Source organism: Nakamurella endophytica (assembly GCF_014646215.1).
Lineage (GTDB): Bacteria > Actinomycetota > Actinomycetes > Mycobacteriales > Nakamurellaceae > Nakamurella > Nakamurella endophytica.
On sequence record NZ_BMNA01000017.1, the window covers coordinates 1 to 57,671 of the forward strand.

The 57,671-nt window shown below is 72.2% G+C and carries 47 protein-coding genes and 1 pseudogene (1 of these 48 running past the window's edge); 19 read left to right on the forward strand and 29 right to left on the reverse strand.

Annotation, left to right across the window (positions count from 1 at the left end):
- The first annotated feature begins 858 nt into the window (after positions 1-858).
- Positions 859-1,206 (forward strand): hypothetical protein, encoded by a 348-nt coding sequence (locus IEY37_RS20250; RefSeq protein ID WP_188944749.1) that lies wholly within the window; start codon positions 859-861, stop codon positions 1,204-1,206.
- Positions 1,207-1,329: 123 nt separating this feature from the next.
- Here the strand turns inward: IEY37_RS20250 and IEY37_RS20255 are convergent, their stop codons facing one another.
- The 9 genes from IEY37_RS20255 to IEY37_RS20295 form a co-directional block, all read right to left on the reverse strand.
- On the reverse strand, positions 1,330-2,133 hold the full coding sequence (locus tag IEY37_RS20255) for an SDR family oxidoreductase (RefSeq protein ID WP_188944750.1): 804 nt from the start codon (positions 2,131-2,133) through the stop codon (positions 1,330-1,332).
- A gap of 1 nt (position 2,134) precedes the next feature.
- Positions 2,135-4,270: a 3-hydroxyacyl-CoA dehydrogenase NAD-binding domain-containing protein gene (locus tag IEY37_RS20260; RefSeq protein ID WP_229674707.1), complete on the reverse strand. Its 2,136-nt coding sequence runs from the start codon at positions 4,268-4,270 to the stop codon at positions 2,135-2,137.
- 125 nt (positions 4,271-4,395) lie between these two features.
- Positions 4,396-5,676, reverse strand: coding sequence for a thiolase family protein (locus IEY37_RS20265; protein WP_188944751.1), 1,281 nt, complete (start codon positions 5,674-5,676; stop codon positions 4,396-4,398).
- A 144-nt stretch (positions 5,677-5,820) separates the two neighbouring features.
- Entirely contained in the window at positions 5,821-7,302 is a 1,482-nt protein-coding gene (locus IEY37_RS20270) for a ribonuclease D (protein ID WP_188944752.1), read from the reverse strand.
- Positions 7,303-7,427: 125 nt separating this feature from the next.
- Positions 7,428-8,099 (reverse strand): helix-turn-helix transcriptional regulator, encoded by a 672-nt coding sequence (locus tag IEY37_RS20275; RefSeq protein ID WP_188944753.1) that lies wholly within the window; start codon positions 8,097-8,099, stop codon positions 7,428-7,430.
- A 199-nt stretch (positions 8,100-8,298) separates the two neighbouring features.
- Entirely contained in the window at positions 8,299-8,916 is a 618-nt protein-coding gene (locus tag IEY37_RS20280; RefSeq protein WP_188944754.1) for a DUF3000 domain-containing protein, read from the reverse strand.
- 127 nt (positions 8,917-9,043) lie between these two features.
- Positions 9,044-9,454 carry a peptide-methionine (R)-S-oxide reductase MsrB gene (msrB, locus tag IEY37_RS20285; protein ID WP_188944755.1) on the reverse strand — a complete coding sequence of 137 codons (411 nt, stop codon included), beginning with the start codon at positions 9,452-9,454 and terminating at the stop codon, positions 9,044-9,046.
- A gap of 55 nt (positions 9,455-9,509) precedes the next feature.
- Entirely contained in the window at positions 9,510-11,147 is a 1,638-nt protein-coding gene (locus tag IEY37_RS20290; RefSeq protein WP_188944756.1) for an alpha/beta hydrolase, read from the reverse strand.
- Positions 11,144-11,875 (reverse strand): pyrimidine reductase family protein, encoded by a 732-nt coding sequence (locus IEY37_RS20295; protein WP_188944757.1) that lies wholly within the window; start codon positions 11,873-11,875, stop codon positions 11,144-11,146. The genes IEY37_RS20290 and IEY37_RS20295 overlap by 4 nt, the downstream gene beginning before the upstream one ends.
- 98 nt (positions 11,876-11,973) lie before the next feature.
- Between IEY37_RS20295 and zapE the strand changes: the two genes are divergently transcribed.
- Entirely contained in the window at positions 11,974-12,981 is a 1,008-nt protein-coding gene (gene zapE, locus IEY37_RS20300; RefSeq protein WP_188944758.1) for a cell division protein ZapE, read from the forward strand.
- 49 nt (positions 12,982-13,030) lie between these two features.
- On the opposite strand, the gene rocD is transcribed toward zapE, so the two are convergent.
- Both rocD and IEY37_RS20310 read right to left on the reverse strand, forming a co-directional pair.
- On the reverse strand, positions 13,031-14,239 hold the full coding sequence (rocD, locus tag IEY37_RS20305) for an ornithine--oxo-acid transaminase (RefSeq protein WP_188944801.1): 1,209 nt from the start codon (positions 14,237-14,239) through the stop codon (positions 13,031-13,033).
- A gap of 342 nt (positions 14,240-14,581) precedes the next feature.
- Positions 14,582-15,073, reverse strand: coding sequence for a hypothetical protein (locus IEY37_RS20310; RefSeq protein ID WP_188944759.1), 492 nt, complete (start codon positions 15,071-15,073; stop codon positions 14,582-14,584).
- A gap of 112 nt (positions 15,074-15,185) precedes the next feature.
- Here IEY37_RS20310 and IEY37_RS20315 point away from each other — a divergent pair, with 112 nt between their 5' ends.
- Positions 15,186-15,701 carry a YdbT family protein gene (locus IEY37_RS20315; protein WP_188944760.1) on the forward strand — a complete coding sequence of 172 codons (516 nt, stop codon included), beginning with the start codon at positions 15,186-15,188 and terminating at the stop codon, positions 15,699-15,701.
- A gap of 37 nt (positions 15,702-15,738) precedes the next feature.
- Here the strand turns inward: IEY37_RS20315 and IEY37_RS20320 are convergent, their stop codons facing one another.
- Positions 15,739-18,858 (reverse strand): sensor domain-containing protein, encoded by a 3,120-nt coding sequence (locus tag IEY37_RS20320; RefSeq protein ID WP_188944761.1) that lies wholly within the window; start codon positions 18,856-18,858, stop codon positions 15,739-15,741.
- Positions 18,859-19,064: 206 nt separating this feature from the next.
- Positions 19,065-20,462, reverse strand: coding sequence for an alanine--tRNA ligase-related protein (locus IEY37_RS20325; RefSeq protein WP_188944762.1), 1,398 nt, complete (start codon positions 20,460-20,462; stop codon positions 19,065-19,067).
- Positions 20,463-20,556: 94 nt separating this feature from the next.
- On the opposite strand from IEY37_RS20325, the gene IEY37_RS20330 reads away from it, so the two are divergent.
- The 4 genes from IEY37_RS20330 (at position 20,557) to IEY37_RS20345 (ending at position 23,224) form a co-directional block, all read left to right on the forward strand.
- Entirely contained in the window at positions 20,557-21,462 is a 906-nt protein-coding gene (locus tag IEY37_RS20330; RefSeq protein WP_188944763.1) for a PPK2 family polyphosphate kinase, read from the forward strand.
- 92 nt (positions 21,463-21,554) lie between these two features.
- Complete coding sequence (gene cofC / locus IEY37_RS20335) at positions 21,555-22,196, forward strand: 2-phospho-L-lactate guanylyltransferase (protein WP_188944764.1); 642 nt, start codon at positions 21,555-21,557, stop codon at positions 22,194-22,196.
- 70 nt (positions 22,197-22,266) lie between these two features.
- Complete coding sequence (locus tag IEY37_RS20340; RefSeq protein WP_188944765.1) at positions 22,267-22,869, forward strand: hypothetical protein; 603 nt, start codon at positions 22,267-22,269, stop codon at positions 22,867-22,869.
- Positions 22,859-23,224, forward strand: coding sequence for a DUF3817 domain-containing protein (locus IEY37_RS20345; protein ID WP_188944766.1), 366 nt, complete (start codon positions 22,859-22,861; stop codon positions 23,222-23,224). The genes IEY37_RS20340 and IEY37_RS20345 overlap by 11 nt, the downstream gene beginning before the upstream one ends.
- 61 nt (positions 23,225-23,285) lie before the next feature.
- On the opposite strand, the gene IEY37_RS20350 is transcribed toward IEY37_RS20345, so the two are convergent.
- The 9 genes from IEY37_RS20350 to IEY37_RS20390 form a co-directional block, all read right to left on the reverse strand.
- The gene (locus tag IEY37_RS20350; protein ID WP_188944767.1) at positions 23,286-24,338 is read right to left on the reverse strand and encodes an aldo/keto reductase; all 1,053 of its coding nucleotides are present in this window, start codon (positions 24,336-24,338) and stop codon (positions 23,286-23,288) included.
- Positions 24,339-24,439: 101 nt separating this feature from the next.
- Entirely contained in the window at positions 24,440-26,173 is a 1,734-nt protein-coding gene (locus tag IEY37_RS20355) for a PAS domain-containing sensor histidine kinase (protein ID WP_188944768.1), read from the reverse strand.
- On the reverse strand, positions 26,170-26,646 hold the full coding sequence (locus IEY37_RS20360) for a response regulator transcription factor (protein ID WP_229674708.1): 477 nt from the start codon (positions 26,644-26,646) through the stop codon (positions 26,170-26,172). Before IEY37_RS20360 ends, IEY37_RS20355 begins: the two co-directional genes overlap by 4 nt.
- Entirely contained in the window at positions 26,643-27,035 is a 393-nt protein-coding gene (locus IEY37_RS20365; RefSeq protein ID WP_188944769.1) for a response regulator, read from the reverse strand. The genes IEY37_RS20360 and IEY37_RS20365 overlap by 4 nt, the downstream gene beginning before the upstream one ends.
- Before the next feature lie 151 nt (positions 27,036-27,186).
- Positions 27,187-27,339: a hypothetical protein gene (locus IEY37_RS20370; RefSeq protein WP_188944770.1), complete on the reverse strand. Its 153-nt coding sequence runs from the start codon at positions 27,337-27,339 to the stop codon at positions 27,187-27,189.
- Positions 27,336-28,823 carry a glycosyltransferase family 2 protein gene (locus IEY37_RS20375; protein ID WP_188944771.1) on the reverse strand — a complete coding sequence of 496 codons (1,488 nt, stop codon included), beginning with the start codon at positions 28,821-28,823 and terminating at the stop codon, positions 27,336-27,338. Before IEY37_RS20375 ends, IEY37_RS20370 begins: the two co-directional genes overlap by 4 nt.
- Entirely contained in the window at positions 28,820-29,710 is an 891-nt protein-coding gene (locus tag IEY37_RS20380; protein WP_229674709.1) for a PHP domain-containing protein, read from the reverse strand. Before IEY37_RS20380 ends, IEY37_RS20375 begins: the two co-directional genes overlap by 4 nt.
- Complete coding sequence (locus tag IEY37_RS20385; protein WP_229674710.1) at positions 29,707-30,726, reverse strand: ATP-grasp domain-containing protein; 1,020 nt, start codon at positions 30,724-30,726, stop codon at positions 29,707-29,709. The genes IEY37_RS20380 and IEY37_RS20385 overlap by 4 nt, the downstream gene beginning before the upstream one ends.
- Positions 30,723-31,850 (reverse strand): response regulator, encoded by a 1,128-nt coding sequence (locus IEY37_RS20390; RefSeq protein WP_188944772.1) that lies wholly within the window; start codon positions 31,848-31,850, stop codon positions 30,723-30,725. The genes IEY37_RS20385 and IEY37_RS20390 overlap by 4 nt, the downstream gene beginning before the upstream one ends.
- Before the next feature lie 303 nt (positions 31,851-32,153).
- On the opposite strand from IEY37_RS20390, the gene IEY37_RS20395 reads away from it, so the two are divergent.
- The 3 genes from IEY37_RS20395 to IEY37_RS20405 all read left to right on the forward strand — a co-directional run bounded on the left by IEY37_RS20395 (position 32,154) and on the right by IEY37_RS20405 (position 35,964).
- Positions 32,154-32,504 (forward strand): YciI family protein, encoded by a 351-nt coding sequence (locus tag IEY37_RS20395; RefSeq protein ID WP_229674713.1) that lies wholly within the window; start codon positions 32,154-32,156, stop codon positions 32,502-32,504.
- A gap of 160 nt (positions 32,505-32,664) precedes the next feature.
- The gene (locus tag IEY37_RS20400) at positions 32,665-33,864 is read left to right on the forward strand and encodes an RNA polymerase sigma factor (protein ID WP_188944804.1); all 1,200 of its coding nucleotides are present in this window, start codon (positions 32,665-32,667) and stop codon (positions 33,862-33,864) included.
- Positions 33,865-33,939: 75 nt separating this feature from the next.
- Positions 33,940-35,964 (forward strand): ATP-dependent helicase, encoded by a 2,025-nt coding sequence (locus IEY37_RS20405; protein WP_188944774.1) that lies wholly within the window; start codon positions 33,940-33,942, stop codon positions 35,962-35,964.
- 908 nt (positions 35,965-36,872) lie between these two features.
- Here IEY37_RS20405 and IEY37_RS20410 read toward each other — a convergent pair.
- On the reverse strand, positions 36,873-37,295 hold the full coding sequence (locus IEY37_RS20410) for a hypothetical protein (RefSeq protein WP_188944775.1): 423 nt from the start codon (positions 37,293-37,295) through the stop codon (positions 36,873-36,875).
- 35 nt (positions 37,296-37,330) lie between these two features.
- On the opposite strand from IEY37_RS20410, the gene IEY37_RS20415 reads away from it, so the two are divergent.
- The 5 genes from IEY37_RS20415 to IEY37_RS20435 all read left to right on the forward strand — a co-directional run bounded on the left by IEY37_RS20415 (position 37,331) and on the right by IEY37_RS20435 (position 42,965).
- Positions 37,331-38,638, forward strand: a complete 1,308-nt coding sequence (locus tag IEY37_RS20415) for a tyrosine-type recombinase/integrase (RefSeq protein WP_188944776.1) — start codon at positions 37,331-37,333, stop codon at positions 38,636-38,638.
- Positions 38,639-39,180: 542 nt separating this feature from the next.
- Positions 39,181-39,699, forward strand: a complete 519-nt coding sequence (locus IEY37_RS20420; protein ID WP_188944777.1) for a hypothetical protein — start codon at positions 39,181-39,183, stop codon at positions 39,697-39,699.
- A gap of 310 nt (positions 39,700-40,009) precedes the next feature.
- On the forward strand, positions 40,010-40,354 hold the full coding sequence (locus IEY37_RS20425) for a hypothetical protein (protein WP_229674712.1): 345 nt from the start codon (positions 40,010-40,012) through the stop codon (positions 40,352-40,354).
- A 298-nt stretch (positions 40,355-40,652) separates the two neighbouring features.
- On the forward strand, positions 40,653-42,098 hold the full coding sequence (locus tag IEY37_RS20430) for a TnsB C-terminal domain-containing protein (RefSeq protein ID WP_188944779.1): 1,446 nt from the start codon (positions 40,653-40,655) through the stop codon (positions 42,096-42,098).
- A gap of 15 nt (positions 42,099-42,113) precedes the next feature.
- Entirely contained in the window at positions 42,114-42,965 is an 852-nt protein-coding gene (locus tag IEY37_RS20435; RefSeq protein ID WP_188944780.1) for an AAA family ATPase, read from the forward strand.
- An 870-nt stretch (positions 42,966-43,835) separates the two neighbouring features.
- Here IEY37_RS20435 and IEY37_RS22605 read toward each other — a convergent pair.
- The 5 genes and pseudogenes from IEY37_RS22605 to IEY37_RS20455 form a co-directional block, all read right to left on the reverse strand.
- The gene (locus IEY37_RS22605) at positions 43,836-47,837 is read right to left on the reverse strand and encodes an RHS repeat-associated core domain-containing protein (protein WP_188944781.1); all 4,002 of its coding nucleotides are present in this window, start codon (positions 47,835-47,837) and stop codon (positions 43,836-43,838) included.
- A gap of 20 nt (positions 47,838-47,857) precedes the next feature.
- Entirely contained in the window at positions 47,858-48,460 is a 603-nt protein-coding gene (locus IEY37_RS20445; RefSeq protein ID WP_188944782.1) for a hypothetical protein, read from the reverse strand.
- A 1,218-nt stretch (positions 48,461-49,678) separates the two neighbouring features.
- Positions 49,679-52,414 (reverse strand): family 78 glycoside hydrolase catalytic domain, encoded by a 2,736-nt coding sequence (locus IEY37_RS20450; RefSeq protein WP_188944783.1) that lies wholly within the window; start codon positions 52,412-52,414, stop codon positions 49,679-49,681.
- 112 nt (positions 52,415-52,526) lie between these two features.
- Positions 52,527-53,090, reverse strand: a pseudogene (locus tag IEY37_RS22950) (glycoside hydrolase family 78 protein); the annotation flags it as partial.
- 454 nt (positions 53,091-53,544) lie between these two features.
- Positions 53,545-53,889: a hypothetical protein gene (locus tag IEY37_RS20455; protein WP_188944784.1), complete on the reverse strand. Its 345-nt coding sequence runs from the start codon at positions 53,887-53,889 to the stop codon at positions 53,545-53,547.
- 368 nt (positions 53,890-54,257) lie between these two features.
- Here IEY37_RS20455 and IEY37_RS20460 point away from each other — a divergent pair, with 368 nt between their 5' ends.
- The 3 genes from IEY37_RS20460 to IEY37_RS20470 all read left to right on the forward strand — a co-directional run bounded on the left by IEY37_RS20460 (position 54,258) and on the right by IEY37_RS20470 (position 56,767).
- A complete protein-coding gene (locus tag IEY37_RS20460) occupies positions 54,258-54,686 on the forward strand; it encodes an META domain-containing protein (RefSeq protein ID WP_188944785.1) in 429 nt (142 codons plus the stop codon).
- Between the two features lie 489 nt (positions 54,687-55,175).
- Complete coding sequence (locus tag IEY37_RS20465; RefSeq protein WP_188944786.1) at positions 55,176-55,442, forward strand: hypothetical protein; 267 nt, start codon at positions 55,176-55,178, stop codon at positions 55,440-55,442.
- 173 nt (positions 55,443-55,615) lie between these two features.
- Complete coding sequence (locus IEY37_RS20470) at positions 55,616-56,767, forward strand: hypothetical protein (protein WP_188944787.1); 1,152 nt, start codon at positions 55,616-55,618, stop codon at positions 56,765-56,767.
- A 182-nt stretch (positions 56,768-56,949) separates the two neighbouring features.
- On the opposite strand, the gene IEY37_RS22610 is transcribed toward IEY37_RS20470, so the two are convergent.
- The gene (locus tag IEY37_RS22610) at positions 56,950-57,075 is read right to left on the reverse strand and encodes a hypothetical protein (protein ID WP_268238043.1); all 126 of its coding nucleotides are present in this window, start codon (positions 57,073-57,075) and stop codon (positions 56,950-56,952) included.
- Positions 57,076-57,423: 348 nt separating this feature from the next.
- Between IEY37_RS22610 and IEY37_RS20475 the strand changes: the two genes are divergently transcribed.
- On the forward strand, positions 57,424-57,671 hold the 5' portion of the coding sequence (locus tag IEY37_RS20475; RefSeq protein ID WP_188944788.1) for a hypothetical protein. Its footprint extends 46 nt past the window's final position; 248 of the gene's 294 nt are visible here — the first part of the coding sequence; the start codon lies at positions 57,424-57,426; its stop codon lies beyond the right edge, outside the window.

A 57,671-nucleotide genomic window follows, 5' to 3' on the forward strand; every position in this document is an offset into this window, starting at 1 on the left:
ACACCGCCATCGGAGGTCAACCACCCATCACCAGATTGACCAACCTCCCTGGGCAGTACACCTAGGGCTCCCGGCCACGGTCGCCCCGGAGCCGTCCCCAGCGTGCGCGTCAGCGGAACTTCTCCACCAACGGTGGATCTGTCCACAGGGTCCCGGAGAGGCATTGCGCCGTGATCGCCCGGCGCGCACGCTGGCCCGGCCACACCGGATAAGGCGGGGTGCGCGGGATCGAGAGGGGACACGATGGCGGATCGGTGGCGGGTGTCGGCGGCGGCGGCGTCCGTGCTGGCCGTCCTGCTGATGGTCGCCGCCTGCGCGAGACCCGGCGGCGCGGCGGCGGTGCCGACCGGTGCGGCCGTCACGGAGCCGTCCTCGAGCGGTGCGGCGTCGGCTCCCCGGGCCGGGGACGCGTCGTCCGGTGCGGTCGGCGCCTCATCGGCGAGGGGCGCACCCGGCTCGGGAGCGCCCGCGTCCCCGGCCGCGTCGCCGGCGTCGTCCGCAGCGGACGGCGCGACGGCGACGGTAGCGACGGGGGTCGGATCCGCATCCGCGCCGACGCACCCACCGGCCGCGGTGTCCACCGGCACGTCCGCGTCCCCGTCACCGACGGAGCCGGGGTGGACCGTCCATGCCTCGCCGGCGGGCCCGTCGGCGTCGCTGCCGCCACCCGGGCAGGACTACCTCCCCTCGTCCTCGTCGAGCGGCTACCCGGTGCCCTCCCTGCCCGGGCCGGATCCGATGCCGGTGTCCAGCGGACCGGAGGGGGACCGGGGGCGCTGGGTGTGGGGGTCTCGGTGGCAGGCCGACGAGGTGTCGATGCGGGGGTGCAGGGGACTCGCACCGGTCGGGTCCGGGCGCGTGACGGTGCAGTTCGACGTCTCCGGTCGGGTGTTGCTCGACGACGGCGGGGAGCGGGTGGTTGCTCGGTGGGACGCCCGGGACGAGCAGGTCCGGCTCACGCAGATCACCCGGACCCCGCAGGGATGGACCTCGTTCGGCACGGACCAGCCTCGGGTGATGGCCGCCGCGGAGGCGCTGCTCGGCCCGACCGCCGGGCCGGTGACCCTCACGCTGGGTGCCGACCACGACCGACTCGTCACCACGCGTGCCGAGACCTGCATCGTCTGGCACCCGACGGATTTCTGGGAGACCCACCAGCAAGGCGGCCCGGTGGATCCGACGGGACCGCCCACCACCAGCCGCTGACTGCCCGAGACAAGCTGTGGATGAGCAGGTCGCATCCGTCTCAGCCGGGCCCGGCGGGCACCATCAGCACCCCGTAAAGATCGGCGTCCGGCCGGTGACTCAATGCCCTGGTCGCGTCCCGTCTCAGCCAGGGCCGCCGGTCACCGTCAGACCGCCGTCGACGACGAGCGTCTGGCCGGTGATCCAGGCGGCGTCGGGGGAGGCCAGGAAGGTGACGGCGGCGGCGACGTCCTCCGGCTCGCCCAACCGGCCCAGCGGGTACGCGGCGGCGACCTGGTCCTCGCGGCCCTCGTACAGCGCCCGGGCGAAGCGGGTGCGGACGACGGCCGGCGCCACCGCGTTCACCCGCACCGCCGGCGCCAGCTCGACGGCCAGCTGTGCCGCGAGCTGGGCCACCGCGGCCTTGCTCACCCCGTACATGCCGATGCCCGGAGCGGGTCGCAGGCCCGCGACCGAGCCGAGCAGGACCACAGCGCCGCCGCGATCGTGCAGGCCCGACCGGCAGACCGCCCGCACCCAGGACAGCGTGCCCAGCACGTTGACGTCGAGGATCTTGCGGCCGGCGCCCTCGGGCAGGTCGAGCAGCGGCCCGTGCGCCGGGTTGATGCCCGCGTTGGCCACCAGCACGTCGACCGGCCCGAACCGCTCGGTGGCGGCGGCGATCGTCGCGCGCTGGTGCTTCTCGTCGTCGGCGTGCCCGGCCACGCCGAGCGCGACCTCCGGACCGCCGAGTGTGGCGACCGCGTCGTCCAGCGGCTGTCGATGCCGGCCGGTGACCACCACCCGCGCGCCCTCGGCGACGAGTCGCGCCGCCACCGCCAACCCGATGCCGCGGCTGGCTCCGGTCACCACCGCCACCCGACCCGCGAACCGGGACGCGGTGAGCGCGACCGCGGCCGGTCCTGCACCGGGGAAGTCGGGCGTCACGTCAGGACGGGAGTGTGCCGACGCCCGGCGGGTGAAAGCGGCGTCCGGTCACCCGTTCCGACACGCCGGTCCGATCCAGGTACGGGGTGATGCCGCCCAGCCAGAACGGCCACCCGGCGCCGGTGAGCAGCGCGAGGTCGATGTCCGCCGCATCCGCGACCACGCCCTCGTCGAGCATCAGCCGGGCCTCCTCGGCGAGCGCGTCCAGCGCCCGGTCGCGGACCTGCTGTTCGGTCGACCCCAGGTCGCCGCGCTGCCACAGCGCGGCGATCTCGGGATCCAGTCCCTGCTCGCCGGTCTCGTCCCAGGCCACCAGGGTGCGGAACCCGCCGTCGACGATGCGGCGCAGGTTGTCCGACACCGGGAAGCGGTCGCCGAACGCCTCGTGCAGCGTCTCGGTCACGTGCAGCGCCACTGCCGGGCCCACCAGTTGCAGCAGCATGATCGGCGTCATCGGCAGCCCGAGCGGCGCGAGCGCGCGGTCGGCGACCGCCGGGTCGGTGCCTTCGTCGATGGCGGCGATGATCTCGCCCATGAACCGGGTGAGCAGCCGGTTCACCACGAACGCCGGTGCGTCGGCGGTGATCACCGGCCCCTTCTTGAGCTTCCGCGCCAGGTCGAGCGCGGTCGCGACCGCCACGTCCGACGTCGCGGGCGAGCGCACCACTTCCACCAGGGGCAGCACCGAGATCGGATTGAAGAAGTGGAAGCCGACCACCCGTTCCGGGTGGCGCAGCTCGGCCGACATGGCGGCGATCGACAGCGACGAGGTGTTCGTGGCCAGCAGCGCGTCCGGCGTCACCACCTCCTCCAGCGCCGCCAACACCGTCCGCTTGACCGACAGCTCCTCGAACACCGCTTCGATGACGACGTCCGCGTCCGAGAACGCTTGGTAGTCGAGCGATCCGGTGACCAGCGCGGTCAACCGGTTCGCCTCGTCGGCGGTGGCCCGGCCCTTCGCGGCCCGCTCGGCGATCTTCCGGTGCACCCCGGCCACGCCGCGATCGAGACGGGCCTGGTCGACGTCGGTCAGCACCACCGGCACGTGCAGCCGCTGCGCGAACAGCAGCGCGATCTGCCCGGCCATCAGCCCGGCCCCGACGACACCGACCTTCGTGATCGGCCGCGGCGACACGCCGTCCGGCGCGCCGACCGGGCGGCGCGCCCGCTTCTGGGTCAGGTCGAACGCGTAGAGCCCCGCGCGGAACTCCTCCGACAGGATCAGGTCCGCCAGGGCGTCGGCCTCCGCTGCCAGACCGGTGTCCAGGTCCTCGGTGCGGGCGGCGGCGATCCGTTCGAGGGCCCGGTAGGGGGACCGCGCCGCGCCGTGGGTCCGCATGTCGGCGACGATCCGCCCGCGTTCCAGCGCCGCGTCCCACGCCGGGGCGTGCCCGGCCGCGGTCCAGTCGGTGCGCGGCACCGTGACCGCGCCGGACACCACGCCCGCCGCCCAGGCCAGGGACTGCTCAAGGTAGTCCGCCGGATCGAGCACCACGTCGACCAGCCCGAGCCGGGCCGCGTCCCGGGGCCGGAGCATCCGGTTGGTGTCCAGCGGGTTCTCGACGACCACCGTCACCGCGTTCTCGGGGCCCACCAGGCGGGGCAGCAGCTGGGTGCCGCCCCAGCCGGGCAGGATGCCCAGGAAGACCTCGGGCAGCGCCAGCATCGCCGCGTTGCCGGCCAGGGTCCGGTAGTGGCAGGCCAGTGCCAGCTCCACGCCGCCACCGAGCGCCGCTCCGTTGACGAAGGCGAACGTCGGCACCGGGCTGTCGTGCAGCCGGCGGAAGGTGGAGTGCCCCAGAACGGCGACCTCGCGCGCCGTCTCGCGATCGGGAATCGCGCCGATCTGCGACAGGTCCGCGCCCACTGCGAACACGAACGGCTTGCCGGTGACGGCGATGGCGGCAGGCGCGGCGGCGAAGGCCTCGTCCAGTGCCCGGTTCAGCGACGCCAGGCCCTGCGGGCCGAAGGTCGACGGCCGGGTGTGATCCTTGCCGTTGTCCAGGGTGATGAGCGCGATACGCCCGGCAAGTCCGGGGACCCGGACCAGGCGGGTGACGGCACGGGTGACCACCTCGGGACGGACGCCCGGGGACCGGCCGGCGCCGGCGGACGCCGGGTCGGTGGCGCTCGACACAGTGTCGGGGGCTGCGGTCGCCGGGGCGGTGTCTGGGGCGGTCCCCGGGGCGGCGTCCGTGGCTCTATCCGTGGCGCCTGCCGAACCGGCGGGTGCCTGCGGCACCGGCACCTCCATGCCGGCGGTCACCGGTCACCACCGGCCGCACCGGTGGCGCTCTCGGCGGCGCTCTCGGCGACACCGTCGTGGCCGGCGTCCCCGGGACCGCCCGTGCAGTGCGGGTTCTCCCACACCACGGTGCCGCCCATGCCGAGCCCGACACACATCGTCGTCAACCCGTACCGGACCTCGGGGCGCTCGGCGAACTGCCGGGCGAGCTGCGTCATGAGCCGGACCCCGGAGGAGGCCAACGGGTGTCCGAGCGCGATGGCGCCGCCGTACGGGTTGACGCGCTCGTCGTCGTCGGCGATGCCGAAGTGGTCGGTGAACGCCAGCACCTGGACGGCGAACGCCTCGTTGATCTCGATCAGCCCGATGTCGTCGATCCCGAGACCGGCCTTGCCGAGCGCCTTCACGGTCGCAGGGATCGGCCCGGTGCCCATCGTCTCCGGATCCACGCCGGCGAACGCCCAGGACACCATGCGCATCCGCACCGGCAACCCGAGCTCGGCGGCCACCTCCGCCGACGCGAGCAGGCAGCCGGTCGCACCGTCGGTCAACCCGGAGCTGTTGCCGGCGGTGACCCGGCCGTGCGGGCGGAACGGCGTCCGCAGGGTGGCCAGCGTCTCCGGCGTGGTGCCGGGGCGGGGCAGCTCGTCGGCCATCGCCAGATCCCAGCCGTTCGCCGACGACCGGGCGGCGACCGGCACCAGGTCGGGTTCGATCTGCCCGTTGGCCAGCGCCTTGGCGTACCGCTCCTGGCTGGCCACGGCGTAGGCGTCGGCGCGCTCCCGGGTCAGCTGCGGGTACCGGTCGTGCAGATTCTCCGCGGTGGCGCCCATCACCAGCGCCGACGGGTCCACCAGCCGGTCGGCGACGAACCGCGGGTTCGGGTCCGCGCCCTCGCCCATCGGGTGATGTCCCATGTGCTCCACGCCGCCGGCGATCACGACGTCGTACGCGCCCGCCACGATGCCCGACGCGACCGAGGTGACGGCGGTCATCGCCCCGGCACACATCCGGTCGATGGCAAACCCCGGCACGGTGCGGGGGAGACCGGCCAGCAGCGCGGCCGTCCGGCCGATGGTCAGTCCCTGGTCGCCGATCTGCGTGGCGGCGGCGACGGCCACCTCGTCGACCCGCTCGGGCGGCAGCTCCGGGTGCCGCCGGAGCAGCTCCCGGATCACCTTGACCATCAGGTCGTCGGACCGGTTCTCGGCGAACTGGCCCTTCTCGCCGGCGCGGCCGAACGGGGTACGGACGCCCTCGACGAAGACGACGTCGCGCAGCGTGCGGGGTGTGCTCACGGCTGTCCTCCACCACTGGATCGGTGCGCCGGCCGGTGTCCCTGTGGCCACCGGCGGCCCGGCCCGGTCGTCGCGGCGGCCGTGTCCGGAGGCCGCGGCAGGGCCGACGCGGCGATGCTACCCAAGAACCTACTCGTCGGTAACTTAGCCGGCCGCGGGCGCGGGCGCCGCCTGCAGCGCAGCGGCGATCGGAGCGGCGGTCAGCGCCACCTGCCAGGGCCTGGCCCCGCCGGTGCGCAGCCGCTCGGCCACCCGCCGGACCACGGGATCGGCCGCCCCCGGCACGTCGGCGGTGTCGACGGTGTCGACGGTGTCGACGGTGTCAGCAGTGTCGGCGGTGTCAGCGGTGTCAGCGGTCGACGCGTCCGACCCGGCCCCGTCCGCCGGAGCCGCCCCGTCGGAGGCGTCCACACGGAGACCAGAACCGGAACCGTCCTCCGCCGCGCCGACGCCGTGAGCTCCAGGCCCCCCGCCGCCGGCCGGCGCGTCCGGCGACAGGATCTCGGTGCCGGCGGACCAGACGAGCCGGCGCACCAGGTCGGGGGCCAGCAGGTTCTCCACCGGCAGCCCGCCCTGTTCGGCGACCAGGGCGAGCGCCGCGCGGACCCCTTGCAGCCGGGCCGCGGCGGCCGGGTCCTTGGTGGACCAGCGGCCGGGCGGGGGTGGCCCATCGGAGGGCAGCGTGACGGTGGGCAGCTGCGCCGCCGGCAGCCGCAGGGCCCGGTCGATCGCCTCCCACCAGAGCGTCGCCTGGCGTCGCTGCACCCGCCCGGAGAAGACCGGCAGGGCCACCAGGTCCGCCGGCGAGGACGGCCGCGCCTGCGCGGCCGCGACGATGGCCGAGTCCGGCAGCACCCGGTGCGGTGCCAGGTCGCGGCGGCGCGCCAGGGCATCGCGGGCCAGCCACAGCTCCCGCACCACCGCGAGCACCCGCCGGTCGTGCAGCCGGTGGATGCCGGACGTGCGGCGCCATGGGTCGACGCGCGGCTCGGCCGGCGGCGCGGCGACGATCGCCGCGAACTCCTGCTGCGCCCACTCGGTCTTGCCCTGCCGCTCGAGCAGATCGGCCATGGCGTCGCGGAGCTCCAGCAGGACCTCGACGTCCAGAGCGGCGTAGTCCAGCCAGGCCTGCGGCAGCGGGCGGGTCGACCAGTCCGCGGCGCCGTGCCCCTTGGCCAGCCCCAACCCCAGCATCTGCTCGACCAGCGGACCCAGCCCCACCCGCGGCAGCCCGGCGAGCCGGCCCGCGAGCTCCGTGTCGAACAGCCGGCGGGGTCGGATGCCGATCTCGGCCAGGCACGGCAGGTCCTGGTTCGCCGCGTGGAGCACCCACTCGGACCGGGACAGCGGCTCGTCGAGCACGCTCAGGTCGCCGAGCGCGATCGGGTCGAACAGCGCGGTTCCGAGGTCGGCACGCCGCAACTGCACCAGGTACGCCCGCGACCCGTAGCGGAAGCCCGAGGCCCGCTCGGCGTCCAACGCCACCGGCCCGCCGGGCGTGGCCAGCCGGCGTGCCCAGTCGGCCAGCACCACCGGGTCGGTGATCGGCTGCAGGTGCCCGTCCCGGGGGACGAGCAGCGGCACGACCGTGGAGGTGTCCTCGCCGTCGTCCGCCGTCTGGGTCACCCGGCCATTCTGGGCGTCGACGGCCGGCGGCGCGTCACCGACCCGCGGCGGACGCGTGACCCCGGTGGTGACGTCCTCCGCGGCGAGGGTCGCGGGCCGGGGTGCGGACACCCCGGCCCGGGTGGTCAGGAGATGACCCCCGCGCGCATGGCCAGCGCGACCATGTGTGCGCGGTCGCCGGTGCCCAGCTTGCGGCCGATCCGCGCCAGGTGGCTCTTGACGGTCAGCGCGGACAGCGAGAGCTGGTCGCCGATCCACTTGTTGGACCGGCCGTCGGCCACCAGCCGGATGACCTCGATCTCGCGCGACGACAGGTCGTGGATCGAGTGCGGGATGGTGGCGGCGGCCGGGTTCGCCCGGCGGCCGATCAGCACGCCGTTCACCCCGGCGCCGACGGCGTCGATGACCGGGCCGATCTCGGCGGTCGGCGCGAGGGCCAGCACCCTGGTCCACCCGGCGCTCCGCAGCGACTCGATCATCCGGACGGTGTCCGCGCCGTTGGCCAGGCTGACCAGAGCCAGGTCGCCACGCTCGCCGCGGCCGGTGAGCTCCTCCACGGCGGCCAGCGAGCCGGCGACCAGCACCGAGCCGATGCCGACCTCGGTCAGTCCGGTCTGCAGCGGCTCACGGGTGGACCGGTCCGGGTCCACGATCAGGACGGTGGTGTTCCGCAGGACGTCGCCGCCGGTGTCGAGCACCGGGCCGCGCTGGGTCGGCAGCAGGGTGCCGACGGACGGTAGTTCCTCCGTGGAACGGATCGGGGAGGACGTGTCCACCCCGAGCAACGCAGCATTCATGGCGCCTCCCGACTGAAGCGGCCCACGATGGCAGGGGTGTGCCGACGTCGCACGTGTCCCCGAACACTTCACCACCGTCGACCTGTGTGGTGGGACGTCCTACCCGTTGTCCCGACGATCGGACGTCCCGGTGTCCAGTGTCGTTGTCCGGGCAGGAGCGGGTCAAGCACACGATGTGGCGAATGTTGACGAACAGTAATCAGGGCACGCGTACGTTCGAGGGACCGCTTCGGCCGATCGCCGCCACACCCTCCGGCGGAAGACCCGCGGCGACAGCGAGTAAGTCCCCGAAGCTCTGCAGATGGGCGCCCACGTCCCGTCCGGCCACCGTCCAGGACGCCCGTATCTCCAGGTCATCGTTGCGATGCGGGCCGGCGATGTCGCCGAAGCGGGTCGACGACGTGGCGGTGACGGTGCCACCGAGAGCGACCATCTCCGCGGCGCGGCCCTCGAGGCAGTCCGTCAACCAACTCCACGCGACGTCCGGCAGCAGAGGGTCGCGAGCCAGTTCGGGCTCCATTTCGGCCGACAGGAACACTACGATCCGTAGCGTTCCGTCCCAGGCCGCTAGGCCGTTCGGGTCATGCAGGAGGACGAACCGGCCGCTGGCGGACTCCGGACGCTCGTCGCTCGGGGCGACCTGGGCGGACAGGGCATGGCTGAACGGGGCCAGCTTGGCGGGCGCCGGCAGCGGCGAGACCTCGACCTCGGGACGCAGCCTGGCGGCCTGCAACTGGGCCACCGCGTCACCGAACTCGGCCGGCACCAGGGGCACCGGCACATCGGCGGCGCCGCCGGGGACGGTCGAGAACGACATGGACGGACCTTAGGACGACACACCGACAGCCACGCGGATCCGACTCGCCGGGACCGCCGCACCGGGCACGTGGGCGAGAGCGGACCGAGGATCCGCGGTCGGGGCGGAGCGCGGGTGCCGGCTCCGGTCAGCCGGTCGCCGGCTCCAGCCGGAGTGCCACGGAGTTGATGCACCACCGCTGGTCGGTGGGGGTGTCGTAGCCCTCGCCGGTGAAGACGTGTCCCAGGTGCGAGTCGCAGCTGGCGCAGCGGACCTCGGTGCGGACCGTGCCGAAGCTGCGGTCGGTGACCAGGACGACGTTGTCGTCGGCGGTCGGCGCGTAGAAGCTCGGCCAGCCGCAGTGCGAGGCGAACTTGGTCTCGGAGCGGAACAGCTCGGCGCCGCAGGCGCGGCAGTGGTAGACGCCGACGGTCTCGGTGTCGGTGTACTCACCGGTGTACGGGCGCTCGGTCGCCGCCTGGCGGAGCACCGCGTACGCCGCCGGATCGAGCTCCCGCCGCCACTCGTCCTCGGTCTTGGTCACCTTCGTGCTGGCCATGCCACGACGGTACGCGGGCGCCGGCCCGACGACCCCGGCCGGCGGGGACCGCGGGTCAGGGCGGGCAGAGCGTGCCGGCGGCGGGCACCCGGTGCTGCAGCAGGTAGGCGTCGACGGTGGCCGAGATGCAGGCGCTCGCGGGGTAGGCGCCGTGCGCCCCGGACTGCCAGCTGACCAGGACGGCCGACGGCATCTGGGCGGCCAGCGACCGGACCGCCGAGTAGGGGGACAGCACGTCATCCACCGCCCCGAGCACGAGGAACGGCGGTGCGCCGGCACCGGACACCGGTCCCAGTGCGGCCGCCGGAGCCGGCCAGTCGGCGCACAGTGCCACCGTCCCGGCGGCCCACGGGCCGAACAGCGGCGCCGCGGTCCGGGCCTTGCCCACCGCGTCGGTCAGGGCCGCCGCACTCACCCTGGTCGACGTGTCGTTGCAGGCGTAGATCAACGCCGCGGACAGCCGGGCCGGCACCGCGTCCCCGCCCAGGGCGCCGGTGACCAGGTCGGCGAGCGGGCCGGGGTCCGAATCGGCATCGTCGAGGGCTGCGATCGCCGAGGCCAGCGCCGGCCAGCGGTCCTGGTCGGGCAGCTCGAGCAGCAGGGCGAGCAGCACGGTGCCCCCGGTGACCAGCCGCCCGCCGTCGGCCGTGATGCCGACGTCCCCCAGTGCCTGGACCAGCGCGGTGATCCGGCCGCGCGGGTCCGTGCCGAGCGGGCAGCCGCCGGAGAACCCGGCGCAGGCGGCGGCGAACGTGTCGAGAGCCTTCTCCGCCGCGACCGCGGTGGCCAGCGCCGTGGCGTCCGGGCCGAGCCGGGGGTCGGCCGGGCCGTCGAGCACCATGGCGGCCACCCGACCGGGGTAGCGGTGCGCGTAGACGGCCCCCAGCGTCGCGCCGTGCCCGCGGCCGAGGAAGGTCAGCGCCGGCACCCCGAGCGCCGCCCGCACGGTGTCCAGGTCGTCGGCGGCCGGGGTGGTCGCGAACCGGGTGAGGTCGGGTCCGGCCTCGTCCGTGCAGTCGAACGTCAGGTCCCGCGACAGCCGCGACAGCAGGTCCCCGGACGTCGCCTGCTCTGGATCGGGTGCCAGGGCCAGCAGGTCGCCGGCGTCGGCCGGACTCACGCAGTCGACGCCGACGGAGTCGCCGGTGCCGCGCAGGTCCAGCGTGACCACCGCGAACCGGGCCGTCACGGCAGCAGGCAGGCTGCCGGCCACCGAGGCGGCCGCGCCGACGCCGTTCTCGCCGGGCGCGCCGAGCACCGCGACCAGCGGCGGCGCGCTGTCGGCCAGCCCGTCGGCCCGGGCGCGCTGGATGCCGACGGTCAGCGCGTCCCCGTCCTGGCCGTCGTAGGCCTTGGGTACCTCGATCTGGGCGCAGTCCAGCCGAAACCTCCGCCCGCCGACCTCTGCGCTGGAGCCGGTCGCACACGTCCGCCAGCGCACCGGGTCCGAGCGGCGTCCCGGCCCGCCGGGGCCGGTGGGCGGGGTGCGGGGCGCCGCCGACGACGCCGGGGGAGCCGGTTCCCCCGAGGTGACCAGCGGCGGCCGGCTGGACGGCCCGAGGCTGCATCCGGCGACCACGGCCAGGACCGCGGCCAGCCAGCCCAGCAGCCCGGCCCGCAGGCGTCGTCGCGCGCTCCTCGCAATCCGCCGGGTGCGGGTCCACCGAGCGGGGGTGACCTGGTCCGGCGTCACGTCCGCGCCCGCAGGTACCGGGTGAACAGGTGGCCGCCGGACCGGTGCAGCGTCGCGAGCCGCCAGTCCCCGGCGACGCCGTCCTGCCCGCCGAGCAGCTCGGTGGCCGGCCCGCCGGCGACGACCGGTGCGGTGGTCAGGCACAGCTCGTCCACCAGGTTCGCCCGGACCAGCCGGCCGAGCAGGGCCGGCCCGCCCTCGCACCCGACGTGCCGCAGACCCCGGGCGGCCAGGGCGTCGAGCGCCCGGGACAGGTCCACGTCACCGTCCCGGTCGTCGCCGACGGCCAGCACGGTCGCCGGGACGCCGGACAGCCTCGCGGCGCCGGCGGCGGTGGTCAGCACGATCGGCGGCACCGAGGTCCGGGTGAACAGCGGGAGATCAGGGTCCAGCCCACCGCGGGTGACGACGGCGACGGGCGGCGGGTCACCCAGACCCCACCGGGCCCGGCGCGCGCGGCTCTCCGGGGTGTCGCCGGACCCGCCGTAGCCCTCGGCGCGCACGGTCGCCGCGCCCACCAGCACGACGTCGGCGGTGTCCCGCAGCAGCTGGAACAGCCGGCGGTCGGCGTCGTCGCCGAGCGCGCCGCTGCGGCCGGCGACCGCTGTCCGCCCGTCCAGCGACACGATCATGTTCGCCCGCAGCCAGCGGCCGGCGGGCCAGGGGTAGGACCGCGCCAGCTCGTCGTCGTCCGGGTCCGCGTGGTACCCGGAGAAGAGCCGTTCCACCGCTCCATCCCATCACGCGGGCGGCGCGGGGCGGCCGCGGTCGCCGGCCGTTCCGCGCCCGCCGGGCCGCTGCGGACCGTGCTCTACAGTCGGTGCCCGTGCCCGCCCACCTCGTCGACGCCGAGCCGGTGGTCACCCCGCGGGAGCTGATCACCGGGCTGGTGCCGCCGCCGCGCTTCGACGGCGTCCGGTTCGAGACCTACCGGCCGGACCCCGCCGAACCGAGCCAGCGGGCCGCGCTCGACGAGCTGGCGGCCTTCGCCCGCCGGATCGCCGAACCGCCGCGGCGCGGGCTGTTCCGGCGGGCCGTCCCGCAGGCCGGCGCGGTGTACCTGGACGGCGGCTTCGGCGTCGGCAAGACGCACCTGCTGGCCTCGCTGTGGCATGCGCTCGCCGAGGTGCCACCCGAGCGCAAGGCCTACGGCACCTTCGTCGAGTACACGAACCTGGTCGGAGCGCTCGGCTTCGCCGAGACGGTGCGGCAGCTGTCGGACCACGTCCTGGTGGCCGTCGACGAGTTCGAGCTGGACGACCCGGGGGACACCATGCTGATGACCCGGCTGCTCGGCGAGCTGGCCGACGCCGGGGTGCACCTGGCCGCGACGTCCAACACGCTCCCGGACCGGCTGGGCGAGGGCCGGTTCGCGGCCGAGGACTTCCGCCGCGAGATCCAGGGCCTGTCGTCGCGGTTCACCACGCTGCGGGTGGACGGTCCGGACTACCGGCACGCCGGTCTCGCGGACGCGCCGCGGCCGCTGCCCGACGACCGGCTGCTGGCCGCCGCGGACGCGACGCCGGGGTCGACCCTCGACGACTTCGACGCGCTCACCGGCAAGCTCGCCCGGCTGCACCCGTCCCGCTACGGCGCCCTCGTGCGGGACGTCGCCGCCGTGCACGTCCGTGACGTCCACGCCACCGCGGACCAGTCCGCCGCGCTGCGCTGGGTCGTGCTCATCGACCGGCTGTACGACCGGACGGTCCCGGTGCGGGCCTCGGGGGAGCCGCTGGACACCCTGTTCACGCCGGAGATGCTGCGCGGCGGCTACCGCAAGAAGTACCTGCGGGCCACGTCCCGGCTGCTGGCGCTGGCCCGCGAGGCCGCCTGACCCGACGCCGGCCCGCCGGGGGCCGGCCCGGGGTCCCGGGCGTGCCGGCTCAGCCCCGGATCTCGGCTAGCACGGCGGCGAGAGTGTCGACAGCTGAGTCGATCTCGTCCGTGGTGACGACGATCGGTGGGGCGAACCGCAGCGTGGTGTCGTGGGTCTCCTTGACCAGGACGCCGCGCCGCGCCAGCTCCTCGGACACCGGCCGGCCCTCGCCGATCTCCGGCGCGAGTTCCACCCCCGCCCACAGACCGCGGCCGCGGACCTCGGCGACGCCGCGCCCGACGAGCTCGCCGAGCCGGGCGTGCAGGTGCGCACCGACCTCGGTGGCCCGGCGCTGCATCCCGCCGGTCCGCAGCAGGGCGACGACGGCGCGACCCACCGCGCAGGCCAACGGGTTCCCGCCGAACGTCGACCCGTGGCTGCCCGGCGTCAGCACCCCGAGGACGTCCCGGCGGCCGACCACCGCGGACACCGGCAGGATGCCGCCGCCCAGCGCCTTGCCCAGCGTGTACAGGTCGGCGCGGACACCCTCGTGGTCCAGCGCCAGCACCTCGCCGGTGCGGCCGAGCCCGGACTGGATCTCGTCGGCGATCAGCAGCACGCCGTGCTCGTCGCAGAGCCGGCGCACCTCGCGCAGGTACCCGGCCGGCGGCACGACGACGCCGGCCTCGCCCTGGATCGGTTCGAGCAGCACCGCGGCGGTGTCGGGCGTGAGCGCGGCGGCCAGGGCCTCCGCGTCGCCGTACTTGACGTTGACGAAACCCGGTGTGAAGGGCCCGTAGTCGGCGACCGCGACCGGGTCGTCGGAGAACGACACGATCGAGATCGTCCGGCCGTGGAAGTTGCCGCCGGCGGTGACGATCTGCGCCTGGTTCTCCGGCACGCCCTTGATCCGGTAGGCCCACTTGCGGGCCACCTTGATGGCCGCCTCGACGGCCTCCGCGCCCGAGTTGGCGGGCAGCACCATCTCGGTCCCGGTCAGGTCCGCCAGTTCCTCGCAGAACAGCCCGAGCTGGTCGTGGTGGAACGCCCGGGAGGTCAGGGTCACCCGGCCCAGCTGCTCGACCGCAGCCGCAACCAGGTCGGGGTGCCGGTGTCCGAAGTTGAGAGCCGAGTAGCCGGCCAGCATGTCGAGGTAGCGGGTGCCGTGGACGTCGGTCATCCAGGCGCCTTCGGCGTGCGCGATCACCACCGGCAGGGGGTGGTAGTTGTGCGCGCACCAGGCGTCGTCGAGTTCGATGAAGTCCGCGGCCGTCACGGGCGCGGCACCCCCCGTCCGGGTGGGGGCTGCCGGTGCGGGACGGGTGGTGGTCACGGGTTCTCCTGGCTCGGCGGCGACGCGTCGCGCCGGTGCCGCGGCCCCCCGGGCGTGCCGTCCGCGGGTCCGGCGCCGCGCGGGTGTCCGGCCCAGCCTAGACGGTCGGCGTCGCCCGCCGGGTTCCCGGCGAGGCGGAGGTGGGAGTGGTGCCCCGCTGGTTTGTCGGGGAACCGGCGGGGCTCCGTAGTTGTACCGCCGCCGCAAGGTCACTTCCAGTAGTGACCAGGCTGTAATTCTCCACGTTATGTGATCGTGACCCGGTCTCCGAGAGACCCGGACGGCTCAGCGCAGGATCTCCACCAGCAGCACCCAGGCGTTGCTGACCGCGCCGAGCAGGGCGCCGAGGATGCCGGCGAGGACCCAGGCCAGACCGCCGCCCGCGCCGGCGAGCAGGCTGATGCCGCCGACGGCGTACAGCAGCGTGCCCGGTACCAGGACCAGCAGCCGGGACATCAGCCAGCCGGGATGTCCGCGCATGCCGGTGAACGCCGCGCGTCTGGACAGCAGCAGCACGGCCAGCAACGCCGCGCTGACGCACAGCGCCTCCACCCCGAGCGCGCTGGTGCCCTGCGGGACCAGCCCGAAGACGCTGATCACGACCGCGCCCAGCAGCAGCACGACCGTCTGCAGACCCCGCTCGGGGACGCCGGCGAGCGCGAGGATGCGCTCGATGTTGATCGAGACCGCGACGAACACCAGGCCGGCCAGCGCGGCTGCCGCGCCCGCGGTGGCGACGAACAGGTCGTGCCAGGCCTCGGTGTCGTAGTTCTGCACCGGCACAGCATGGCAGCCGGGTCGCGACATGGTCCCACACGTCCCATTTCTGCGGATTCCGCGGCGCGCGGCGGCGCGGTGTGGCACCTTCTCGGCCCAGGGACCCACCGCTGTGACGAGGAGGACCGATGTCCGGGAGCCGTTCGTGACCTCGGCCCGCCCGTCCGGACCGGGTGTCGGCACCACGGTGCTGCGGATCAGCACCCGCATGCGGGCGCTCGCGCTGGTGCTGCTGGTGGCCTTCGACGCGCTCATGGTGTGGCTCGCCGTCTTCAGCCTGACCAAGCTGGCCACCGGGCCCAGTCCCGGGCTCGCCGTCTTCGTCGGTGTCGTCGCGCTGCTCATGACCTGGGCGCTGTGGCTGCTGTACCGGACCCGGACCGTCGTCACCCCGGACACCGTCGTGCTCAGGTACGGGTTCTTCCCGACCGTCCGCGTCCCGCGGGACCGGATCACCGGCGTCGAGGTCCGGCTGGTGTCCTACAACGGCGCGGGCGGCGGGTTCGTGCACACGCCGTACCTCTCGACCGCCGACGGCGACCGGCGCCTGGTGTTCATGCTGGGCCGACGCTCGGAGGCCGCAGCCCGGCGGGAGGCCGCGAACCTGCGGCGCCTGCTGGGGATCTGAGGACGCCACCCGGTGCCGCCGCGGTGCCGCCCCGGCGCTACGACGACTGGCGGGACGGGCTGCGTGTCGGGTCCGCTGCCGGCCGGCCGACCGGCGGGCGGGGGTGCACGGCGTAGCCCTGTGCCGGGATCGACGCCGACCCGTCGACGGGTGGTCGGCCGTCGGCGATCGGTCCGGTGGACACCGACCCCGCGCCCGGCCACAGCTGTTCGAACAGCGCCGTCAGCGGCTGCGGCGGCGAGATGTGGTATCCCTGCGCGTAATCCACCCCCAGCCGGCGGACCACCTCGTGGACGGCGGCGTCGGAGACGAACTCGGCGATCGTCTGCTTGCCGAGCCCGGCGGCGATGTCGACGATCGAGGCCAGGATGAGCTGGTCCGTCGGGTTGCCAGGGGCCTTGGTGACGAACTCGCCGTCGATCTTGATGAAGTCGAAGAGCAGGTGCTTGAGGTAGTAGAAGGACCCGTACCCCGCGCCGAAGTCGTCCAGCGCGAAACGGCAGCCGAGGGACCCGATCCGCTCGGCGAAGGCGCGCGCCGCCTCGATGTCGGAGACCGCCGCCGTCTCGGTGATCTCCAGCACCAGCCCGTGCGGGTCGATGCCGGACCGCAGCACCGCCTCGGTGATGTGGTCGGCGAGCTCGGCGTTGCCGACGCTCTGGCCCGACAGGTTGACCTCCACGGAGAAGTCCGGGTCGTGCTGCTGCGCGACGGCGAGCGCCTGCACCGCCCGGGTGACCATGAAGGTGTCGATGTCGGTGATCAGCCGGGTCCGCTCGGCGATGTAGAGGAACCGGCCGGGCATCACCAGCCCGCCGTCCTCGTCCACCATCCGGACGAGCAGCTCCGCCCCGGCGATGCGGCCGCTGCGCAGGTCCTGCACCGGCTGCGCGTGCACGGTGAACCGGCCGTCCTCGAGCGCGTGCGCGATCCGGTCGGTCCAGGCGATCCGGGCGCCGGTGCGGGTCTCCGGGAACCGGGTCGCGTCCATCACGACGAACCGGTCCCGCCCGGCGTCCTTGGCGTCGTACATCACCATGTCGGAGCTGGCCAGCAGCTCCGACGGCGCGGCGCCGAGGTCCTCGATGAGCACGACGCCGACGCTGGCGGTGACCCGGCGCGGGCGCGTGCCGTCGAGTACCCGCACCTCGGAGCGGATCAGGTCCACCACGTCCCGGGCCACGGTCTCGGCGCCCGCCCGGTCGACGCGGGGCAGCAGCACGACGAACTCGTCGCCGCCGAGCCGGGCCACCACGTCCGAGGACCGCATCCGGGCGCGCAGCACGTCACCGACGGAGACCAGCAGCTGGTCGCCGACGTGGTGCCCGAGGGTGTCGTTGACCGCCTTGAAGTTGTCCAGGTCCAGCATCATCAGCGCACCGGCCGGGCCGCCGTAGCGGCGGCAGCGGTCCAGGTGCGAGGCCAGCTCCTCGTCGAACCGGCGCCGGTTGAACAGGCCGGTGAGCGGGTCGTGGTCGGCGAGCCGGGCCAGCTGCTCCTCGTAGCGCTTGCGTTCGGACACGTCGACGACGGTGACCAGGATGCCGTCCACGGCTCCGGTGGTGCCGGTCATGGTCACCGCCGCGACGGCCAGCGTGGTCTCGTCCGGCTCGCCGCGCCGGACGGTGCGCTGGACGTCGATCCGGGCGGTGGAGCCGTCGAGCAGGTCGGCCGGGAAGCCGTCGGCGGCCGCGCCGGCGAAGCCCGGCAGCTGGTCGACGTGCCGGCCCACGAGCTCGGCCGGGGGCCGGTGCAGCAGCGCGGACGCGGCGGCGTTGACCTGCTCCACCCGGCCGTGGGCGTCCAGCAGCAGCTTGCCGTGCGGCGCGGCGTCGAACAGCCGGTCGGCACGGTCGCGGGCGCGCCGCAGCTCGTCCTGCTGCCGGCGGAACGAGGTGACGTCGCGCCCCAGGCTCAGGGCCTGCGGACCGGGCTGGCCGTCGACGGCGGGCAGCGGCACCGCGACGATCTCGGTGATCCGCCCGGTGTGCGTGGAGACCAGCTCGACGGAGGCCACCCGCCCGGCCAGCGCGGACCGCAGCAGGGGTGCGACCAGGGCCGCGTTCGCCGGGCTCGACGTCTCCCACAAGGTGCGCCCGGTGACACCGTCCAGGCCCTGCCGCGCCAGGCCGGCGCCGACGGCGAGCCGGTAGGTCAGGGTGTCGTCGACGACCAGCACGCTGGTGTCCGGCAGGTGGTCCAGCAGCACCCGCCAGCGGGCCTCACCGGCGGCGGCGGCCGTCATGGCCTGTTCCTGGGCGGTGATGTCGCTGGCCACACCGGTCCAGCCGACCTGCCGGCCGTCGGCGTCGCGGAGCCGGGTGATCGCCAGCCGAACCCGGAGCGTCGAGCCGTCCCGCCGGCGGTACGTCCACGGCCGGACGTCGGCCCCGTCCTGGGGCACCGCGGCGGTGAGCACCGCGACGCCCGGGGCCACGCCGAGATCCTGCGCGCGGGCCTCGATCTCGTCGGAGAGGTGGAAGGCGACGGGGCCCGCCCGGCCCACGACGTCGGCGGAGCGGTGTCCGAGCATCCGTTCGGCGCCCTCGCTGAACAGCCGGACGGTGCCCGCCAGGTCGAAGGTGACGACCGCATGGTCGGTGGCCGCCCGCAGCACCGACGACAGCTGCCCGGCGAGCTCGGCGCTGCGCTGCTCCGCGCTGCGCATCCGCTGCACCGCGCGCTGCAGCGGCGGGCAGACCACCGCCAGCAGTCCGGCCCACAGCAGCCCGCGGCGCCACTCGTCCATGTCGTAGAGCGGTCGCCCGACCACCAGCAGCGGGAGCCAGAACAGCAGGCCGGTGGCCGCGAGGGACAGCCACAGCTGTACCTGGTCTCCGTACAGCACGATCCACAGCACGGGCAGCAGCAGCAACGGTGTCACCGCGGACAGGCTCCCGCCGCTGACCTGGCGTCCCGCCGCCAGCACCACGAAGGACGCCAGCAGCACAGCGGTCTCCAGGCCCCGGCGCAGTCCCGTCCGGGCCATGACCGCGGCCATGGCCGCGACGACCGGTACGCCGAGCAGACCGGCCCAGATCTCCAGCGGGACGTCGGCATACGGGGGCAGCAGCAGGGCGAGTACGCCGGCGAACGCGACGCCGGCGAAGGGCAGGGCGGTCCTCGCCCGCCCGTACCGCAGGATGGCCTCTCGCATCTCTCGCACCTGACCGAGGCCGCCACCTCGAACGATCCCGACACCGACGACGTACCGTACCGTGTCGGACACGTACTGTTAGGTGCCTCGGCGCGGCATCTGGGTGGATCCACGCCGCCGAGCCCCCGGCGGCCGCCGCGGGGGTTCGGCCGGGCGTGCCGGTGCGGCGGCGATGCGCTACGGCCGGGCGGGTGGCGCCCGCCGGGTCAGACGCCGAGCGAGGTACTCCGCCGGCTGCGGGCACGCTGGGCGGCCATCTCGGTGTCGAATTCGGTGCTCCACAGGTCGCTCACCGCGATGCCGGAACGCCGGGCCTGCTCGGTGGACAGCTCCACCGGGAAACCGAAGGTGTCGTACAGGGTGAACAACTCCTTGCCGGTGATGCCGGTCCGCCGGTATCCCTCGAGCTGCCGGATGCCCTTGCGCAGCGAGCGGCGGAAGGCGCGTTCCTCCCGGGCCAGCACCTGGGCGACCTCGCCCGCGCTCTCGGCGACCTCGGGGTAGTGGTGCTCGTAGATGCCGGCGATGGTCGGCACGATCTCGGCGACGAAGTCCTCGGACAGGCCCAGGTCGACGGCGAACCGCATGGCGCGGCGCACCAGCCGGCGGAGCACGTAGCCCTGTGCCTTGTTGCCGGGCCGGACACCGTCCACGGCGAGGAAGGTGGCCCCGCGCAGGTGGTCCGCGATCACCCGCATGGCCTCGGTGTCGTCGTCGTAGCTGCGTCCGGAGAGCTCCTGCAGCCGCTCGACGACGGGCCACAGGCTGCTGATCCGGAAGATGTCCGGGCTGTCCATGGTGGCCGCGGACAACCGCGCCAGGCCGGCGCCGAAGTCCACGTTGCGCTGCGGCAGTTCCTCGAAGCCCGTCGCGGTCCGGCGGTACTGCAGGAAGACCGAGTTGCCGAGCTCGACGAAGCGCCCGCAGTCGCAGTTCTGGTGGCAGTACCGGCCGTACGCCGGGTCGTGGGGGACCTGCGGGTAGAGGTAGAACATCTCGGAGTCGGGACCGCCCGGCTCGCCGACCGGCATGCTGCGCGCGGACCCGCCGCGGCACCACCAGTTCTTCTTGCCGTAGAAGACGATCCGGGCACCGCCGGTGCCGACCTCCGAGGCGTGCTCCTCCGAGTCGACCTCGGCGCGGTCGGCGGACACCCCGGCGGCCCGGAACAGGCCCGTCCAGATGTCCGCGGCCTCCAGGTCGCGCGGGATGCCGTGCTCGTCGTCGCCGGAGAAGCAGGTGACGTAGATGCGGGCCGGGTCCAGGCCGAGCACCGCGGTCAGGAACTCCCAGCACTGTGGGAGCTGAACGTCCTTGAAGTAGTCGCCCAGGCTCCAGTTGCCGAGCATCTCGAAGAACGTGGTGTGCCGGTTGTCGCCGACGTCCTCGATGTCCTGCGCCCGCAGGCACGTCTGGCTGTCCGTCAGTCGTCGGCAGGCCGGGTGCGGCGCACCGAGCAGGTACGGCAGCAGCGGTTGCATGCCGCTGCCGGTGAACAGGGTGGTCGGATCGTCGTGCGGCACCAGTGGCGCCCGCGGCAGCACCACGTGCCCCCGGTCGGCCATGAACTCCAGGTACGCGGTCCGGATCGCGTCGACGTCCATCACGGGATTGCACACCACCGACACGGAGCGTGTCGAGCCTTTGGGTGACGCCGTGCCGCAGCGGGCGCTGCCCAGCGGCGTGCAAGGGTGAGCCATGGGTCACGGCAAGGACGGCAAGCACGGGGGGCACAGCGGGCGCGGCGCCGAGGGCGACCGGCCGGACCTGGTGGAGACCGGGCCCGACTTCCTGCTGCCGCCCGGGCCGGTCGACCTCGCCCGGCTCGACACCGTCGGGTCGGCGCACGGTCCGCAGCGCAAGTCCGAGGCGGCCGACGCCCTCGCCGACCTGTCCGGCCGGCTCGCCTCGCTGCAGGAACGGCTGTTCGCGCAGGGTCTGTCCGGTGACCCGCGGCGGGTGCTGCTACTGCTGCAGGGCATGGACACCGCCGGCAAGGACGGAGTGATCAAGCACGTCGTCGGCCTGGTGAACCCGGCCGGGACCCACCTGGTGTCGTTCAAGAAGCCGACCGCCGAGGAGCTGTCCCACGACTTCCTGTGGCGCATCGAGCGCCAGGTCCCGGGTCCCGGCATCATCGGCGTCTTCAACCGCTCGCAGTACGAGGACGTGCTCATCGTCCGGGTGCACGACCTCGTCCCGCGGTCGGTGTGGTCGCAGCGCTACGACGCCATCAACCGGTTCGAGCAGGGCCTGGTCGACCGCGGGGTGGTGCTGGTCAAGTGCTTCCTGCACGTGTCCAGGGCCGTGCAGAAGGAGCGGCTGGCCGCGCGGCTCGAGGATCCGGAGAAGTACTGGAAGTTCAACCCGGCCGACGTCGACGAGCGCGGCTACTGGGCCGACTACCAGCAGGCGTACGCCGAGGCGTTGCAGCGCTGCAGCCCGGCGTCGGCGCCGTGGCACGTCATCCCCTCGGACCGGAAGTGGTACCGCAACTGGGCGGTCGCCGGACTGCTGACCGGGGCGCTGGAGGCCCTGGACCCGCAGTACCCGCAGCCCGACTACGACGTCGAGGCCGAGCGGCGGCGGGTGGCACGGAGCTGACCGGTGCCGGCCGGGGTGCAGCCGGGCCGTGGTGTCCGGTGCCACACCCCGGGCCGCCGGCCGCCGGGTGTCTCCGTCGCACAATGGGCGACATGGGCGAACCCTTCACCGTGATCGTCCCGGTGAAGGCGACCGGCCGCGGCAAGAGCCGGCTGGGCCTGCCCGACGCGGTCCGCGGCGCGGTGGCCCGGGCGATGGCCGTGGACACCGTGGTCGCCGCCGCGCTGGTCGCGCCCGTGCTGGTCGTCGCGGAGGACGCCGCCGACGCCGCGGTCTTCGCCGCGCTGCCCGGCGTCCGGGCCCACCTGACCCGGGTGCGCGGCCTGAACCTATCCGTGCTGGACGGCGCGGCGGCGCTGCGCCGTCCCGGGGCGGGCGACGCCCCGCCGGGGGTGGCGGTGCTGCCGGCGGATCTGCCCGGCCTGGACGCCGCCGACCTGGCCGACGCGCTGCGCCGCGCACGGCAGCTGGACCGTGCCGTGGTGGCCGACCGGCAGGGCACCGGCACCACCCTGCTGACCGGCCGCCGTCCCGACCTGCTTGCGCCCGCCTACGGCGAGGGTTCGTTCGCCCGGCACGTGGCCCTCGGTGCGGTGCCGCTGGACGTCCCGGCCGGCGTCTCGATCCGGATGGACGTCGACGAGCCCGCCGACCTGGACGGCCATCTCGGTCCCCGCAGCCGCGCCGCGCTGGAGGCGGCCGGTCTGCTGCAGCACGGGCGCGCCGGTGGCTGAGCCGGACCGCGTCGCGCCGGACGCCCGCGGTCCCCGGGCCGGCACAGCCGGGCGCGGTACCGTCGGCGCCGTGCACCGTCGGTACCTGCGTCCCGGATGGATCGCCGGGCACCTGCTGGTCCTGCTGGCCGCGGTGGTCTGCGTCCGGTTGGGCGTCTGGCAGTGGGACCGCAGCCACGCCGCCTCCGGCACCGTGCAGAACCTGGGCTACGCGATCCTGTGGCCGGTCTTCGGCGCGGCGTTCATCTACATGTGGATCCGCTTCCTGCGGCTGGAGGACGCGCGGGACGAGGCGGACGCGGCCGCACCGCCGGGCCCGGCCGCCGAGGCGATCGACGACCCGGACATCCCCCCCGCGGGGCCGGCGCCGCGCACCGCCCGGCCGGCGCCGTCTGCCGGGACCGGGGACGCGACCGGGCAGCCGCGGACGGCGGGGGACCGCCCGGACCGGGCCACCGCCGCCGACGTCCCGCCCGAGGACGCGACCGAAGCGACCGAGCCGGACGGCGTCGCGGCTCCGCTGCCGGGCACCCCTGCGTCCCGCGCGGTCACCGTCGGCGTGGGGTACGTCGGCGTCGACGACGAGGACGACCCCGAGCTCGCCGCCTACAACCGGGCGCTCGCCGCCCTCGCCGCCACCGAGACCGACAAGGACCACCGCCGTGCCCGTTGAGCCCACCCCCGCCCCGACCGCCGCGGCGCCGAGTCCGACCGTCCCGCCCCGGGTCCGGTCGGCACTGGCCCGCTACCGGGTCGCGGCGTTCGTGGTCGGCTGGGGCCTGCTGCTGCTGTGCGCGACGATGGTGCTCAAGTACGCGTTCGGCATGGACTGGGCGGTCAAGGTGTGGGGGCCGATCCACGGCGTGCTGTACGTCGGCTACGTGCTGCTGGCGTTCGACCTGGCCTACAAGGACCGGTGGTCCCTGCTGGGGATCCTCAAGGTGCTGGTCGCCGGCGTGATCCCGGTGCTGTCCTTCGTGGCCGAGCGCTGGGTGCACCGCTCGGTGCTGGCCCGCCGGCGCATCTGACCGGGTTCGCCGGGCCCGCGCAGGGCGGGCCCGGCGCCGGCGGTCGATCCGGCCGGCCCGGTCAGCCGATGTGCCGGGACAGCAACGACAGGTCCGCAGGCGACAACCGGTCGGACGACGTGTTGGCCTGGTGCCAGTAGGGGTAGGGCAGCGGCTGCGCGCTGACCGCGTCCAGCCGGGCCATCTCGTCGGTGGACAGCGACAGCTCGGCGGAGGCCAGGTTGTCGGTGAGCTGCTCCTCGGTGCGGGCACCGACGATCACCGACGTCACCGCCGGCTTGGCGATGGTGTAGGCCAGCGCCACCTGGGCGGCCGAGACGCCGTGCGCCTCGCCGATGGCGACCAGTTCCTCGATGGTGTCGTACAACTTGTCCTCGTCGTGGACCGGCGGCTCGCTCCACTCGGTGAGGTGCCGGCTGCCGGCGGGCGCCTCCTTGCCGCGCCGGTACTTGCCCGAGAGCAGGCCGCCGGCGATCGGGCTCCACACCAGGATGCCCAGGCCCTGGTCCAGCGAGACCGGCACCAGTTCGTTCTCTGCCTCGCGCGCCTGCAGCGAGTAGTAGATCTGCTGGCTGACGAAGCGCTGCAGGTGCAGCCGCTCGGAGATGCCGAGCGCCTTCATCAGGTGCCAGGCGGCATAGTTGGAGGCACCGATGTAGCGGACCTTGCCGGACTGCACGAGGGTGTCCAGCGCCGACAGCGTCTCCTCGAGCGGCGTCGCGCCGTCCCACTCGTGGACCTGGTACAGATCGATGTGGTCGGTGTTCAGCCGGCGCAGGCTGGCCTCGGCGCCGCGCAGGATGTGGTGGCGCGACAGGCCGGCGTCGTTCGGGCCGTCGCCCATCGGCATGCGCACCTTGGTGGCGATCAGGACGTCGTCGCGCGAGCTGCCCAGGGCCTGGCCGACGATCTCCTCGGACAGGCCGGCCGAGTACACGTCGGCGGTGTCGATCAGGTTGACCCCGGCGTCGCGGGCCAGCGCGATCTGCCGGCGGGCACCCTCGACGTCGATCTGGCCGACGGGGGTGGCCCACCCGGTGCCGCCGAAGCCCATGGTGCCCAGGGTGATGGTCGAGACGCGGAGGCCGGAGCGGCCGAGTTGGCGGTATTCCACGGTCCGAATCTAGGCCGGACCGGCCTGCGCCGCCGCGCCGGGGTGGCGCGACGGCGCCAGGCGTCCGTCGGCTCCCACGGCCGGCCGGTCCCGCCGGCCCGTCAGCTCGCCGTGGCCAGCCGGCGCCGGTCCTGGGCGTCCGAGCGCAGCGGCAGCGCGAGCGAGAACGTGGTGCCCTCGCCGGGCGTGCTGGCCACCCGGATCGTCCCGCCGTGGGCGGTGGCGATGGCCTTGGTGATGGTCAGCCCCAGGCCGACGCCCGGAACCGCGTTGGCGGTGGCGGTCGAGGCCCGGAAGAACCGGGAGAACAGGTTCTCCATCTCCTCGACCGGGATGCCGACGCCGGTGTCGGACACCGACAGCCTGGCCACCGGCTCGTCGCCGGAGTCGTCGATGCCGGCGCTGATGGCCACCCGCCCGCCGGGCTTGGTGAACTTGACCGCGTTGGAGACCAGGTTGTCGCACGCCTGCCCCAGCCGCACCGGGTCGCCGTCCACCGGGATCTCCCCGTCCGGCAGGAAGACCGACAGCGTGACGCCGGCCGCCGCGGCCGTCGGCCGCAGGCTCTCGCCGGTGGAGGTGACGATCTGCCGCAGGTCGACCGGCCGCCGGTCCAGGCTGAACTTGCCGGCCTCGACCTGGGCGGTGAAGAGCAGGTCCCCGACCAGCCGCAACAGGCGCTGCGCGTTCCGCTCGACGGTGGCCAGGTAGCCCATCTGCTCCGCGGAGAGCGGGTTCTCCTCGTCGTCGGCGATCAGTTCGAGGTACCCCAGGATCGAGCTCAACGGGGTGCGCAGCTCGTGCGAGATGAGGCCGGTGAACTCGTCCTTGAGCCGGGCCGCCTCCCGCTCGGCCGTCATGTCGGTCAGCACGAACAGGTAGCCCTCGAGGTCCCCGGCGGCGTCCCGCCGGGCCGTCGCGGAGATCCGCACGTCCAGCCCGCCGCCGTCGGCCCGGGTGAGCGACAGGTCGCGGATCTGCGGCGTGCCCGACCGGATCTCTCTGACCAGCTCGGCGAACCCGTCGTCGGCCGCGGCCGCCAGGGGGGACCCGGCGAGCAGCTCCGGGAGCAGGTGCCCCATGACCTCGTGCCGGGGCCGGCCCAGCATCCGCTCCGCCCCGGTGTTGTAGACGTCCACTGCACCGACGGTGTCGGTGCCGATGATCGACTGCTCGGTGACCGAGTCGATGACGGTGCTCAGCTGCTCGGCCGACTCGCGCAGCAGGCTGGAGGCGGCGGCCGCCTCCAGTGCGTGGTCCTGGGCCTGCGACAGCAGCACCTCCTGCTGCGCCCGCAGCTGCGCCACCCGCTCGTACCGTCGGCGTAGCCGGCGGGACAGCTCGTTCACGGTCAGCGCCGCACAGGCCAGCACCAGCGGTGTGAAGAAGGTGCGCAGCCAGACGCCGGCGGTCACCGAGGCCAGGTCCGGCAGCAGCGGGACCAGCGAGATGACGAACGATCCGATGGCGGCCAGCACCACGGGGAAGCGACCCCGCTCGATGCCCAGCGACAGCACCGCCAGGATCATCAGCGCGCTGAACGGCGACGACGCAGCCCCGGTGTCGATCCGCAGCAGGCCGGCCGCGACCAGGTCGGTCAGCGGGATGAGCATGTGCCACCGGGTCGGCACCTGCGGCCAGTGCACGGTGAGCGCCGCGACGGTGGCCGCGACCACGAGCGCCGCGGCCACCACGACGGGCCAGATCGCGCCCGCCCGGATGCCGGGCACCAGGAAGAGCAGGTACGCGATGAGGAACACGCCGGCGATCCCGACCTGCCGTTCGGCGACGGCGTACGGGTCCCGGCCGCGCGCGACCTGCTGCAGGAACGTCACGGTGCCGACCTCCTCGCGCCGGCCACCTCGGCCAGCCGTTGCGCCAGCGCCCGCGGGCTGAACGGCTTGGCGATGTAGCTGTGCGCGCCGGCGTCCAGTCCGACCTGCACCGCCTCGGGCTGCACCGAGGCGGAGAGCAGCAGGATGTCGGGACGGTGCGGGTCCGCCGGTGCGCCGCCGGTGCCGCAGACCGCGCGGCAGATCTGCAGGCCGGTCATCCCCGGCATGCTGACGTCCAGCAGCGCCAGGTCGGGCCGTTCGGCGCGGATCCGCTCCAGCGCGGACGTCCCGTCGTGGGTGACGGCCAGGACGGTTCCGCCGGCCTTGCGGACCGCGACCTCCATCAGGTACGCGATGGCCGGGTCGTCGTCGGCGATGACGGCGGTCCAGACAGACCCGTCCGTCGCGCCGGTGCCGGGGCCGGTCCCGGTGGCGGTGTTCGTGCCGGCGGTGCCGGTGTCCTGCGCGGTCACCGCGGCCGCGTCCGGACGACGTCCTGCAGCACCTCGAGCAGCCGGCTGCGGGTGAACGGTTTGGGCAGCACGGCGTCCGCCTCCGGGTAGTCCTGCGGGTCGAGCACCGAGGTGATCACCAGGGCGCAGTCCGGGAAGCGTTCGCGGACGATCCGGGCCAGCGTCCGGCCGTCCATCCCCGGCAGGTTCAGGTCGATGACCGCGACGTCGGGGACCAGCGTCGCGATCTCGACGAGGGCCTGCTCGGCGGACGCCACCGGGACCGGCCGGCAGCCGGCCCGGGTGACGTGCGTGGTCAGCAGCGACCGCTGGTCCTCCTCGTCGTCGACGACCAGGACGGTCAGTGCCGCCTGGGTCGACCCGCGCGGCACTGGAATCGACGTGCTCATCCCTACCGGTCCCCTCACCGAGCCTCGTGCCGGAGGCGTCGGCGACGCCGGTCCGGGTACCGCTGCAACCGCCACGCCGTCCGCCACCGTTGGGCCGGATGTCCAGCTCCTCACCGCCATGACCTCCTCGCAGTCGTGCCGTCGGGTCGGGTCACCACAACCCCCACCGCAGGGCCAGCAGCGCGGCCACCGCCAGCAGCGCGACGACGGCGCACCGCACCATCCGCAGCTCGGAGCGCCGGTCCTGCCGGATCTCGTCCTCGGCGGTCGCCCGGTCGGGCACCGCGGCGGGGCCGGTCGTCACACCATCACCCGCCCGGTCTTCTCGGTCTTGTCCCAGACCTGAGCGGCCTTGCGGTACTCCTTGACGTAGGCGTCGAAGGTGATCGCGCACAGCAGCGGGCCGTAGCCGACCAGGTAGACGAGCAGCGGCGCGAGCAGCCGGCCGGCCCGGGTCGCCTCGACCCGGCGGGCCAGCCAGGCGAACACCATCGAGCAGGACACCCAGGCGTAGATGGCCAGGGTCACCGCCACGCCGCCGGCCGGCGGCAGGTCCAGACCCCACAGCGAGATCCGCCCGTCCGGGTCCACCGCGCCGGGGAAGAACGCCAGCGCCATCACGACCAGCGAGACGACGCCCGGGAACAGCATCGCCTCGCGCCAGGAGCGCCGGCCGGTGGGCGCGTCGATCTGCACCACCATCGCGGTGATGAAGACGTAGCTGCCGGCGGCCAGCCACCACGTCGCCCGGAAGACCACCGTGGCCAGGTCCGAGTGCAGGAGGAACAGGCCGACCAGCCCGAGCGACGAGCCGATCATCGCCACCGGCAGCAGGAAGATGCAGAACCAGAACAGCCCGAACGACACCCCGCCGATGCGCCGGTCGCGCCACGGCCGGAACCACAGGTGCCGGAACATCTTCGTCACCTGGACGTTGCCGCGCGCCCAGCGCAGCCGCTGCTTCCACAGTGCCGCGATGCTGCCCGGCTCCTCGGCCAGCACGACGGCGTAGGGTTCGAAGACCACCCGGCGTCCCGCCAGCTGGCTGCGGAACGTGGTGATGGTGTCCTCGGCCAGCGTGCTGGTGTCGATCCGACCGCCGATCGCGACCAGGTTCTCCCGGGAGTGCAGCTGCGCGCCGCCGGCCAGGCAGGCCAGCGCGCCGAGCACGTTGCCGGCCCGCCGCGCCGCCGCCTGCGCAGCGATGTACTCGTAGGCGATGAACCGCGTCAGGTAGTTGGGATCGCCGCTGCCCTCACGGATGTAGGCGGTGACCGCCCCGACCTCGGGGTCGGCCAGGTGCCGCGTCATCCTGCGCAGCGAGTCCGGCCGGTAGATGACGTCGGCGTCCATGACCAGCAACGCCTCCATCCAGTCCTCGGCCAGCACGATCTCGATGCCGTGGTTGAGGGTGTGGGCCTTGCCCTGGCCGCCCTTGGCGCGGCGGAGGTGGAACACCCGGCCCGGGTAGCGGGCGGCCCGACCGAGCACGACCTCGGGGGTGTCGTCGGTGCTGGCGTCGTCGACGACGTACACCCGCAGCGCCGATTCCGGGTACTCCAGGCCCATCAGCCGGTCGATGGACCGTCCGATCACCGCGCCCTCGTTCCAGGCCGGGACGATGACGGCGACCCGCGGCAGGTACGGCGCCGCCCGCCGGTAGTGGTTGCGCCACGCGTGCAGGGGGATGAGCAGGAACTGGTACGCGCCGACCGCCACCGGCACCGCGCCGAGCGCGACGAGGACCAGGCAGAGCCCGGTCACCGTCGCGTGAAGGGCAGTCGTCACCGTGCGATGGTGACAGATGGACGCTCCGTGGCGAAGCGTCCGGCGGACATCCGGCTCCGGCGCAGCACGCCGCGGACCGCGTCGTAGCGCCCGACGTCCCGGCTGTGGTGGGCGTCGGTCGAGGCGACCAGCGGCACCCCCGCCGCCCGCAGCGCGGCAACGACCCGCGGGCCCGGGCAGGCCCACTTCTCGTTGACCTCGACGGTGGCACCGGTGGCGAGCAGGTCGGCGACCAGCGCGGTGAGGTGCTCGTCGGTGACGGCGGTCTCGTCCAGCCCGATCTTGGGCAGCAGCGAGAACAGGTGCGCCAGCTGCGGGCCGGGCACCCGGTGCACGGCGCGTCCGGTGGCCAGGACCAGGGTGTCGACGATGTCGGCCGCGGCCAGTCCGGCGGCCCGCCGCTCGAGCACCACCCGGGGGGACGCCGGCCCGTCCGGCCCGGGGAACTGGTGGTCGGCCAGCAGCACCGCGTCCAGGCCGGCCCGCCCGGCGAGCACCTCGGGCGGCGCGTCGACGGTCCCGGCCGCGTCGAGGATCTTGGCCTCGACGCCGACCCGCACCCGCAGCCCGGCCGGCCGGGTCAGCCGGCGGACCTCGGCGACGAACCCGGGCAGGTACGTGGTCGAGACCCGCACGTGGTCGACCATCAGCAGGTCGGTCAGCCCGGCCACCGCGGCGGCGGCCAGGTTCTCCTCCGGGGTGCTGTGGCCGTCGTCGGAGAACGTGGAGTGCACGTGGTGGTCGCCGCGCAGCAGCGCGGCGTCCGCGGCGCCCAGTACGTCGGTGCCCAGTGCGTCGGTGCCGAACAGATCCGTGCCGAGCCCGTCGGTGCCGAAGCCGTGGGTGCCGACGCCGATCTCGTCGCTGTCCCGACGCTCGCCGGTCATCCCGCGCCCGCGCCGGCCGCCACCGCGTCCCCGAGCTCGCCGCCCGGGACCGCGATGATCTCCGCCGGGTCCAGGAAGACGTCCTCGAGGTAGCGCACCATCGCCACCTCGCGGAACGGCACGTGCGCCGGCACCGGCCGGCCCAGGACGAGATCCAGGGTGAGCGACGGCATGTCGACGCCGGAGGCCACGGTGAGCGGCATCGCGCCGGAGAACCGCGGGTTGACCTCGAGCAGGGCCGGGGTGCCGTCGGCGGTCCGCTTGAGCTGGATGTTGGCGACCGTGGTGAGCCCGATGGCGCGGGCCACCGCCGCCGCGGTGTCCTGTAGCTCCCGGTCGGCCAGGGTGCGCCCGGCGACGGACACCCCCGAGTCGACCCGCAACCGCGAGCGCGGCACCGCGGCGATCACGGAGCCGTCCATGCCGGCGATCAGGTCGACCGAGTACTCCTCGCCGGGCAGGTGGTCCTGCACCAGCCAGGCGTTGTCGGCGCCCCGGGCGGCCAGTTCGGCCGGCGTGGAGACCAGGCTGATGCCCCGCGACCCGGCGCCGCTGCGCGGCTTGACGATCACCGGGAAGCTGCGGCCCTCGGCGGCCGCGGGGGAGAGCAGGTCGGTCCGCGGGACCGTGACCACCCCGGCGCACCGCTGCGCCAGCGCGTACTTGTCCAGGCAGACGAGCAGGGTGTCCAGCGACGGCGAGGCCAGCCGGACGCCCTGCGCGGCCAGGTCGTCGGCGCGGCGGGCGGCCACCGGCAGCTCGACGTCCACGGTCGGGAACAGCACGTCGACGTCCTCGCGCCGGCACAGCTCGAGCACCGCGTCGGCGAAGCCGGGCGCCAGACCGGCCGGCACCAGAGCCCGGTCGGCCGCGGGCACCAGGTAGAGACCGCTGGCGTAGGCGTCCATGTCCGCCGCGACGACGCGGACGTCGCCGCGGCGCAGCAGCGACCGGATGATCGCCACGCCGGCGGGTCCGCCGGCCCCCGTGACGAGCACCGTCACCCGGTCGCTCACGACGCCAGCACCGTCGGGTCCGGGACCGCGACGAGACCGTGGCCGCCGCCGGCCGTCCCGGCCACCGGTCCGTCCTCGGTCGCGCCGGCGGTCCGGCCGGTGAGCACGTCGGAGGTGTCCCGGAGCACCTCGAGCGGCTCGCAGCTCCGGCCGCCGCCGTAGCGGGACCAGTACCGGGCGGTCGCCAGCACGAAATCCGGCTCCAGGTACTCCCTGCGGTCGGTCTGCGAGGCGAAACAGGCCAGCAGCGCCAGTTTCGCGTCGGTGAACCCGTCGATCGGCGCGAACCGGGTCGGCCGGAAGTCGACCGTGGCGGAGGGGCTCTGGTAGCAGGCGAACGTCGGTACCCGCCGGGTCGCCACCAGCGCGGCCTGGTGCACGGCGCGGTGGTCCTGGTGCCGGTCGTTCGCGGAATGGGTGTAGACGACGGTCGGTGAGACCTCGGCGACCACCCGCTCGATGATCGAGACCGTCGGCTCCGCCGCGCCGATCGCCGTGTCGGTCAGGTCCTCGAGGAACAGCCGGGCACCGATGAGCTCCGCGGCCGCCAGCGACTCGTGCTGCCGGTCGTCGGCATCGCCGCCGCGCGCCCCCCGGGACAGCGTCAGGATGACGACCGAGTCCCCGGCCGCCCGGTGCGCGGCGAGCAGCCCGCCGACGCCTATCTCGACGTCGTCCGGATGGGCGCCGATCGCCAGTACCACCTGGGGAGCCTGCTCGGTGCGCCGGCGGCGGCTGGTCTCGGCCAGCGCGGTGACCTTGGAGACGACGTCGCTGCTGCGGAACGGCTTGACCAGGAAGTCGTCCACCTGGTGACGCAGCGCCCGGACGGCGTAGTCGACCGAGGCGTGCGCGGTCATCACCACGACGGACAGCGCCGGGGACTGCAGGCGGATCTGCTCGACCAGGTCCATGCCGCTCATGCCGGGCAGCTCGATGTCGGTGAGCACGACGTCCGGGTCGACCGACCGCCAGGCGGCCAGGGCGGCCAGCCCGTCGGTGAACACGTGCACGTCCAGGTCTGCGCGGCGACCCAGCACCACGCGCAGGAGCTCCGCCAGGTCGGCGTCGTCCTCGACGATGAGGATCCGGTACGGCCCCCCGCGCACGCTCGACGTCGTCATGGTCCCTCCTCGCCCGGGCACGGTCGGCACACGTCCCCAGCGGCGAGTCTGACAGCGGGGTCGGCGCCACCGCATCGCCCAAATCGGCACACCTGGTGCGACGAAGGTGACGGACAGTGATTGGTGTGCGGGGCGCGCTCGGCACAGCCGCGCGACGCCGGGACCGGCCGCCGCCCCACCGGGGAGGGTCGGTCACGATCCGGTCACGGCCGTCGAGCGGGCCCTGCCGGCTCCGACCCGGTCGGGACGCGCCGCCGGTCGGTGGTGCGGCATGCTCCGGTCGGGAGGCCCTGGGTGAAGTACATGGTGATGATGTTCGGTAGCGCCGGGGCGATGATGGCCGAGCGCGATCCCGGGTGGATCCGCGACATGGTCACGTTCCTGCGCAGTTTCGACCGGGAGCTGCGGGAGGCCGGCGAGCTCGTCGACGCGCAGGGGCTCGCGGACCCGGACCGGGCCGAGGTGGTGCGCCGCACCGACACCGGCATCGTGGTGACGGACGGCCCGTACGCGGAGAGCAAGGAGGGCCTGGTGGGGTACTGGGTGCTCGACGTGGCCGACCGGGAGCGGCTGCTGGATCTCGCCGGCCGGGTGGTGCAGTGGTCCGGCGCGGTCGAGCTCCGACCGGTGCTCGACGGGCCGCCGGAGGTCTGACGCCGTGACGGCAGTGGGGGACGGCGCCGGACCGGCAGCCGCCGGGACGGGACCCGAGCCCGGCGGCGACCGGGCCGATGTCGCCCGGTCTCCCCGTTCGGCCGGCCGGCCGCCCGACCGTGCCGCCGACCGTGTCACGAACCGTGCCGCCGACCGGCGCATTGAGGACGAGCTGCGGGCCTGCGCGCCGTCGGTGCTGGCGACGCTGGCGGGTCGTTACGGCCAGTTCGACGCGTGCGAGGACGCGGTGCAGGACGCCCTGCTGGCCGCCAGCACCCAGTGGCCGGTCGAGGGCGTCCCGGACAACCCGCGCGGATGGCTGCTCACCGTGGCCGGCCGCCGGCTGACCGACGCCTGGCGGAGCGAGTCGGCGCGGCGCCGCCGCGAGGACGCGGTCGGCCAGCTCGAGCCGGTCGGGGCCGTGGCCGTCCCCGACCGCGACGACACCCTGACCCTGCTGCTGCTGTGCTGCCATCCCGCGGTGTCCGCCGACTCCCAGGTGGCGCTCACGCTGCGGGCGGTCGGCGGGCTCACCACGGCCGAGATCGCCGGCGCCTTCTTCGTGCCGGAGGCGACGATGGCCCAGCGGATCAGCCGGGCCAAGCAGCGGATCCGGGCCAGCGGCGCCCGGTTCGAGCTGCCGCCGGCCGCCGAGCGACCGGCCCGGCTGGCGTCCGTCCGGCAGGTCCTGTACCTGGTGTTCAACGAGGGGTACACGGCCAGCTCCGGGGACCTGCTGTACCGGGCCGACCTGTCGGCGGAGGCGATCCGGCTGACCCGGATGCTCGCGGCGGCCGCGCCGGACGAGGTCGAGACGGCCGGCCTGCTCGCCCTGATGCTGCTGACCGACGCCCGGCGTCCGGCCCGCACGGACCTCGACGGGCTGCTGGTCGCCCTGCCCGACCAGGACCGCGGGCTCTGGGACCGGGCGGCGATCGAGGAGGGCGTCGGCCTGCTCACCCGCACGCTGGGGACGGGGCCGGTCGGGCCGTACCAGCTGCAGGCCGCGATCGCCGCGGTGCACGACGAGGCGCCGACCGCCGCGGACACCGACTGGCCGCAGATCCTGGCGCTCTACGACGTGCTGCTGCGTGGCTGGCCCAGTCCCGTGGTGGCGCTCAACCGCGTCGTCGCGGTCGCCATGGTGCACGGCGCCCGGCCGGGCCTGGCCGAGCTCGGGGTGCTGGCCGGTGACGCGCACCTGGCCCGGTCGCACCGGCTCGATGCCGTCCGGGCGCACCTGCTGGAGCTGGCCGGTGAGACGGCGGCGGCCCGGGAGGCCTACCGGCGGGCCGCCGGCCGGGCGACCAACCGCCCCGAGCAGGTGTACCTGGCGCAGCGCGCGGCCCGGCTCGGCTGACCCCGCCCGGAAGGCGGGACTCGGGTCCGGTGTGTCCGCAGGCACGGTGGCGGCCGCAGGCCTACAGTCGCACGTGTGTTCGACACCGCGTGGGACGACGGACTCGACGACGCCCAGCTCGCGGCCGTCACCCACGGGTCCGCTCCGTTGGTCGTGCTGGCAGGGGCCGGCACCGGGAAGACCCGCACGCTGACCTCGCGGGTGGCCCGGCTGCTGGAGACCGGGGTACGCCCCGAACGGGTGCTGCTGCTGACCTTCACCCGCCGGGCCGCCGAGGACATGCTGGCCAGGGCGGGTGCGCTGTGCCGCGACCCGGACGCCGGGCGCCGGGTGTGGGGCGGCACGTTCCACGCGGTCGCGCACCGGCTGGTCACCGAGCACGCGGCGGCGCTCGGGCTGGAACACGTCACGGTGCTCGACCCCGGCGATGCCGCGGACCTGTTCGACCTGTTGCGCGACGAGCACGGGCTGACCGGTTCCCCCGGCGGCGAGCGCATGCCGCGGCCGGCCACCCTGGCGGACATCTATTCCAGGGCGGTGAACACCGGCCGGCCGGCCCGCGATGTCGTGACCGCCGACTTCCCGTGGTGCGAACCGCACGCCGACGCCGTCGCGGCGGTGCTGCGGGACTACGTCGCGCGCAAGCGGGCGGCCGGGCTGCTGGACTTCGACGACCTGTTGCTGGCGTGGCGGGCGTTGCTCGGCCAGCCCGAGCTGGCGCAGCGGCTGGCCGAACGGTGGGACCACGTGCTGGTGGACGAGTACCAGGACGTCAACGCGGTCCAGGTCGACATCGTCGCCGGGCTGCGGCCGGACGGCAGGGGCCTGACCGTGGTCGGGGACGACGCCCAGGCGGTGTACGGGTTCCGGGGTGCGCGCAGCGGCCACCTGCTCGACGTCGACCGCCGGTGGCCCGAGGCCCGGACCGTGCGGTTGGAGCGCAACTTCCGGTCCCGGCAGCCGTTGCTGGACCTGGCGAACGCGGTGCGACCGGGACCGCCGGAGTCGCGCCTGCAACTGCGGGCCGACCGCACGGATGGGACCGGTCGGCCGGTGCGGCCCGAGGTGGTCCGCTGCTACGACGCCGCCGAGGAGGCCCGGCTCGTCGCGGACGCCGCTGTGGCCGCCGTCGAGGCCGGCGGCCGGCTGCGGGAGCAGGCGGTGCTGATGCGCAGCGGTCACCACAGCGACCTGCTCGAGGTCGAGCTCACCGCCCGCCGGATCCCGTTCGTCAAGTACGGCGGCCTGAAGTTCCTGGAGGCGGCGCACGTCAAGGACTTCCTCGCCGCGCTCCGGGTGACCGCCCATGCGGGCGACGAGCTGGCGTGGTTCCGGCTGCTGCGGCTGCACGAGGGCATCGGCCCGGCCCGCGCCCGGACCCTGCTGCCGTTGCTGCTGGACCCCGAGGTGGACCACGGCGAGGTGGTGGCGGCGGCCCCGGCGCCTGCCCGTACCCGGCTGGACGCCACCCTGGCCGGATTGGCGCAGGCCCGTGCCGCGGGCGATGTGCCCGGCACCGTGCGGCGGTGCACCGAGGTGGTGCGGCCACTGGTCCGCGAGCGGTACGCGGACGCGGCGGCGCGGCTGGGCGACGTCGACCGGCTGTCCGAGGCGGCCGCCCTCGCGCCGGACCTGCCGGGGTTCGTCGCGCAGCTGACCCTGGATCCGCCGCTGAGCACCGGTGACTACGCCAAGCCGCCGCATCTGGACGAGGACTACCTGACCCTGTCCACCGTGCACTCGGCCAAGGGACTGGAATGGCCCACCGTGCACGTGCTGCACGCCGTCGACGGCGCCTTCCCGTCGGACATGGCCCTGTCGACGCCGGAGGGCCTGGAGGAGGAGCAGCGGCTGTTCTACGTCGCGATCACCCGTGCCCGCGACCGGCTCTCGATCTACACGCCGCTGCGGATGCCGCACCACCGCACCGGCCGGGACGACCGCCACAGCCTGGCGCCGGCGTGCCGCTTCCTCGACGACGCCGCACTGGCCACCGTCGACGTGCGGCAGGTCGGGCGGCCCGGTGCCAGGGCGCGACGCCCGGCGGCGGTGACGGTGCCGCGGGTCGAGATGCCGAGCCTGGACGCGTTGTTCGGCTGAGCGGTCGGGTGCCGAGGTGGTTCGGCTGATCGATCGGGCCGGCTGTACTGACAGTATTCCGTCAGCTGCCGGTGGAGTTCCGGGACGCTTGCCGGGGTGGTCTGCAGCTGACTGGCCGACGCGACACCTGTTCGGTCACCGCCGTGGTGCCCGAACGCCTGACCGTGGAACACGGTCGACACGACCGGTTTGCTCGGGTCGGCGAGACGGCTCGCCCACTTCGCCGCGTCGCGCGCTGACAGCCTGTCTCCGGCGAACGGGGACCCAGGCGTCCAACGCGGGCAGACAATGGATCAGGAAATCCCTCGAAACTCGACATGAACCGGTGCGCCGGTCACGTCCGCGGCTCAACCGGACGTGCGGCGCTTGTGCAGCGGACGTCGGAGGCAGGAGAAACCTCCTGGTCCCCGTGGGGTTGGTGTGAGGTCATCGGTATTGCGTCCCGATGTCGCCTGCAGACGACAGCAGACCGGTCACCGTGGGACTGCGCAGGTGACTCGGGAGTGCGAGACCGTTGTCTGTCCGACAGTCGCGTCTCCAGAGTGAGACGTCGCCGCATGACGTCTCGCGGACCGTGACGGGTGACCGTGACGGGTGTAGGACGTTGTCGTGTCGCTCGGGGAAATTCGTCGGAGAATCGGCCATAAACGCCGTGCGATTGTAGGAGAATGGTCGCCTCTTGTGCGTTCAGCTGTTATAAGGATCCATTACCACGGCCCATCCCCGCCGCGTGTCAACCGACCCAGCCCAGGGGCGGGTCCTACGCTCAACATCCGGTCCAGCCATGGCTGCAGCGGTCGGCGGCGCCGGTGAGCAGGGCGGATGAGCGGTGGGGGAGGGGAGCGGTGGCCGGTCGAGCGGCGGTTGCAGCGGTAGTTGGCGTAGGCCGCGGATCTTGCCGAGGTCGGCTACCGCGCAGCCCGCTGCGCGTCAGTGGCGCGGCGCTCCACCTGCGCGCCGGCCAGCAGTGGCACCGTTCCGGCCATCAAGCTGATGCTCAGCTGCCGGGTCAGCAGCCCCCCGACAAGCAGGATCAGCCAGGCCAGGGTCCCGCCGACGACGAAGAAGTCGCTGGTCCATCCCGACGGAACGTCCAGCCGCCAGCGACGGAATCGCCTGCTTTTGAGGGCAAGGAGGGATGCGGTCGTCGCAACGGCCAACGGCAGGTAGAGCAGGCTCACGAGGGCGATGAGCGCTGGCGGCATGGTTGCCACGGACGTCGAGTGAAACGCGCTGCCCCACGCAAGGACGCTGAGCACGGTCAACGTGGCGCCGGGCCGGGTTCGGGCGATGAGCCACAACGGGCGGTGCTGCGGACGCGGCTGGCTCACAGGTGCACGGTATGCCCGGATCGGGCGGTACTGACATGAGCGGGGTGTCGATCACCCCGTCGAGTTCGGAGCAGCCCGAGCCGGCCGTCGGAGCGCTGCAACGTTCCGACGTCGCAACGCCCCCCGCGGCGGATCAGCTGCTGCGGTTGGCGGGGGAGCGACGGGTCGACCTCGACGCCGCTGCAGCGGCTGCCGACCGGCCTGACCCGACGCAGCAGCTACCCCTCGACGCCGTCCGTCGGGTGTGGGCGGCGGTGGAGGCGTCGACGGCGCCGGCGACGAAGGCGGCGTACCGGTCGGATTGGGCGCGGTTCGAGCGGTGGTGTCACGAGCAGGGGCAGGCGAGCCTGCCGGCGCATTCGTTGACGGTGGCGGCGTATGTAACGGAGGCGGCGGGGGAGCAGCGTTCGCCGGGGGTGGGGGAGTCGGGGTTCGGGACGCGGTGGCGGTACAGCCCCGCCACACTCGCCAGGTGGGTGTCCTCGATCAACCAGTTCCACACCGCCGCCGGCCTCGACGCACCCGGCCGGGCGGAGGTGGTGCGGCGGGCGTTGGCGGGGATTCGCCGGGCCCGGGCGACGCCGCCGGCCCGTCGGGCGCCGCTGCTGCTCGACGACATCCGGCAGCTGCTGGAGACGCTGCGGCCGGCGTTCCACACGTGGCCGGCCGGGGTGATCGCCCGCCGCGACGCCGCCCTGCTCCTGCTCGGCTTCGCCACCGCTGCCCGACGCTCCGAGCTCGTCGGCCTGACGGTGGGGGATGTGGTCATGCATCTGATTGACGGGCTGCACATCACCGTCAGCCGCTCCAAGACCGACCAGGAAGCCCGCGGCACGGTCAAGGCCGTCCCGTACGGCAGAGACCCCCAGACCTGCCCGCCCTGCGCCTACAGCCGCTGGCGGCAACTCCTCGACACCGCCAACGGACTGCCGCCAGCCGAGCAGCGGCGGCCCGTCATGGCCGCCCTCTTCCAACAAGCCGGCGACCCCGGCGTCGACGGCCACGTCTGCCGCGTCGACCTCCCAGCCCCGGCCGTCCCGACCGCGCCGCTGTTCCCGACCGTCCACAAGACCGGCGCCATCGGTGTGCGGGCGATGTCCGGGCAGGCGGTCAACGAGGTCCTCGCCCGCCGCGCCGCCGCCGCCGGCTACACACCCGCCCAGATCGCCCGGCTCGGCGGCCACTCGCTGCGGTCGGGGTTCGTCACCGAAGCGTTCCGGCAGGGCGCCGACGCCCACGCCATCATGCGGCAGACCGGGCACCGCAACCCCGCCATCCTGGAGACCTACGCCCGCGAACACGCGCCCCTGGTCGGCAACGCCGTCACCAAGCTGGGGCTGTAAGCGGTGGCCACCGAACGCACCCCTCCCGAGGCTGACACGCCGCCGTCGACGGACCAAAGCAGGGGCGGTCAGTACGCGGCCGAATGGCACCTGTTCGTGGATTGGTGCGCCACCACCGGCCACACCGGTCTGCCCGCCAACACGGCGACCGTGCACGCATTTCTGGTCGCCTGCCCGGCCGCGCCGGCCACCCAACGGCGGCGGCTGACCGCGATTGACCATCACCATCGGGTCGCCGGCCACCCGCTGCCCGCCCGGGACGATGCCCTCCGTGATTTGGTCCGCGGCCGCCCCGCCCGGCCGGTGCGCCGGCCGCTCGACCCGGACGCCGTCGACGCCGCGCTACGTCGGCTCCCGGCCAGCGGCTGGACCCGCGGCTGGTTCGGCCGCCGCGACCGGCTCCTTCTCGTCCTGGCCGCCCCCGACATCCCCTACCGGCACCTTGCCCAGCTCACTGCCGCCGACGTCACCATCAACCGCGGTGCCGCCCCATCACCACCCCCGCCGGCGACGTCCAGCTGGCTGCGACCGAGCAGGCGTGGGTGTGCCCGGCCTGCGCCGTCACCGCCTGGATGGACCTGCTCTACCTCGAAGCCACCCGCGGCACCCGACAGGTCGCGCAGGTACTGCACGACGCCGACCCACTGCACGCCGACGCACCCCACAACTGCTACAGCCCACGCCCACCCGACTGGACCGGAGACGCAGTACCGCTGCTTCCGCCGATCGACCAACACGGCTGGACACCCCTGGACCGACCGACCGGCCTGTCCCGGCAGTCCATCTCCCACCTCGCCCGACAAGCCGCCGCCGGCAACGACCGAACCCACCGCGACATCCCACCACCGGTCAGCGACCACCAACCCATCGAGTTCACCGACGACGTCCTGGCACCCCCACTGACCTACGACATCCAGCAGTGGCAACACGGCATCCACCAACGCCACACCGCCCGCGAACAGCTCGCCCACCTCGGCGACACCCTGGACGACATGGACGCCCGCATAGCCGAGCTGGAAGCCCGCACCAAGCAACTACTCGAGCGGGAAGGACGGGTGTAGCAGGCCCCTCGTCTTGGAACTCCCACCGCGGGTGCCCGTTCAAGGAGACGCCACGTTGGTACCCTTTCGAGTGTCGGTTGCCGAGTTATCTGGCGTAGAAACGCCAGGCGAGACTACGCCAAATAATGTGGCTATTCACAAGACAGGGCTTGGCAGCGCGAGCAGGCGCGACCGGCACGGCCCGCGAACGTCACGTAGCGACGACAGGCCAGGCGAGTGAACGCCGCGGGCCGAATCGTCGCACCTACCGTGGTCCATACCGAAACGCAGGCGGTTGAGTCCACTGGCGCATCGACGGACACTGGTGTCCGTGGTGGATCTCCGGGCGTATCGGGAGTGGGTTCGTCGTGGCCGCAGTTCGTTGCGGGTTGATAGGAAGTGGGCGGAGGTGAACGCCGGCGTCTTTGTGGACGGTCTCGACGAGCTCGACAGCGGACCGGAACGGGCCAAGGCGTTCCTGATCGGCATCTGCAGCGACCTAGACGACGGGATTGATCCTGAAGAGTTGACCAGTCACGTCGCATACACCCTGCTAGAGGGAGGCGCCGATCAGTACGGACCGGCGTTCCTGATGCAGCTGGCTCAGTCCGGCAACACGGTGCTGCAACGCGCCATTGAAGAGCTTTCCGCCAACCGCGAGATTGACGGCAGCTGAGGCCTGTGGTCGCCTGCACACGGCGGCGGATGTGCCAACCATCGCCCTGATTCTTGCGGGGTTGTTGGACGGCCAGATTGGCGATGCGTTCGGCGCAGCATGCCCTGGGGCCAGACGCACACGAGGTTGCGGTGTCAGCCGGCCGGTAACGGTGCGGCGGACTCTTCGGCCTAGCGGTGTCGTCTTCCACGGTAAGTGGCACTGTTTTGCCACATTATCTGGCACCATGAGCGGCGTGGCTGGCGTCAGTGTGGGCCGGTGGGGTTGATGATGCGGCGATGCCGGAGGCGGTGACCGGATGGCGGAGCTCGAACAGCGGTTGGCTGTGTTGAGTCCGCACGTGTATGACGGGGTGCCGCTCAGCGTGGTGGCCCGCCAGGCCGGGGTGCCGTTGCGGACGGCGCGGCGGTGGCTCGCCGCCTATCGGGCGGCGGGCGCGGTCGGCTTGTCACGGGTTGGGCGTGCTGACCGTGGTGGCCGGCGCCTTCCTGCAGAGTTGGTGCAGCTGGTGGAGGGACTGGCTCTGCGGCGACCGCCCCCGCGGATCGCCGAGGTGCATCGCAGGGTTGTTGAAATAGCCAACGAACGGGCCTTAACGCCGCCGTCGTACCAATCGGTGCGCCGCATCGTGCAAGGACTGGATCGGGGACTGCTGTCGCTGGCGCACCGCGGACCGGACTCCTACCGAGACGATTTCGAGCTGGTCCTGCGCCGCGAAGCAGCGCACGCCAACGACATCTGGCAAGCCGACCACACCCAGCTGGACGTGATGGTCCTGGACGAGAGTGGTAGCCCGGCCCGGCCGTGGTTGACCGCCATCGTGGACGACCAATCCCGCGCGGTCGCCGGCTACACGGTGTTCCTCGGGGAGCCGACCGCCGTGCAGACCGCACTAGCCCTACGGCAGGCGATCTGGCGCAAGACCGACCCACAGTGGCCCGTGTGCGGAATCCCGGCGACGCTCTACGCCGACCACGGCGCGAACTTCACCAGCGCCCACATCGCACGAGTCTGCGCGGATCTGAAGGTCCAGCTGATCCACTCCACGCCGGGCAATCCGCGCGGCCGCGGCAAGGGTGAACGGTTCTTCGGCACGGTGACCACCGAGTTGCTGCCCACGGTCCCGGGCCACATCCCACCCGGCAACCACGGCAAGCCCGTCACCACACCGACGTACACGCTGTCCCAACTGGACTCAGCGGTCGGCGCGTGGATCACCGGCACCTACCACCAACGGACACATCCCGAAACCGGCCAGACGCCAGTGCAGCGCTGGTCGGCGGGGGAATGGCTACCTCGCATGCCCGACTCGATCGAACAGCTCGACCTGCTGCTGTTAACCGTCGCCACCCCCCGCAAGATTCAACGCGACGGAATTCACCTGCACGGGCTGCGGTACTTCTCCCTTACCCTGGCCGCCTATGTCGGGGAGCCAGTGACGATCCGCTACGACCCGCGGGATCTCGCCGAGATCCGCGTCTACCACCAAGACCAGTTTCTGTGCCGCGCGGTCGCACCCGACATCGCCGCGGCCAGCATCTCCATGCAGGACCTACAAGCCGCCCGCAACCAACGCCGCCGGGAACTGCGTCAACACCTATCGGCCCGACGCAGCCTGGTCGACCTGCTCGCACACCCGGCCACGGCAAGCCCGGCCGCGTCGGCCGAATCAGTCCGCGCCGCCTCACGGTCGTCTGAGCCTGTCGAGGCTGAGCCACCGCTCAAGCTTTACCGCGAGAACTGATGAAGGGCAGCGCCAGTGGCCGAACAAGTCGCCCTGACCAACACCGCACCGCGCCCCCCGCGAGGCCTGGTCGGCTTCCAAGTCACCAAACAGCACCGCCGATTCGTCGAGTTTGCCGACGCCGTCCGCCGCCACCGCTACATCGGCGCCTGCTACGGCGCACCCGGCCTGGGCAAGACCCTGTCTGCCCGCACCTACGCCGCGGCCGACGACTGGGACCGCTGGGCGACCGACCGATACACCCGCGGCACCACCCTCCCCGGATCCCTCCTGGCCAGCCGCACCCTGCTCTACACCCCCCACGTCAACGTGACCGCACGCCGCCTGCACCTCGAGGTCGATATCCAGACCTACGCCCTCGGCGCCGACATCAACCGGGCTCTGGACCCCGACTGTCATCCCGACTTCGACGACGACGCCTTGACACCCAGCCGGACCGAGCTGCTCATCGTTGACGAAGCCGACCGCCTCAAGACCAGCGCACTGGAAGCGCTCCGCGACTTCTTCGACCGGTCCGACATCGGCCTCATCCTGATCGGCATGCCCGGCTTCGACCGCCAACTCGCCCGTTACCCCCAGCTCTACAGCCGCATCGGCTTCGCGCACCAATACCGTCCCTTGGACGCCGAAGACATCCCGACCGTCCTGGCCCACTACTGGCAACAACTCGGCCACCCCTACGACAACAACGACCCCAACCACGTCGAAGCAGCCAACAGCGTCACCCGGATCACCGGCGGGAACTTCCGCCTCATCGAACGACTCATGACACAGACCGCACGCGTCATCGAGATCAACAACCTGGACCGCATCACCCCCTCCGCCGTCCACGCAGCCCGACAGATGCTCGTCGTCGGCACCACCTAGTGCCAAATAGCGTGGTAAATCAGTGCCACCTAATCTGGCAATTCACAACCGAGCCCATCGACGATCAGCAGGGAGGTCCGCCGCAACATCAGCGGCGCCGGCGATTACCGGCCGTTCGGCGCGCGCCGCCATGCCCTCGCCCGCCTCCCTCGGCCCAGATCGGGCTAACTTGCCCGCGCCAGCGGGTTGCGCGACTTGGTGCGGGTCAAGCTCGGGCAGCGGTGGAGCCGGCAGCAGATCTGCCACGCGCTACGGTCGAGTTCCCCGCGTCAACCGGAGAGGCACCTAGTGCAGAAACGCGCTACCAGGCCCTCGGCGTGTAGGGACGCTGTGGACTGCGGCGAGAGCTGGTTCGCATCATGCAGCGCCCCGATCGGACAGTGTCAAATAGTGGAGGGCTCGCATACCAACGCGTTAGTGCCGAATCGTCCTCATCAACTGCGACGGCGACGACCAACCGCGATGATCAGCAGCCCGACCAAACAGATCGCCGCTATGTAGAGTCCGCTACTTAGCTGCCCGCGGGCCATCGTAACGACTCCCACTACTGTTCCTAAGACCAATACCGCGCCACCTAGAGCCCGAACACCGACTGCATGATTGGAAGGAGGTCTGGCCGATTGCTCCCAACGACTACTAGTCAGGCGGGCGCCCGTCAAGAGAGCTCGCGATCGATAGGCAAGGTAGGCGCATCCAGCTAGTATGATCCCTCCGCAGACGAATCCGACAAGCGGGGAGCGCGGCGATCGTCCGAGCGCTGAGTATAAGATGATCGCTACCCCGACCGCCACACCGAAGACGCTGCCCCAAAGAAAATGACGAGCGGCAACACTCACTATCGCAGATTCGTCCTCATGACGACCTTCCCGTTCACGGTCCTCCAAGCTGGCCACCTCCCGAGTAGCCGGTGTAGAACCCGGCAGCGCAAGACACAATGTCAACCGCCCCCGCACCGATAGGTCCGAACAATAAACCGGCTAGTTCGGTGATGCCCGACTCATTGGCCGCCACAGCTGCGGTCACACAACCGCCGGCTCCTTCCGCGAAGCCCTCAGCTTGAGCGCCGGTGGGTTCCTGGTCCTGAGGAACGCCTTCCTCGTAACATCCGTCATAGTTGTTCGGATCGTCGTACTCTGCTGGATCCGACTGTGCAACGCACGGGTACAAACCCGACGTGTCGCCGCGATTAATTGGGTCCCCGGCGCTGTAGGCGTAGCCGTCATCTTTGCCTGATGGGTCGAGCTGAGTGAACCGACCGAGGGTCGAGTCGTAGTAGCGAGCCGACAGGTGAGTCAAGCCGGTGCCTGGGTTGGTGTAAGCGCCGAGGTACCCGAAGGGTTGGTTGAACGGCGCCGGTGTGGTGATGACTTGCTGGCCGTAGGTCTTGTAGGCGTAGGCGGCGGCGGTGGTGCCGGTGGCGTCGCTGATGTAGATGATGCTGCCGCGTTCATCGGTGATGGGGTAGTAGCGGTCGCCGGCGCCGGTTTGAAAGCCGAAGATGGCGCCGCCGGGGTCGCGGCGGACGTTGACCTGGTCGGTAACGGCGCTGCCGTTGAAGGTGTCGACCTCGGTCACGCCGAGCGGGGAGTTGCGCAGCAGGTGCGTGTTCCCGGATGCGGTCTTGGTGCTGTACAGGTAGCCGTTGCCGTTGCCGAGGTAGCTGTTGGACAGGGCGGTGCCGCCGATGGTGACCGATCCGGTCTGCTGCGAGTCGGTCCAGCTGCTGGTCCGCACCGCGCCGCCCACGAGGCTGGTGTTGGACGAGGTTTCGTCGCCGTCGAGGTCGTAGGCGTAATTGCCGACGGTGTTAGTCCCGGTAAGAAGCTGGTTGGCGCCGTCGAAACCGTTGGTTGGGGTGCCGGGGCAGGTGGCGCCGGTGGTGGTGCTGTAGCTGGTGCGGTTGCCGTTGGCGTCGTAGCAGAACACTTCGCTGGCGGTGGTGGTGCCGTTGGAGTCGAGCTTCGTGACGGCCGAGGTTAGCCGTGCCTGGTTGGTGTAGGTGTAGCTGGTGGTGGTGCCGGCGATGGTGTCTTTCTTGGTGAACAGGTGCTCGGTGTCCTTGCCGGCGGCGTTGGTGTAGCCGTAGCTGGTGGAGTACACGGGGTTGGCGCTCTGGTTGCGGCCGATGAGCTTGAGGATGCGGCCGCTGACGTCGTAGATGTACTCCTCCCGCACGAGGTTGCCGGGGTAGGCGATGAACTTGCGGTTTCCGCTCTTGTCGACGCCGATGATGATGCAGCCGGAGGCGACGGTGCCCAGGTTGGTTTCGGAGAAGCCGGCGCAGGACCCTCCGGGCATGGTTTCCGAGGTCAGGGATCCAGCGGGGTCGTAGCCGAAGGTAGTGGTACCGGTTGCGTCGGTGTAGCTCAGCAGGCGCGAGTTCGCGTCGTAGGTCATGGTGATCGCGGTTTCGCCGGAGGGCTGCTCGGAGGTCAGCCGGTTCATCGTGTCGTAGGTGTAGGTCTCACCCTTGATGACGGTGTTGCTGGCGGTCTTGTCGGTCTCGGTGAGCTTGTTGCCGTCGTTGTCGTAGGTGAAGGCGGTGTAGTGGCCGTCGTTGTAGGTGATCCTGGTGAGCCGGTCCAACGCGTCGTAGGTGTAGCCGGTGGTCTTGGACCGTGACGAGGTGGTCCTGGTCAGCCGGGAGAACCCGTCGTAGCTGAAAGTTTCAGCCGGCGGGGTGGTGCGGCTGCCGCCCGGCGCGGGCGGCGTCATGGACACCATCTCACCCATGGCGTTGTAACTGTACAAGGTGCGGTGGGCGCTACCGGAGGTGTAGTCCGGGTCGCGGGTCTCGCAGACGGCGCCTGTGTAGGCGGCGGCGCCGGACGGGCCGCAGTTGGCCACCCCGGACTGTCCTTGGTGCCGGATTTCGGTCTTGTTGCCGGAGGTGCCCTTGGTGACGGTGGTGATGAGGTTCCCGCTGCCTGTGGTGCTGTCGTAGGCGACGCTGGTGGCGCTGCTGCCCGAGCCGTCGGTGGTGGCGTCCCGGTCGTCGGAGACCGAGATCGGCCGGTACACGTCACCGGTGGTGTTGTAGCTGGCCGAGACGACGGCGCCGGCGACGCCGGTGGCGTTGGACTCGGCGGTCACCTGCGTGAGGCTGTTGTTGCTGTCGTAGGTGGCAGTGCGTGCGGGGTCGTTGCTGCCGCCCGTGGTGTAGTTGTTCGGCGAGATCGAGGCGGTGGCGTCGCTGTTGGCGTTGAAGGTGGTCGACCGCGTCTGTGTGACGCCCTGGGTGGTGGTCGCGACCTTGGTGATTCGGTCGGACGAGTCGTAGGTGTAGGTGAACTGCTGGCCGTAGGGGTCGGTGAAGGTCGTCACGCCGGCGATGGCGCTGCCCTGGTTGAGCGGGGTGGTCGCGGTGAAGGTGACGGTGTTGGGGGTTCCGGAGGCCAGCCGGTACGAAATGCTGGTGACCTTGCCGGCGCTGTCGTAGGCGATGTCGGTGATGCCGGTGCCGTTGGTGCCGGCGGTGCACGTCGATCCGGCGGCGACACCGCGGGGGGTGATGATCCGGGTGACCAGGTTGCCGGTGTAGCAGAACGTGGTGACCTTGCTGGCCGGGTCGGTGTAGGTGGTCAGGTGCCCGGACCCGTCGTAGCCGTAGCTCCACGACCGGGCGCCGGTGGCGCCGGCGGCGAGGGTTTCGGACATGCCGGTGACCCGGCCGGAGGTGTAGCTGAAGTTGATCGACCGCTGACCGGTGGAGTCCGTGAGCGCGGTGGTGACCAGCGGGCTTCCGGAGGCGCTGTAGGTGATGGTGTTGCCGGAGCGGTCCTTGATCGAGGACAGCCAGGCGGTGGTAGCGCTGCCCGAGGGCATCGTGAAGGTCATGACCTCTTGGCTGGAGTGCCAGGTCAAGGTGTAGTGGGTGGCGTCGGTCTTGATCAGGTCGGCGTTCAGGCCGGTCTTGGACGCGTAGGCGCCGACCTGGCTTTCGTTGGGGACGGTGGATTGGCGTGCGAAGGGTTCGCGTCCGCCGCCGGGCTGCAGGTAGATGACGCTGGTGGGGTTGATGACCAGGCCGGTGTCGACGCCGCCGGACATGGACCAGCCCAGGCCGTAGGCGCCGCCGATGCCGTTGGCGGCCAGGACGCTGTTGTAGGTGCGCCGCACGGTCGCCGTCAGGCCGGGCCCGGCGATCTGGTCGTCGCTGCCGTTGATGACCAGGTTGCGGGTGGCGTAGCCGACGTGGATGTCCATCCGATCGGTGAGCTTGTGGTCGTAGGTGCCGACGGCCTTCTCCTGCCCGACGCGGGGTGACCATTCGACGGTCAGCTTCGGGTGGTAGGTGGTGTTGGCGACGCCGTAGAAGCTGAGCGTGTTCGATGCGGTGGACTCGTCGTAGTCCTTGAACACGACGCCGCTGTTGACGCCGCTGCCGGAGATCCACGACCGGGCGAGCTCGGTGATCGAGTACGTGAAGGGCTGGTTCGCGCCCGGCGGCACGACGTTCAGGTGCTGCTGCACACTCGGGCTGTAGGCCGGCTTGCTCGCCCACGTCAGGCTGGCCGTGTTGGTCCACCACGTGGACACACCGGCGCCGGCCGAAGCCGACTGGTACAGGCCGGTGTCGATGATCGCCGTCGGCGACGAGGCGGTCTTCTCGGTCATGGTCAGGTCGGCGTTGAGGATGGTGGCGTCCTTGGGGATCACCGCGCCGCTGCCCGTGGTGACATCACCAAACCGCAGGTAGATGCGGCGGGTGTAGGCGGAGACGCCATAGTTGAGGGGGTTGTCGGTGCCGGAGTTGGTGGAGCACAGCTGCGGATCCGACGGCGCGGTGCCGGTGCCCGGATCGGTGACGTAGCAGCCGGTGTCCGAGCCGGTCCCGAAGGTCGTCGACGGGTCCAGCAGCACCGGGAACACCCGGTGCGGGTCGGCCAGCCCTATCGGTCCACCACGGTGGTCACCGCGTACGTCGGCGCCACACCCGACACCTGATAGCGGGCATTCACGGTCGAGGTGTTGGTGTCCGGGTCCGTCGACGAGTCGAACAGCACCGGGGCGGGCAGCGCCGCCACCTGGGTGCCGGAGCTGTCCAGGATCGGCAGCGACCCGTCCGCCAGGGCGTCGCCGAGCCGGTAGCCCACGCTGAGCGTGACCTGCTGCGGGTAGGAGGTCGGCACAGCCGCCGACGCCAACCGCAACGTCTGCTCCAACACCCGCGGCCGCACCTGGAACACCTCGTCCACGCCGGGGAAAACCCCGGCATAGGTGGCGGTTTGGCCGTCCACCTTCGGTGCGACCAGCGCCGCGCCGGTCAGCAGCGACGTCACCGACAAGCCGCCCTGCCCGCTGATCGCCGGGGTGCCGGCCAGCGCGGGCAGCACCACCGAGAAGTCATCGGCCCGGTTGATCAACGCGCCCACCGTGTTGGTCACCAGCGAGTCATCGATCGGCAACCAGCTCTTGCCTGACAGGTAGTTGACCGGCAGCGTCGACACCTCGGTGCGCAGCAAGCCTTCCTTGGTCGCGAACGTCCGCGACATCCGCGACCGCAGCCGGGTCACCTCCCCGCCTGCACCCAACGGCGTGTCCGCCAACGTCTGTGCCGCAGCGGTTGTCACCGCCCCCGACGAGGCACCCGTCGTCCACGGCCGCGACGTCGAATCCGTCGGGACCGGACCCAACGGTGTCGGCGTCGGCGCTGGCGCGGTCGCCGCCGACACCGTCGAAGGCATCGCCACCGCCAAACCGGCAAACAACGTCGCAGCAGCAAGAAGAGACAAACGACGGGACGGCCGAAGCGAACAATTGCACTCCCTAGAACGGCGAAAACGCCCGATCCGCTCGAACACCCCCAAGCGGCCCGCGATGTCTACCACCGCCCCCCGCTCACAGCTAGCCCACACCCAGCAGGTTCACACGAACGGGCCTACCTGAGACCTACTGCAAGATGGCGGATGTCGCACTCCGGCCAGACCAGGCACGCCACCGTTCGAAGTACGGCATCCTCGCTCGCCAGCAGGTACCGTGGCCGCCAGTAATCACGACCAGTGCCGTGCGCACCTTCCTGTAGTGCACAGCCACCGCAACCGACCCTGCAACCACCCGAGTGGAGTAGCCAGTACCCGTAGGTGGCGTCTGCGGCCGGCACCAGACCGCTGACCGCATGCGGATGCAGCCACGCAACCGTCTACTGGGCGAGGATTGCTGCCGCACAGTCATTTACGATCTGCTAACCCTTGATCCGCCTAGCCTTTACCTAAGCCGCCGAGGCTTCATATGCGGTGCAACTACCACACCCGACCCCAACTCGTCCTGACGGTTCCGGACCACCCGCGGCCGCGACGTTGCCCGAGGAAGCACCGACCAGCGCGACGCGTTGAGCAACAACCACTTAGACCCAGCATACCGGCAGACGCTCTGCGGTATCGCGGATCTCGTGACACAGGCCGCAGGATCACGACGACAACGTCGCCGGAACCGTATGGCCTCTCAAACCGCACTTCGCGTCAGCGAGACAGGACGTCCTGTCTGTCCTGCGTTCGAGTCCGGCGCAAACGACCGCCTGGCTCCCACCGATCACTCACGGGTGGCGCCACCGGGCTGCCGTAGCGCGCGGTTCATCTCGGGCAGCGTCGAGCGGGCCTTGCCGGCGGGTTCGGGCATGTTGGGGGGGCGCGATTGAGGCCGCGTATTGGGCTTGGCGCACGCGAGCAGCGCACATCTCCGGTGCGGTGCGGTGAGCCCCGTTTGGAGGTGTGCTAACAGGCGGCGGCGAGTTGTGCGTCGGGGGCGTGGTCGGTGTTTGGGTTGGTGCCAAGGGTGTGGCAGCCGGGTGGGATGTGGTCGATCTGGAGGCCGGTGGGGGTGCGGGTTGCTGGGGTGGGGTGGCCGTCGAGGTAGGCGGTGGTGCCTTGTGGTGTGTCGGGGATGGTGATGCGGGCGGTGGTGTTGCCGGGGACGGCGACGGCGATGTCGGTGTGGCCGTCGTGGGTGTGGAAGGCGGCGCCGATGCGGCCTTTGCCGGTGGGGACGGTGATGTGCGCCCAGGCGAGCGGTCCGGGTTGTGGTGCGAGGTCGAAGGTGGCGAAGCCCGGGGTGGTGGCGGTGATGCCGAATAGGTCGCGGGGTAGCAGGAAGGCCGGTGAGGCGGCCCAGGGGTGGGAGTAGGTGGTGTTGGCTTTGATGCGGGCGTCCCAGACCTCCATGGTGGCGCCTGCGCCTTGGGCGATCATGTTGAGCCAGCCGCGCGGTCCGGGCGAGGTGAACAGTTGCACGGCGACGTCCGGGCGGCCGCCCAGGTAGGCGGCGGGCAGCAGGTAGGCGGCGCAGTAGGTGCTGCAGGCTATGCCGCGGGCGGCGATGGTGGCGGCGACGCCGGCGGCTTGCGCGGGGTCGGCGATGCCCATGGCGACGGCGAAGACGCCGGCTTGGATGGCGTGGTGGTCGACGGGGCTGCGGTCGGGGTGCAGCCCGTCGCGGTAGGTCCGGCGTGTCGGGTCCCACAGCAGCTTGTTGACGGCGGTCTTGATGGCGGCAGCGGTGGCCCGGTCGGCGGCGGCGTCGGCGGGGTGGCCGGTGTCGTCGGCGATGTCGGCCATGTCGAGGTAGGCGCGGTAGCTCAGGGCGTTGACGACGGTGTTGTAAGGGGTGAAGACGTAGCCGTCGCGTTCGGTGGTTGGCCAGTCGACGAGGTCGCAGTCGACGCACGTGCCGACGCCGGTGTTGCCGGTGGTCTTGTGGATCAGCCCGGTGGCCGGTTCGAACCAGGCGGTGGGCAGGATGCCGCGCAGGGTGGCGTAGTCGTAGGCGGACAGCGCGGCGGTGTCGCCGGTCTGTTGGTAGGCCTCGTGCGCGGCGAGGATGGTGTAGAAGGGCCATTCGGTGGGCCAGGTCCGACCGTGCAGGAGCAGGTCGTTGCTGTAGTTCCCGAGGGTCGGGTCGGCCGAGGTGAACAGGCTGCCCAGCAGCTGCAGGTAGTTGTCGGCCTCGTACGGGGCGCGTTCCCGCTCCCAGGAGTCGACGAACAGGTTCTGCCCAGTGACGGCGATGGTGTTGTGCGCCGGCTGCCACACCTGGTTCAGCTGCGGGTCGGAAGAGGCGAAGGTGGCGGCGGTCTCGTCGTACGGGTACAGGTAGGCCATGGCCGGGAAGTTGGGGCGGCCCCACCCGGCGGGGGCGCCGATGACTTCGACGTACCGGAACACGCGAATGCCCCAGGTTTCCAGGTGCTGGGCGCCGGCGCGGAGGGTCCAGACGTCGCGGTAGGTGTTGCCGGCGGCGGTGGCGTACCGGACGGTCCTGGGCGCCGAGACGGTCTGGCCGTAGCGGATATCCAGTTGTTGCCCGGCGGTGCCGGTGATATCCAGTGCCAGTCCGCCGATCCAGGTGCGGCCGTAGTCGATGAAGTAGTGACCGGGCGCCGTCTGTACCACCGATACGGGCAGGCGCAGTTGGCGCTGCACCTTGCCGGTCGGGGTGGCGACCAGTTGGGTGAACGGCGCTTTGGGTTGGGCTTGGGGCCAGCGGGCCGGGTTGAATCGGGGGGTGTCGAAGCCGAGGGGGTAGCCGCGGGCGTTGATGTTCTCGCGGGGTGCGGCGTAGGAGCGGGTGCCGATGCTGCCGCTCTCGGGAAGGGCGCTGCCCCCGGGTTGCGCCTTCCACGCCTGCCCGGTGCCCAGCGTCTGGGTGGTGCCGTCGGCGAACCGCACGACAAGCAGCGCCTGAAACCGTTGATCGGCCACCGTGTACGCCAGCGCGCCCACCGTGTTGCTCGTGCCGGGATGAATCAATCCGGTGACGTCGAAGCCGTCGTATCGGGTCTCGGACCGGATGGACTGTGTCGGGCCGACACCGACGACGCTGCCGTTGACCGACAGTCGGTACACGAACTGCCTGGCCGGCTTGGGGGATGACCCTGTCGCGTACAGGTGCGCCCACGACACCTGTTTGGCAGCCACAGCCAGTTGGCCGCGTAGGAACGCCCAGGTCACCGGGTAAGGGAACGGTCGGGCGCAGGTCCGTCCGGGCCCGATCAGCAGTCGGCCGCCGGTGATTTGGCCGCAGGGGAAGTCCATGGATGCGGTGTCGAAGGTGTTGCTGAAGACGGTGGTGCCGGCCGGGTCGAGGACCGTGACGTCGTCGAACCATGCCGATTCGGTGCGTCCGGTACGGAACCCGATGCCGCCGGCGGTGAAAGTGGCGTCGGTGCTGCGGTCGACCAGCCGACCGTTCAAGTAGGTCTTGATCGCCGACCCGGTGGTCACGATCGAAAACCGGTAGCTGGTTCCGGTGACCAGCCGCACCGGCAGCCGCAGCGTCTTAAGCACCGTAAACCGCCCCCGGACGGTGCGGTGGGTCACCAAGGTGTTGACGCCGCCGCCACGGAACTGCCACATCAAGAAGTCGGCGGAGTCCTTCACCCGGAACGCCACCGAAGCGTTGCCGGCACGGATGGCAAAGGTGCCGTTGACCGTGTAGTCCGCCGGGGAGGTCACCGGCGCCCAAATCGGCGAGGAACCGGCCCATGTCGACCCCGGCGCAGTCCCGAAGTGTGCGGGCGCCGACCAGACCGACGGATCCTGGCTCGGGGAGCCGTCCGCCCCGGCCGTTCCACACCCGGACCCGCCAGAAGTAGCCGGCCGCCCGATCCAACGCCGGACCGGCGTACCGGACGTTGCTGCTGTCCGCCGACGCCCGCGGACCCGAATCCCACACGTCAGCTCCAGCAGCGAGCTCCGCTGCGGAACCCGCCAGCTGCACCTGGTAGGCCACCTGCATGCCCGTGGCCAACTGCCACCCGAACTGCGGACTCGCCGAACCATCCACATCCACCGGACCGGGCAGGCTATTGACGGTCAGCACGGTAGGAGTCGGGACTGTCGCTGCGGCCGCAGCGGACGGGGGCGACGCCACCAGGACGGTTGCCCCAGCCACGACCAGACACACAGCACCGGCCAGCGCACGACGAACCCACCACACAGGTGCCCCCACAACAGCGTGCGTCCGCGGACACCGGACAACCCGGCACCCCCCCACGATGAGTGATCGTCGCAGGGCGACACCCGTCTTCGCGTGCGCATCACTCGCTTCGATCCAGCGACAACCGCATCGAGTGGCTTGCCACGCTCCTGGCCGCTCGGACGCAGCCCACCCCCCGCGGCAGACAGTCACGCCGCGCCTGGTGTCAGCGGCCGAATGAACCGAGCTGGCGCTGCCGCCGTCCGCGAGCTGCTCGCCTCACGCTTCCCGCCGGCCGGACCGCCGCTGAGCGGACAACTGAAGAAGGCTGTCTCGACGCGAGCTGTTAGGTACAGCGGTAAGCGGTAAGCGGCCCACGTCCGCAGCGGTAGTCGGTGTACCGGTCGAGGTGGCGAGTGCTGCGGGTCTTTCTGGTCAACTGATACCGCGGGTCGGGGACCGAGGCACCAGCGGCTCGGTTCGCGCGGGTGAAACGCCGCGGTTCTACGCCACATAGCCCAGAGGACGCTCAAGATCGGGTCGGGACGGGGCTCGTCGGGGCCGGCGCCACCGGTGCAGGGCGGACCAGCGCAGGGGTAGCGAAAACAGGGTGACGGGCGGAGCGTCGACAGCCGCGGTACTTGGCCCGCCGGTGACTGCTGCGGCCCTACGGTCCCGTGCGCCGTCGTTGTCGTTGCCATCCGAAGTCCGCCCAGCGGGTTGCCATGCTCATGCTGGGGATCATGGCGCCGAACGCCAGCCATCCGACGCTGTCAGCGGTGAACCAGAAGGTCACGGCGGTGACGACCGCGCAGGCAGCAATCACCGTGAGGACCTTGAGCCCGACAGGCGCTCGCGGCCCCGAGGGTGCCGTAGGCCGGTGGCTTAAGACCCACAACGCCACCACGCCGGCGGCCACGCTGACCAGGCCAGCCGCGGCCAACAGGGTTCCGAAGGCGTTCCACCGAGACAGCCTCAGCGGCAGCAGCGGCAGGGTCAGCCCCAGCGCCACGTACCAGGTAGCTCCAGCCGGGAACCGCTGATCACCCACCACGGGCGGTAGGCCGTCGAGTCGGTGGACGTCACGGCCACACGGTATGCCCCGACCGGCATTTGCAATTTGCGGTTCCAACGCGTTTCCGTCCTTGGCCGCCATCGTCGGCGCCGTGTCACCCGAGAACTCGGCCGAAGCGGCAGCGCTCAAGAAGGAGGCTGATTGCTCGCGCGCGTGCACGCTCGCGGCGAGCCGTTGCCTCCTGGGGGCGTGCAGCGGCATCGTTACCCGTCATGGCCGCGAGACAGGACGCCGCGCGACGTGGGAAGAGACTGAACCTGTCCGGCAGTCGGCTGCCCGGCCGGGCGTGGGCGGCTACAGCGGCGGTGCTGGCTCTCGTCATCGTCGGCGCAGCGTGGGCGGTGCAGTGGCAGCAGCGGACCGAGAATCAAGACCGGATTGAGCAACAACTGGTTGGAGTGAGCTGGCACTTGACCGACGTGTCCTCCGGCGACCAGCACGCGCAGGTACCCACCGGCCAACGTTTGGAGTTGAAGCTTGATGCCGACGGCACAGCAGTCCTCGAGAAGTGCGCCGCCACCACCGGGCAATGGCAGGCCACCAACGACGGCTTTGAGCTTATCGACCCGCAGACCATGAACATAGCCTGCCAGTCCCTGACGCCGCAGACCCAACCATCCGTCGACGAGGCGCTGCAGCAGGTCGCCGCAGCACCTGTTGCTGCCGCCAGACACGCAGACAGCCTGACCGTCCACGCGGGCCGGTTCATCCTCACATTCGCCGCGGCGCGGTGAGCTGCACTCCACCGACCATCGGCCGCGCAGGTGCGCATGTCGGGTCGGACCGTCTGAGGTGCTGTTGCGGGCCGTGTTCCGGGCGGTGTAGCCGCAGCCGCACCCTGATAGGCGACTGCATCGCCAGAAGCGGGCATCGCGGTGGGCCGCGCGGATCCGGCGACGGCGGGCAAGGCCGCGTCGGTAGGTCGTTGACCGACGTTGCCGCGGCGTCTACTTCGGCCAGGCTCGAGCCGCCACCACGGGAGACTTCCTATACCGGCTGAGCTGGCCCCGGGCCCCGCGCGAGCGGTTGGCCGGCGTGTCACCGGCAACGCCCCAGACGCATTCACTGAGCGATGGTCCCTGCGCTGCATGTGCCCCCACGTCCACGACAAATCGCTAGGGCGCCGGGGTGCTATGCCTGTGGCTGTGGACACCTCGCGGACCCCGCCGGAGGAACCATCTGGTAGTGGCGAGGACCGGCCGCAGTTGACGCGGTGGGGCCGCGTGGCTGGACGCCTCGATCCCGAAGTTTCGCGGTGGGCGCGCAACGGGGTGTATCGGGCGATGCACGGGCGGCCGATCGCTCAGGCTGTGTGGTACTTCTTCGTGGCCGCGGTCGGCGCCACGGTGATCGTCATCGCGATCATCCACCGCGGTGACCAGTCCACCGTCCGGCTGATCGGCGGCTGTCTCGCGTTCGGCGCGGTCGTTGCGGTGGCCCTCGTGATGGGCGCCGCGGCCATCAGCCGGCACCGCCACCGGAAACACTGACCCGGTCCACTGGTTGCCCGTCAAGGCATGCCGCCTGTCGGCGACCGCCGCAGTGCCGGGTCGAAGCGTTTGACGGTTGGCCGGTGCAACCTGGACGTCGGCGGCGCCGTCCTGAAGGTGTTGCGTGGGGGCAGGGAGGCGCTGTGCGGGGCTGGTCCGCGGGTGGTGGGGTGATGGCCGCCGTCCTGATAGCAGCCGCCATCTTGTCCGGATGCACGTCGTCCCCCGCGGGCTCCTCGCCGGCCTGGGCGTCCACGACGACCGCGGTGCGGCCGACGTTCTCGGCCGGCGTGCAGTCCACCGGATCCTCCGGTGAGCCGCCTTCCAGCACGGCGGCCGTCGTCAGCGCCGCCAGCGACGGCGCGAATCCGACCGACGCCACATCAGCGCACGCAGCGCCGACCGTGGACAAGCGGCTGCTGGGTGTGCACTGGCTGCTCCTGTCGGTCCGCACTGCATCCTCGAAGGCGCCAACGGCTACCGCCCGCTTCCCGCAAGCTGCCGTCGAGTTCACCGCCACGTACCTGGCCTATGACCTGTACTGCTCCGGGGCCCTGCACACCTACACCGCGACCGCCGGACAGTTCACGCCCGGCCCCGCGCTGGACACGATCGCACATGGCTGCGGCCCCGAGGAGTCGGGCCCCGGTCCCGACGCGATCACCGCGCTCGCGCAGTCGGCGACGCCGGTGCAATACACGGTGACCGCCCGCACGCTGACCATGACCACGGCCACCGCGACGCTGGTGTTCGGCAACAACGGCCGCGCCGTCCTCTACGAGTACTGGCCGCAGCTGTACCCGAACAGCGACCTGGCCGCGTGGGTGTCTGAGCCCGCCACACCGCTGTTCCCGGTGTCCTACCGCCGCCCGCAGCAGTGGCAGCTCTACCCGTTCCACAAGACCTTCCCCGACCTGAGAATCGCCGGCTACTTGAGCACCGACCCGCTACACAACCCCTGCACCCCCGGACACATACGCAGCACCCAGGACCACTGCGGCCCACCCATCCACCAGTTGGCGGGAGACGGAGTCCTGATCACCCTGGGCGGTCCCATCGACGTCCACGACGGATCCGCAGCCGACAGCGTCGACACCGCCAACACCACCGTCGCCGGGTGGCCCGCGCACCTCACCGACCGCCGCGCCACCGGCGACTGCACCGCCATCGGCGGCAACCGCGAAATCGTCGTCCACACCACCTCCGACCCCACCGTGAGCCACCCACTCATCCAAATCAGCGCCTGCATCAAAGGCCCCTACCCGGACCAGGTCGACCACACCTTCCGGCAGCTGGTCAAGACCATCACCTACCACCGGCACTGACCGGCCGGTCTGCCTGGGCTCGGCCCGGGCGACTGCCAGGTCCTCCTGGTCCAGCAATGCTCCTTGCAGCGGCGATCCCGGGTGTCCGGGCGACCGGTGCCGTGACGTTGCGCAGCCGTTGCGCGGCGACCACGATCGATGGGGGTCCGCGGCCCGCGGTTTCGCAGGTGCCGTTTGCACCGTCAGTACCGCTGCGCCCACCACTGGGCGACATACAGCGGTGTGACCGCGCCGAGGAACGCCAGAGCGAAGGTGTGCGTGTGCAGCCAGCCAGCGGTGAACGAGGCGGCCACCACCACGGCACCCACGGTCGCAACGCGAAGACCGACGGGCACGTGACTCCAGCTCATTGGTCGACGTCCCCGCATCAGCCCAACCAACAGACAGCCGAGTGCCCAACCACCGAGGGCGACGCTGACCACAACGGTGGGCCAGTACCCGAGAACCTTGGTGGTGGACCACAGGCAAAAGATGAGCGCCGAAGCCCCGAGCACTCGTAGTGCGGCCGGCTCGGGCGCCGTCCACACCGACGCCCGACGCGGCCCGGCAGGTGCGGGTCGATCCGCCGTCATCAATAACTTCCGTCCCTGAGGTGCTGCGCAGCCCAACTACGCTGACCGTGGTCTCTAGCGGGACGGCACAGCGAGGAGTCGGGCATGTGGCTGGACGACTTCGGAGAGTACGACCAGGAGCCGCCGCGCTGGGCGCAAACGTTCGTGTATCGGTTCTTCAAGACGCGGCCCCGGTCGCTGGCCGTGCTGCTGTTCGTCTTCCCCCTGGTCTGCTACAGCTTCGTGGTCATCGCTTTGATCCTCGGCACCAGATTCGAGTCGCTCGCTCAACTCGTCGGGGGATGCATCGCCTCCGCGGCGTTCGGCACCTTCACCCTGCTTCTGGCCATCGG

Bases quoted from the DNA above. Each gene is read 5' to 3' on its own strand.
- IEY37_RS20275 (WP_188944753.1), bottom strand. From the start codon at position 8,099: ATGAATGCTGCGTTGCTCGGGGTGGACACGTCCTCCCCGATCCGTTCC.
- IEY37_RS20280 (WP_188944754.1), bottom strand. From the start codon at position 8,916: ATGTCGTTCTCGACCGTCCCCGGCGGCGCCGCCGATGTGCCGGTGCCC.
- msrB (WP_188944755.1), bottom strand. From the start codon at position 9,454: ATGGCCAGCACGAAGGTGACCAAGACCGAGGACGAGTGGCGGCGGGAG.
- IEY37_RS20320 (WP_188944761.1), bottom strand. From the start codon at position 18,858: ATGCGAGAGGCCATCCTGCGGTACGGGCGGGCGAGGACCGCCCTGCCC.
- IEY37_RS20325 (WP_188944762.1), bottom strand. From the start codon at position 20,462: ATGGACGTCGACGCGATCCGGACCGCGTACCTGGAGTTCATGGCCGAC.
- IEY37_RS20330 (WP_188944763.1), top strand. From the start codon at position 20,557: ATGGGTCACGGCAAGGACGGCAAGCACGGGGGGCACAGCGGGCGCGGC.
- cofC (WP_188944764.1), top strand. From the start codon at position 21,555: ATGGGCGAACCCTTCACCGTGATCGTCCCGGTGAAGGCGACCGGCCGC.
- IEY37_RS20365 (WP_188944769.1), bottom strand. From the start codon at position 27,035: ATGAGCACGTCGATTCCAGTGCCGCGCGGGTCGACCCAGGCGGCACTG.
- IEY37_RS20380 (WP_229674709.1), bottom strand. From the start codon at position 29,710: ATGACCGGCGAGCGTCGGGACAGCGACGAGATCGGCGTCGGCACCCAC.
- IEY37_RS20390 (WP_188944772.1), bottom strand. From the start codon at position 31,850: ATGACGACGTCGAGCGTGCGCGGGGGGCCGTACCGGATCCTCATCGTC.
- IEY37_RS20395 (WP_229674713.1), top strand. From the start codon at position 32,154: ATGGTGATGATGTTCGGTAGCGCCGGGGCGATGATGGCCGAGCGCGAT.
- IEY37_RS20415 (WP_188944776.1), top strand. From the start codon at position 37,331: ATGAGCGGGGTGTCGATCACCCCGTCGAGTTCGGAGCAGCCCGAGCCG.
- IEY37_RS20430 (WP_188944779.1), top strand. From the start codon at position 40,653: ATGGCGGAGCTCGAACAGCGGTTGGCTGTGTTGAGTCCGCACGTGTAT.
- IEY37_RS20445 (WP_188944782.1), bottom strand. From the start codon at position 48,460: ATGTCGCGGACGTTCGCGACCAAGGAAGGCTTGCTGCGCACCGAGGTG.
- IEY37_RS20470 (WP_188944787.1), top strand. From the start codon at position 55,616: ATGGCCGCCGTCCTGATAGCAGCCGCCATCTTGTCCGGATGCACGTCG.